Genomic DNA, 52,727 nt, shown 5'->3' on the forward strand with positions numbered 1-52,727 from the left:
CCGGCGCAGCGGCGCGCGCACCGCGTGGGCCGCCCGGATGGTGGCCCACCGGGCCGGCATGGCCGCGAGCATGCGGTGGCCGGCGAGCACCGAGTAGGCGTACCGCGGGCTGAGGTGCGCGTGCTGCACGAGGCTGACCATCAGGTCGCGCGGCGGCGTCGAGGCGAGGAACCCGATGGTGAGCACGCCGATCACGAGGCCGCGCAGCGCGAGGGCGACGCCGATCGTGAGCCCTTCGACGCTGACCGGCGCACCCGGGGCCACGGGGGTGCCCGGGCGGCTCAACGCGTTGATCGCGACGAGCCCCACGCCGAACACCACGAACGGCACCTGGCCGAGCACCAGGGTGCGCACCGGCAGGCGCGCAGCCGCCAGGACCGCCACGACCGCGAGCGCCCAGAGCACGAGCAGGGGGCGGGGGTCCAGGAAACCGAGGGTCGCGAGGGACGCCGCCAGGAGGATCGCGGCCTTGACCGTGGGGTTGCGGCGGGCGAGCAGGGAGCGGGCGGGCGCCTGCGGTCCGGGCTGCGGGTGGGTGGCGGTCATGCGGCCACCCTGAGCGCGAGGGCGGCGGCGTCCATGGCCCGCAGCACAGCGACCAGGGCCGGGCCGTCGTCGACCTCGGTGGCGAGCCGGCGCAGCAGGGCGGGCGGTCGCAGGCCGGCGCGCTCCAGGAGCGGCTCGTCGCGCAGCAGTTCCAGGGGCGTCGTGTCGGCGAGCAGCGTGCCGTCGGCGAGCACGAGGACGCGGTCGGCGTAGCCGGCCACGGCGCGCAGGTCGTGGCTGGAGAACAGCACGCCCCGGCCGGCCGCGGCGACGTCGCGCAGGGCGCGGAGCACGCCGACGGACGCGTGGCGGTCCAGGCCGAACCCGGGTTCGTCGGCGAGCAGGAACGGGTGCTCGTGCACGAGCATGGCGGCGAGGCTCAGGCGGCGCTTCTGCCCGCCGGACAGCCGGTAGGGGCTGTGGTCGGCGAGCCGGGTCAGGCCGAAGTGGGCCAGGGCCTCTTCGACGCGGGGCGCGGCGTCCGCGGGGAGGCCGTGGCCGATCTCCTGGCGCACGGTGATGGCGGTGAACTGGTGCTCCGGGTTCTGGAACACGAGCCCGGCGCGGGGGCCGTCCACGGTGCCGGCGGCCGGGCGGTCGAGGCCGGCGAGGCAGGTCAGCAGCGTGGACTTGCCGCTGCCGTTGGCGCCGACCAGGGCGGTCGTGGTGCCGGGCCGCAGCTCCAGGTCGATGTCGTGGAGCACCTCGCGGCGCCGGGCGCGGGGGCCGCGGGACACGGCGAGGCGGTGGGCACGGAGGATCGGGGCATCGAGCGGGGCGGGGCGGGGTGCGGCGTCGGGGGCGGGCGTGGCGTCGTCCCCTCCGAGCTCCCGCAGCAGCCGGGCCGCGAGGGACTCGCCCGCGCCTTCGGATCCCGTCGCGCCGTCGCCCAGGAGCGCGCGCAGCTCCAGGTCGAGCGGGAGCCAGCAGCCCTCGCCCACCAGGTCCCGGAGCATCGGCGCCGTCAGGTCACCGACCGCGACGTCGTGCCGCACCCGCCCGTCCGTGCCGAGCACGATCCAGCGCTCGGGCAGGCCGGCCGCCCCGGCGTCGCCCGCGAGCTCGTCCAGCCGGTGCTCGACGAGCACGCAGGCGGCCTCGGTCTCGTGCCGCACCACGTCGAGCGCGCGGCGCACGGCGTCGATCCCGTCGGCGTCGAGCATGGAGGTCGGTTCGTCGAGCAGCAGCAGGCGGGGCGACGCCGCGACGGCCGCAGCGAGCGCCACGCGCTGGAGCTCGCCGCCCGACAGCTCCGCCGTCGCGCGCCCGGCCAGGCCGGCCGCCCCGGCCCGCTCGAGCGCGGTGCGCACGAGCGGGCCGATCGCGGCGGGTTCGACGGCGAGGTTCTCCAGCGGGAACGCGACCTCGTCGAGCACGTCGGGCAGGCAGACCCCGGACTCGGGGTCCTGGGCGACGACGCCGACGACGTCGGCGAGCCCGGCGATGCCGGTGCCGGCGACCGGCCGGCCCGCGACGTTCACGACGCCGTCCACCTGCGCGTGCACGGCGTACGGGACCGCGCCGTGCAGCAGGCGCAGCAGCGTGGACTTGCCCGACCCCGACGGGCCGAGCACGAGCACGCTCTGCCCGGCGCCGATCCGCAGGTCGACGGGCCCCACGCCGTCGCCGGTGCCGTACACGGCCTCCAGGCCGCTGGTCTCGACGACGGCGTCAGCGCTCACGCCGCACCACGGGCCCGCGCCGGGCGGCCGCCGCGCGGCCGATCGCGAACTCGTCGAGCACCCCCGTGCCGTGCAGGCGGTCGACGATCACCTTGGCGAGCAGCCCGCCCAGCACCAGGCCGGACACGAGCTGGAGGCCGAGCCGCAGCGCCAGGATGTCCTGCCCGTACCAGTCGAACCGGAACGCGGACCACACGAAGACGAGGCCCGCGCCGAGCACGCCCGAGAGCGCGTAGACGCCCCACCCGAACTTCCGGTAGCGCGTGAGCGCGAACGGCAGCTCGCTGCCCGCGCCCTGGATCGCGGCGGCCACCAGCAGGAGCGGCCCGACCGGCGAGCCGAGGAAGACCACCTCGACCACCGACGCGATCACCTCGGCGATGATGCCGACGAAGGGCTTGCGGATGATCGCGACCGCGATCGGCGCCACCAGCAGCCAGCCGCCCAGCAGCACGTGCTGGGCCAGGTCGCCGGCCGGCCCCATGGCCACGGCGAGCCCGTTCCACGCCTGCACGAGCGCCCAGTACAGGAACCCGAAGACGACGCCGAGCATCACCATGAGCACGATGTCGCGCAGGGGCAGCCGCGCGCGACGGCGTTCCGTCGTCTCACTCATGGGTGCCGCCCGCGTGGCTCGGGCTGTTCACCGAGAGGGTGAGGTGGCTGGTCACGTGCTGGACCGTGCGGCCCGCGAGGACCCACCCGGCGAACGCGCTGGCGAGCACGCGGCCGGCGTCGCCCTCCAGGCGCGTGACGAAGTGCTGCGAACCGTGGAACGTGCCGTTCTCCTTGGCCAGCTCGATCGCGGCGTAGATGTCGCGCATGTGGTCGGGCGTCACGTCGGCGCGGACGTCGTCGGCGAGGGGGTACAGGGCCCACTCGGCCGTGACGAACCGGCCCGTGTCGCGGCCCTCCGGCACCTCGGTGACGCGCGGCCCCGCGCCGCCGGGCAGCTCGCAGACCACCTCCCCCGGGCAGCCCCGGGAGAGGTGCACGGTGATGGCGGCGTGCTTGCCCGACGCCGCGATCCCGGCCGTCAGGTCGGTGACGTACCGCAGCAGGTCGGTCTCGGAGCCGCCCACGTAGGTGCTCACGTCGCCGGTCTCGACGACCAGCCCCGTGCTGTCGGTCTCGCGCAGCGCGCCCAGGATCACGTCGACGTAGTCGTCCGACATGACCGCCGCGGTGATGCGGGCGCCGACGCCGAAGCGCATCGGGTCGCCGCGCAGCCCGGCCGTCTCGTCGGTGCTGGTGGCATCGGTACTGGTGGCAAGGTCTGCCATCGGGGTGCTCCCTGTCCGTCGGATGTCCGTCGGCACAGGAGGACGGGCACCTGACGGCCCCACGTCCTGAGTCGCTTCCTGCGCCGGCATGATCCGGATCAGGTTCAACGGTCGGAGTTCGAGTACTCCCTCTCAGCCCGGCATACCGGACTCCCGTGCACTGCGCTCACCGTAACAGCAGGGCCGGGCGTGGTCGGCACGCGTCCGCTCGCTAGCATCGGCGCATGCCCGACGACGCCGCGACCGTCCCGTCCCCCTGGGGCGAGCTCGCCCGTGCCACAACCACGCTGACCAGCGGCGAGACCCTGGTCCACGACTGGTACTCGGCAGACGCCGACACGGCCGACGGCGAGCCCGGGCTCATGCTGAACGCGACCGACGCCGCTGCGGCGTCCGCCCTGCTGCCGCGCGTCGCGGCGGTCTACGCGGACCGCGCGGGCTGGCACCGGCGCGCGACCGACGCCGTCGTCAACGAGTTCAGCACCGAGGAGCCGACCGCGGACGAGCTCGCCGAGGCGGCGCGCGACCTCGTCCTGCAGACCGTGGAGGTGCTCGCCGACGGCGACGTCGTGCTGCACCTCGACGACTCGTGCGGGCAGCACTTCCTGGACGGCTACTGGCCGACCGTGCGGTTCGACGCCGACGACGTCGCCGTGGAGGTCACGGTCGAGGCGTGACCGCTCCTTCACGGGCCGAGGTCACCGTCTCCAGGATCTCCGCCCACGGGAAGTCGTCCGGCTCGGCGGCACCCGGTTCGTGCGGCTCGCCCGGGCCGATCACGAGGCGCACGCCCCACTGCTTCAGCGTCGCGAGGCTGCCCTCGTAGGTCGGGTGCGCGGCGAACCTGGTGTGGACGTAGGGCGCGGCCACGATCGGGACGCGGCGTCCGACCTGCTCGGCCAGGCGGGTCAGCACGTAGGTGTCGGCGATGCCCAGCGCCCATTTCGTGAGCGTGTTGTACGTCGCCGGGGCCACAACCACGGCGTCCGGGTCGGGCAGCGAGTACCCGACCGTGGTGTGGAAGCTCGTCCGCACCGGATGCCCCGTGACCCCCTCGATCTGCGCCATCGACTCGGGGAAGGCGCTCGCCGCCTGCCCGGTGGCCAGTACACGCACGTCCCAGCCCCGCTCGGCGGCGGGCGGCAGGAACAGGGTCGGCACCTGCCGGGTCGCGCCCGCACCGGTCACCACGACGTAGAGCACACCCAGGGTCATGGGCCCGAGGCTACTGCGCGGGACGCCGGCGCCGGCATCGGCACTCAGCCCGCGTCGGCCAGCCGCCGGAGCTCGGCGAGGTCGTCGAACGTGCGGACCAGCACGGCGCGCCGGGCCGCCCGGAACTCCGGCGAGGGGCCGAGCCCATCGACCGTGCTGTCCCAGACCGCCAGGTAGTCGCTCTTCCACGCCTCGATGGTCGCGACCTCCGGGAGCAGGACGCCGACGTGGTCGGTACGGGCGAGCACCGCCAGCAGCTCCAGGTTCGCGGGGACGGCAACACCCCAGTACTCGTCGGGCTCGATCCCGACCGGGTCACCGGACATCGCCTCGGCGACCTCCGTCACCAGCTGGTCGGTGAGGCGCGACAGGTGGTCCGCCGCGGCGTCGTCGTCGAAGTTGCCCGGACCCCAGGTACCCACGGGAGCTCTCTCTCGTTCGTCGTCAGCCTGACCGCGCCAGATCCTAGCGGCAGGGCGAAATAGAGCGGCAGGACTCGTCGCGGTCCGTCATGATGCGTTGCGGCACGGCCCGTACCACTGCGCCTCCCGACGCTCCCGACCTGCGAAGGACTGCTCCCATGACGCACGACCCGACAACCCCTGGAGCAAGCGCAGTGGACCCGGCGCACGTCCGGGAGTACGCCGTGGCACCCGGGGCGTACGGGGTCACGACCGGACCCGACGGCGCGCTGTGGTTCACGGTCGTCGAGAGCGGCCGGATCGGCCGGCTGGTCCCTGGTGGTGAGCCCAGCTACGTCGACGTCGGACCGGACTCCGGCCCCACGATCATCACGCCGGGCCCCGACGGGGCCCTGTGGTTCACGCAGTACCGGGCGCACCGCATCGGCCGGCTCACCGTCGACGGCTCCCTCACGGAGTTCGACCTGCCGACGCCGTCGTGCGGTCCGTACGGCATCGCGGCCGGACCCGACGGTGCCCTGTGGTTCACGGAGACCGCCGCGGGCCGGATCGGCCGGATCACGACGGACGGGGACGTCACCGAGTACTCGCTGGGCACGACCGACGGGTTCCCCTCCGCCATCACCGCGGGAGCGGACGGCGGCATGTGGTTCACGCTCAACCAGGGCAACGCCGTCGGCCGTGTCGGCACCGACGGCGGCGTCACGATGTTCCCGCTGCCCACCGCGGGCGCGGCGCCCGTCGGCCTGACGCTCGGCCCCGACGGCGCGCTCTGGTACACGGCGATCGCGTCGGGCCAGATCGGCCGGGTCGGGACCGACGGCGCCGTCACCGAGTTCGACCTCCCCGACCGCGCCGCCCGGCCCCACGCCATCACCGCCGGGCCCGGGGGCGCCGTCTGGTTCACCGAGTGGGCCGGGAACCGCCTGTGCTCCATGACCACCGACGGCGTCGTCACCGGCCACGACCTGCCCACCCCGGACTCCGAGCCGCACGGCGTCACCACGGGCCCGGACGGCGCCGTCTGGGTGGCACTCGAGTCGGGTGCCCTGGCGCGGCTGGCGGTCTGAGGTCGGCGACGCCTCGGGGCGACCGGGTTCGTCGTCCGCCCGCCGACGTACGCTCAGGTCCCCAGGTAACGCAGCACAGCGAGCACCCGGCGGTTGTCCGCCGCGTCGTACGGCAGGTCGAGCTTCTGGAAGATCGCCGCGACGTTCTTCTCCACGGCGCCCTGGGAGAGGAACAGCCGCTCCGCGATGCCGCCGTTCGACCGGCCCTGCGCGATGAGCTCGAGCACCTCGCGCTCCCTGCCGGACAGTCGCGCCCGGCCGGCATCGCGGTCGGAGGCGCCCATGAGCTGGGAGACCACCTCCGGGTCGAGCACCGTCTCGCCCCGGGCGACCCGCGCGAGGGCCTGGACGAACTCCCCCACGTCGACCACGCGGTCCTTCAGGAGGTACCCCACGGCGCGCGCGTCACCCTGGAGCAGGGTGCCGGCGTACCGCGTCTCCACGTACTGCGAGAACAGCAGCACGGGCAGTCCGGGAAACTGCTCCCGCAACGCGACGACTGTGCGCAGGCCCTCGTCGGTGAACGTGGGTGGCATACGGATGTCCGCGACCACGACGTCGGGCAGCGTCGACTCGCGCGCGAGGAGCAGGACCTCGCGCTCCAGGGTCTCGCCGTCCGGCACGGCCGTCACCTCGTGCCCCCTCCGCGCCAGCAGGGCGACGAGCCCGTCGCGCAGGATCCCGGAGTCCTCCGCGAGCACCACCCGCAGGCCACCCGAGGGCGTCGCGTCCGGCCCGGTCATGCGCGGCTACCTGTGCCCGTGCGGTGCGTACCTTCCGTGCCGGCGCGCACCGCGGGGAGCGTCATGGTCACGACGGTGGGCCCTCCGACGGGGCTGGACAGCTCGAACGTGCCGTCGACCGAACCGACGCGCTCTGCGAGCCCCGCGAGGCCCGACCGCAGCCCGGAACCGTCGGGGGCGACGACGGTCGCGCCCCCGACGCCGTCGTCCCGCACCCGGATGTGCAGGATGCCGCTCCCACCGTCGGCGGCGACCTCGACCCGCACCTGGACCCGCGACGCGTGCGCGTGCTTGGCCGCGTTGGTGACCAGCTCGGCGATCGAGAAGTAGACGATCGACTCGATCGCCGGTGCCAGACGGCCGCCCGCCTCGACCTCCGGGTCGATGTCCGCCGCGACGGGTAGCGGCGCGCGTGCGGCGAGCGTCTCGAGGGCGACCGCGAGACCGCTGTCCAGCGCCGGCGGGTGGATGCCCCGGGCCAGCTCCCGGAGCTCGGCCAGGGCGTCCTTGGTCGACGCGTGCGCTGTCTCGAGCAGCTCACCCAGGGTGTCCGTCTCGCCGGAGACCAGCTGCTCGCGCGCCTCCCCGAGCTGCATGCCGACGGCGACGAGGCGCGCCTGGGTACCGTCGTGCAGATCCCGCTCGATCCGGCGCAGGCGGGCATCGGCGTCCTGCACCGTGCCCGCGCGGGAGCGCTCCAGCTCGGCGACCCGCAGGCTGGCGGCCGTGGGGCCGAGCAGCACCCTGGTCAGCAGCTTCAGCAGGGCGACGAAGACCGACTGGGCCGACGGCCACAGGACCAGCACCACCAGGCCGCCCAGCGCGACGAGGGCGAGGCCGGCCGGAGTGTGCCACGAGCTGTCCATGGCGAGCTCGGGGGGCAGCGACCAGAACCAGGTCCAGTAGGTCACGCCGCCGAACCCGAGCACGAGGCACGCGGTGCTCACGATGAACCCGGCGAGCGTCACCGGCAGGGCCGCGAGCGCGAACAGCAGTGCTCGCCAGCCCACCGGGTCACCGAGCGCTGCGCCGAGACGCGGCCAGAAGCCCCTGCGTGTCCGCCGGGGCACGGGCGCCGCGACGTGCGTGTCCAGCAGGTGGCCCGCCAGGCGGCGGTAGGTGGTGCCCCACCATCGTCCGCCCACCACGAGCCCGCCGGCGACGAACAGCCCCACCACGGTCACGGCGGCTCCGGCCGTGACCGCCACGGTGACCAGCACGTAGGCGAGGGCGAACGGCCCCAGGAGGAGCATGAGCCACAGGTAGCAGTACGAACGCCAGGTGGCGGAGGACAACGGCGCGCCGAGCCAGCGCGTCCAGCCGCGGCTCCGCCCGGACCGCCGTACTCGCGGGTCGAGGGTCATGGTCTGCATGCTGCCAGCCTGCCGTGGGGCCGCACTGCCGGGACAGGGTGTGTTCCCCCGGGAGCGGTAGGGATTTCCTCCGTGTTCCGGACCGGGCTCACGCCGTCGGCGCGGGCGCCGGGAGCGCGAGGGCCGAGTGGGCGGGCTGCGGCGTCGTGGCCGGCATGGCGACCAGCTCCCGGAGCATGGCATTGCGCTGTCCCAGCGCCTCGGCGGTGGTGGGGAACAGCCGGGCGCCACCCCTGTCGACCAGTGCCTGGTTCATCGTGACGAACTCGCGGGTGTCACGCTCGTAGGCGGCGAAGGCGTCGACGTGGTCACCGTGCGTGGCCAGCGACCTGGCGAGCATGTAGGCGCCCACCAGCGCCAGGCTGGACCCCTGTCCGGTCAGGAACGACGGCGCGTAGGCGGCGTCGCCGACGAAAGCCACCCGGCCGCTCGACCAGCGGGGCATGCGGATCTGGCCCGCCGTGTCGAAGAAGAGGTCGTCCGCCTGGTGCATGGCATAGACGATGCGGGTGACCTCCCAGCCCGCACCGGCGTAGGTGCCGGCGACCAGGTCCCGCTGGGCGTCCGGGTCCCGCAGGACGCGGAGCGGCTGTTCCGGCTGGTGGAAGTTCAGGAACGCGTGCAGGCCGTCGTCGGCGTCCCCGGTGGCGTAGAGCGCGGCGGCCCTCCCGGGGGTGTTCCACATCAGCAGCTCGCGCGTCAGCCCGAGGAAGTTGGGCATGGTGAACACGGCGAACCCGTAGCCCAGGTACCGGTGGAACTGCTCCTCGGGCCCGAACAGCGCCTTCCGGGTGCCCGAGTGCATGCCGTCGGCGCCGACCACCACGTCGAACGTGCGTTGCCTGCCGCTGCGGAACGTGACGTGGACCCCGTGCCCCTGCTGATCGAGGCGGTCGATGGCGTCGTCGAACACGAACTCGACGTCGTCCCGGACCGTCTCGTACAGCGCGGTGGTGAGGTCCCCGCGCGCCACCTCGAGGTCCTGTCCCGCGACGCTTCCGGCGACCGCATGGGGGTGGAGCACTGCCACCTCGGCGCCGTCGGCGTCCAGGAAGGTGAACCGTCCGGTGTCGATGTGCGCGGCCTGCAGCCGGGGCAGGATTCCCATCCGCCGGACCACCTCGATCGCGGTGCCACGGACGTCGATCGGGTAGCCGCCCCCACGAGGTGCGTGCGCCTTCTCGACGACCGTGACGGCGAACCCGTATCGGTGCAGCCAGTACGCCAGGGTGGGACCGGCAAGACTTGCGCCGGCGATCAGGACCGTGCGCCGGGCGGTTTCGGGCCGAGATGTCATGACCGGACTTCCTTCTTCAGGTGACGGACGACGAGCAGGGACAGGGCGGCCACGAGGGCGGCCACGAGAAAGCCGGTGACGAAGGCCGACTCGGCAGGCACCCCGGTCGTCGGGTCGTTCCCGGCGTCCAGGATCGATCCGGCGGCCTGGCCACCCGCGACGGCGCCGATCAGTCGGATCACGACGAGGAGGCTGGTGGCGATCCCCGTGTCCTTCTGTGCCACGGAGGTCGCGGTGCTGGCGAGCAGTGCCGTCGTGATCAGGCCACCGACGAAGGCGGCGAGCGCCCGCGCCACGACGAGCTGCCACACCGTGTCGTGCAGCGCGGCGACGGTCAGGAGGATTCCGGCGGTGGCGACCGCACCCGTGGTGGCCACGGCGCGTGCGCCGTAGCGCTGCACGGCGAGCCCGCCCACAGAGCCCGCCAGCACCCCGGCGATGGAGGCCGGCATCATGAACAGCCCGATGTCGGTGGTGTCGAGCCCCAGGCCGTAGCCCTCCCCCGACACCTGGAACAGCTTGGGGACGAACGTCTGCAGCATCGCCGAGATCGCCGCGACGGCGACGGTGAGCACGGCCGCGCTCCACATGGCGGGCGCCGCCAGCATGCGCAGCTCGACCATCGGGGAGATCGCCCGGCGCTCGACCGCCACCCAGGCCGCGGCGAGCGCTGCGACGACCAGCACGATGGCGCCGACGGCCAGCGGCGACACGCCGCCACCGGTCACCACCAGCAGGCCCAGCATGAGCGCGACCAGCGTGGCGCTCAGCAGGGCAACGCCGGGCCAGTCGATCCTGGTGCCCTCTTCGCTCGGCGGGTCGTTCGGCATCAGCCGGAGCACGACTGCCGTCGCCGCGACGATCACGATCGTCGGTGCCGCGAAGATCCAGTGCCAGGACAGGCCCTCCGCGAGCGGCCCGGCGACCAGCGTGCCCACGATGCCCCCGGCGGTGAACAGCGCGCTCACCACGCCGATGGCCACCTGCGTCTGTCCTGTGGGGAAGTTCTTGCGCACCAGGATGAACGACAGGGGCAGCGCGCCCACCATGGCTCCCTGCAGCGTCTGACCGATCAGCAGGACCGGCAGGTTGGGTGCCAGGCTCGACAGCAGGCCGCCCGCGGAGACCAGCGCCATGAGCACGAGCAGCACGCGCTTTCCGCCGTAGCGGTCGCCGAGCTTGCCCGCGATGGGCGCGACGATCGCGCCGGTGATCAGCAGCGTGCTGGCGATGAGGGCCGCCGCGGCCGAGTCGACGCCGAGCTCGCGCTCGAGCAGCGGACGCGCCGGGTCCACCACGGTCTGCAGGGTGCCGAGAGCGAGGGCGAGGGTGCCCAGCGCACCGATCGCAGGCTTGCCGATACGGGCCGGGGCCGGGCGCTCGGCCGGGGCTGGTGGCTCGAGGACGATGGTCATCTCAGTCGCTTCCTGGAGCGGTCGGCTGCGCGAGCACGGGTGTGATCGGTCTGTTTTCCATACCTCGAACGTAGGTTTCGGGGCATGTGCCCTGGAATGGTGGGATCCGCCGTGGGCACGGAGGATTTCCTCCGTGCCCACAGGCAGTACTGCACCTTCGGTCGCTACTCGACCGAGACGGCCGCCTCGGCCGGGCGGACGCGCGTGGCCTGCCACGCCGGGAGCAGGGTCGCGCCGAGCGTCAGCAGTACGACCAGCCCGACGATGGCCACGTAGACCAGCGGCGGTCCCGCGGGGATCAGGGAGCCCAGGCGGTCGAGGCTCAGCGGGACCAGGATGCCGAGCGCCGCACCGGTGCCCAGGACGACGCCGGTGACGGCCACGATCGCGGCCTCGACGCCGACCATCCGCAGCACCTGACGGCGGGTCGATCCCACGAGCCGCTGGAGCCCGAACTCCCGCTGTCGCGCCGACGTGCTGGACACCAGGGTGTTGATCGTGGTGATCGCCGAGTACCCGACGAGCATGAGCACCATGATGTAGATGGCGTACGACGCCGTCTTCTTCTGGTCCTCGTACTCGTCGAACAGGACCTCGCGGTCGGCGACCGTCAGACCGTCCCGGGCGGCGGCGAGCTCGGTCAGGGCGGCGACGAGCTGCCCGGGATCGGTGCCGTCCTGCGCGGTGACCAGGACGCGGGTCGGAACGCCCGCGGTGGTGTGGTCCGCCAGGGTCTCGGCCGGGAGCAGCAGCGTGTCATAGCCGTCCGTGGCGGAGAACAGCGCGGCCACCCGCACGTCGAGGAGGGTGTTGTCCCCCATCCGGAGCGTGATCGTGTCGCCGATGTCGACGCCGAGCCTGCCGGCGTGCTTGTCCTCGATCGCGACCGTCGCGCCCCGCAGGTCGGCGAGCGCACCGGCGGTGACGTCCACCGGCGTGGTCGCCTCCGCGCCCTGCGCCGTGACACCCTGGAGGTTCCAGCCCTCGCCCATCGGTGACACGTCGTCGGGGTTCTCGACGAAGCCGACGCTGCTGACGTACGCGGACGCTCCCGCGACGCCGGGTAGCCGGTCGATCTCCTCGACGAGCTGCGGGTCGACCCCGTCGTCCGCCGTCACCACCGCGTCGGCGACGACCCCGGCGGCGTAGGCCTCCTTGTCGGCGGCGTCGTTGGTGGTCTGCAGGTACAGCATCCCGGTCGAGACGCCGGTCAGCAGGATGACGGGGCCGAGGACGGCCGCCAGCCGGCTGGTCCGGCCCCGCGCGTTGAGGACGGCGAGGTCGCCGGTGAGTCCGCCGAGGGCGCGCACCGGCCACTGGATCACGAGGATCATGACCCTCGCGAGGACGGGCGCGAGCAGCGCGAGGCCGATGGTCAGCACGATGACCGCGGGAGCGGCGGTCGCCGGGGCGAGCGGCCCGCTCAGCGCGGTCACGGTGACGATGGTCAGCGCGACCCCGGCGGCGACGAACAGCAGCCCGGCGAGGAATCGCCACCCACTGATCAGCCCGCCGTCGAGCGAGGCCTCGGAGAGCGCCTGGCTCGGCTTCGTCCGAGCCGCCCGCCGTCCGGCCCCCAGCGCGCCACCGAGCGCGGCGAGGATCGCCACGACCGTCGCCGCCACGGACGGTATCCAGCCCTGGTGGAAGGCCACGCCAGCCGTGGCGATGCCCTGCTGGGCCAGCAGGTCGAACACGAGCTTGCCGAGGAACTGACCGGGAAGGTAGGCGGCCGCGGTGGCGACGAGCGAGAGCACGAGGGTCTCGCGGAAGATCAGCCTGCGCACCTGCCGGGGCGTCGCCCCGATGGCGCGCAGCAGGGCCAGCTCCTTCTGCCGCTGGGCGATCGAGAGCCCGAGCATCGACGCCACGCCGAAGATCGACACCAGCAGTGCGAACGCGGTGAAGACTCCGGCGAGCGAGACCACGTTCACGCTGGAGGCCGTGGCACCACGCAGCTCCGCCCGCCCGCGTTCGTCGCCCACGAGGGTCGACGTCGTCGCGTCCAGCTCGGCGTCGACCTGCGCGCGGAGCGCGGCGAGGTCGGTGCCCGGTTCGGCGACGACACCGATCGCGTCGACGGCCCCGGCCGGCGGAGTGCCCTCGAAGACGTAGCTCTCGGTCTCCCGCACGCCGGGCAGCGCCGAGATGACGCTCTCGAGCCCGGCGTCGACGCGGACGCGCTCGGGGAGGATCGCCGGCTCGTCCTCGTCGCCGCCGGGTGCGGCGTACGTCTGGTCGCCGGCGACGACGACGTCGGCCGAGCCGAGCTGCTGCGGAGGGACCGCGGCGCGGATGCCCGTCTCGATCAGTCCGCCACAGGCCATCAGGACGATCGCGGCGAAGAACATGGCAAGGAACGCGGCCACGAACGTCCCCATGCGGAAACGCAGGGTGCGGAGCGCGAGCTGGAACATCAGTGCTGTCCTCCCACGGCCGTCGACGGCGACAGGGACGGTTCATCCGCGTAGGCGCCCAGGTGGGTCATCCGCTCGGCCACGGCGTCCGCCGTCGGAGAGTGGAGCTCACCCACCACGCGTCCGTCGGCGAGGAACAGCACACGATCGGCGTAGGACGCCGCGACCGGGTCGTGCGTCACCATCACGATCGTCTGGCCGGTCTCCCGCACCGAACGGCGCAGCAGGCCGAGCACGTCCCGCGCGGTCCTCGTGTCCAGCGCACCGGTCGGCTCGTCGGCGAAGATGACGGCCGGCTCGGTGATCAGCGCCCGTGCGATGGCGACCCGCTGCTGCTGCCCGCCGGACAGCTCCGCCGGACGATGCTTGCGCCGTTGGGCCAGCCCCACCTGTTCGAGCACGTTCGCCACGCGGCCCTTGGCCGGGCTGCGGCCCGCGAGCCGGAGCGGCAGCGTCACGTTCTGCTCCACCGTCAGGACTGGGAGCAGGTTGAATGCCTGGAAGATGAAGCCGACGCGGTCGCGCCGCAGCTCCGTCAGCTCGGTCTCGGTCATCGTGCTGAGCTCGTTGTCCTCCAGGACGACAGAACCCGACGTCGGCTGGTCGAGCCCTGCCGCACACTGCAGCAGCGTGCTCTTGCCGGAGCCGGACGGACCCATGATCACCGTGAACGTGCCTCGCCCGAACTGCGTCGTCACATCGTCGAGCGCGACGACCTCGTTCCCACGCCTGCCATAGACCTTGCGGACAGCCGTGAGCCGGACCGCGTCGGTGGCTGTACCTCTGCCTGTGAGCATCTCTCGCACCGTTCCCCCGTGCCGCACCGGGTTGCGCGGGCACGACACGACGCTATGAAGGCGCGCAGGAAGCCTGCCATGGTGCCAGCCGGTCAGCCGCGGTAAGGAAAACTGCATCCTCGGTCGAGAGACGGCGCTCTTGTGTGCGCTGGAAGTGGATCGGGACTGGGAGGTTCAGCGCGCAATGAGGCAGCTACGGTGCCCCCATGAGTTACGACATCCTCGCGTTCGACCCCGCAGCGGTCACCGACGCCGGCTTCCCTGCATGGTGGGAGGAGCAGTCCCAGTGGTCCGAGGACCACTCGTACGACAACCCGGAAGTGACGACGCCGAATCTCAGGGCGTTCTACAGCGAGTTGATCCGGACCTTCCCGCCGATGAACGGTCCAGACGCGGTAACGGACGAGGACTTGCTTCGCGACGCGGAGCTCGAAAGCCGGATGACGGACTACAGCATCGGCACCTCGCTGATTTACGGCGCCTTCGCCTGGAGTCAGGCACGGGCCGGCCGAGCCACCTTCACAGCGCTGGCTGCCAAGCACGGTGTGGCTGTCGCCATGGTCAGCGACCACGGATCAATCCTGCGGCCGTGATGAAAGCCCGCCCGCAGATCGTGTGCTTGTGCGGCTCGACTCGGTTCGCTGAGCAGTTCCGCGCGGTGAATCGTGACCTGACCCTCGCCGGAGCAATCGTCATCGCACCCGCCGAGTTCGAGCACGCCGGCGACCAGATCACCGACAAACAGAAGGCCGCGCTCGGCGTGCTGCACTTCGCAGAGATCGACCTCGCCGACCGCGTCATGGTGATCAACCCAGGTGACTACATCGGAGAATCCACGAAACGCGAGATCCGCTACGCGCGCCGGACCGGAAAGCCGGTGGAGTACACCGACACCCTCCTCGGCGGCATCAGTCCCTGACCACGCTCGTCCGCACAGAGTGCTTTATCGCCATCGGCGCCGACGGTATTTCGTGGATCGCAGTAGGACATCTGGCACGGTGCGGTGAGAGTGACAACGGCCGGGACCGTCCCGGCCGTTGGTCAGGTTGGGGCCAGACGGACTCGTGCGGACTACTTGCGGACTGGCACGGGCCCGCAATCTGCGAGGGAGCAGGTAGCCCGTCGCGGCGACAGGGCGACCTGTGCTGCAGGTTAGACGTTGAAGCGTGTCATGTGGCCCTGACCTCGTGGTTCGCCGGTTGGCAGGGTGCCTTGGGGGAACTGTGGGGGAATCGGGCCGGTGTGCCGCTGCCTCTGGTGGGAGCCGTTTGAGACCTCGACGGATTGGTCGTGATTCGCGAGGCAGGACTCTCGCCTGCTCGAAGTCGAGGTTACCCGTCCACTTCTCCATCGACCCGTCGCCCGCACGGCGGGGATCGCCAACCGCCAATCGCTATGCCCGATCCGGGTCGATCTCTGGCAGACCGGTCGTACGGCTGGCAGCGTCTGTGGTGTCCGGTCCCAGTTCCTTCGACGGCACGCTCATGTGAACGGACTGCCGGGCGCTCGGGTTGTGGGAAGAATGGCAGCGTGGTGAACCCTCGGCTCGAACTGCCGCCATCCCTCTGGTCGACGCCGGACGGCGCGTGGCCTGCCCCTCCTCCCGTGCAAACGAAGCCAGCGCTGCTTCCGCTGGAGGACCTGAGCTGGCCGAACGCAGAGCGACTCTTCACGCGACTGCTAGAGACGGAAGCGAGCGTCGAGCGCGCCACCCTCTACGGTCTGCCTGGCCAACGTCAGGGCGGAATCGACGTCTACGCGAGAATCGCGCCTTCGCTCCAAGCGCCTACGAAGCCCGGCAGAAACTACGCGGCACTGCAGTCACGAAAGGTGGAGAAGCTCACCGCTGCATCGATCGCCTCCGCGGTCGACGACTTCCTCGACGGCGAGTGGGCAGATCGATGCTCCCGCTTCTATTACGCCACCAGCGTCTCGCTGCGCGACACCAAGCTCGACGCGGCGGTGCGGTCAGCAACGGACCTGCTTGAGGCGAAGGGCATCGAGTTCGTGCCGTGGGGCGTGGACGAGGTTTCGGAGCTTCTTCGTCCACAACCGCGGTTGGTGGACGACTTCTTCGGGCGGCCATGGGTAAGCGTGTTCTGCGGCGAAGAGAGCTTGCGCGAACTATCCCGCAGGGTGTCGCCGGAGAGAGCGCGGGCCGCGCGGGACGCGCTCGCGACGCTCTATCGTGGTGCGTTTCGCGCGCAGGGCGCCTCCTCGACGGTCACCGGGCACCATACTGCGGGACTGTCGTACGTCATCCTCGACGCCCAATCTGTCTCCGCCGAAGCGCAGATCAGTGTCCTCGCTGCATCGGAGCGGCCTGAGCCGTCCCTAGCAACCGCTCCGGTCCAGGAATACTCCGGTACATCGCAATTGATGCGGCGTCGGGAGGTCAGGCCTCAGCGACGCAAGTCCCTCCGCTCAACTGAAAGCGGTTCCGCCCGCACGCCAGTCGACGGATGGGTGGAGTCGGCACGTCTCCGGCTTCTGATCGGCGCCCCGGGATCCGGGAAGTCAAGCTTCCTGATGTTCGCCGCGACAGACATTCTGACCTCCGAACCGCAATCAGTGGCATTGCAGCGCGCTCACGGCGGCGACCTGCCGTTGTGGTTGCCGTTCGCGTTCCTGTGCCGGCATCTCGCAGAGGCCACGTCACACTCGTTGGTCTCGGCGATCCAAGCGTGGATCACCCAGCAAGGTGGGAACGCGGCATGGGATGCCGTTCAGCCTGCGTTGGACGATGAACGTGCGGTGCAACTGGTCGATGGGGTGGACGAGTGGAGCGACGCCACGTCTGCGGATCAAGCGCTCGGCCTCGTGGAGTCGTTCGTTGCGCAACGCGACATCGGGGCAATCCTCACCGCGCGACCGTACGCGCTCGACAAGCTGAACTGGCTGATGCCGTGGGCAAAGGCGACCCTCGCACCCCTCACCGAGAGCCAGCAACTGGATTTAGTGCATCGCTCACTCACCGAATCTGAGGGTGTGGTCGACGGTGTTACCTCAAGCCCGCATGCCGACACGTTCCTTGCCGAGCTCAGCCGTGTACCAGCCTTGGATCCGCTTCTGACCACCCCCTTATTCCTATGCGTCCTTGCACGTTCTTGGCGCGGCGAATCACTTCCCCCGCAACGTTTCCGGCTCTTCTCCGAGCTGATTCGGCTGCTGGTGGATCGACACCCGCAGATGCGCCGACGCGCTTCGTCGGCCAGCGGCTCGGAGTTCTCCACCGCGGAGATGCTCACCGTGCTCCGCGGCGTCGCGTATCAAGCACGTTTGGACGGGGGTTCCGCGATCAGCTCACGGGCAGACATGGAACGCCTCTTCCGAAAAGAGCTCCGCCGCGACGACGGGCTGGCATACCCGCCTGCGGAAGCGGCACGCATCGCCACCGCCGCCCTGTCACAAGCTGAGGACGAGTACGGGCTACTCGTCCCACAGGGCATCGGCATGGTCGGCTTCCTGCACAGGGTGCTGCTCGACCAACTCGCCGGCGAACACCTCGCCACCTTGTCACCCGGCCTGCTAGAGGAGACCCTTCGCGCACGTGCCGGTGATCCAACATGGCGAGACGTTCTTATCGCGGGCTTGGCCGCCCAGGTCAACTCGCATATCAATGCATCGCTGCTCACCGCGCTCAGCAACGATGCGAACGTTGATGACATCGACAAGTACGAATTGATCGCCGCAGCGATCGCAGCCGACGTCGCAGTCGCACCACCGCGACAGTCCGTGTGGGTGAAGCAGATCATCGAGCGCGTCAACGAACACCCCAACTCCGGCCACCGCATTGCACTGATCAAGTCCCTGGTCGCGATGACCAAGCACGTCTCACTTCGGCCAGACCTGCTGGCAACGTTCGCCCGGTGGCTGAGTGCGTCGCACTCACAACCGACCTCCGCGCTCTGGATGCTGCGAGAGGCGACGGTGGACGAGATGGGGGTCCTGAAAACGTTGCTGTGGGGACTGCGTCACGAGGACGAGGAAGTTCAACTGAACGCCGCACATGCCATCGCAATCCGCTACGCCGGCGCCGCGGACGTCGGCGCTCAGATTGCGACAAATGTCCGCGGAGGGGCGCGGGCGATTGATCAAGCGTTCTCACTGTTATGTCTGGGCACAGGGTGGCCTGATTCCCCCGAGCTGCCCACCTTAATCACCTGGGCTCGCGCACAGGTCACGCCCGAGCTACGGATTTGCGCGCTGCACCTGCTGCGTGAAGCCGGGGCTGGGACCGACGGCCTCACGCCTGCCGAGCAGCGGTGGTTCGCACGGTTCCTCGAGCATGAGGACCTGCGGCCCCGTGAGCACTGGTCGAGTCTGGCCATTCCTTTCGTGCAGCGAGTTGTGGCTGAACAGCCCGGTGCAGCGTCGTTCGTGTTGGACACCCTGTCCGGGAACGGCCGCAATGGCGGGAATCGACAGTTCGCGTGGCTGCTAGCCTGCACGACCTTCAGCGGCGACGACACGATCAAGGACTGGGTTAGCGGTGAGCTCGCCAGCCCCGATGGGCACGGACTCTTGCTGTACAACCTTTCGCTCATTCCCGAATCGTGGCGCGCGGACCCAGCCTTCGCGCTCAACGCGACGGCGACGGTCCGAGAAGGAGTGGCGACACCCTCGTTCAACGACGGCGCCATTGGACTGTCCGAATCGCTACCCGACAACGAGGCGCTAGAGGCATTGCTGCCGGCGCTGGACTCGTGGCGGCCCGTCGCGGTCGCCTCTGCGCTCCTGCAACGGTTCCCCGCAAACGAGCGAGTGCAGGCAGCCTTACGCGAACGGCTGCTCGGCTCGCGGGAGGCGGCGACGAGGCTCGCGCCGGTCGCCCTGGACGTTCTCGGCGCGCCGGACGGGTTCGACGCCCTCGTGAAACTGCTTCGTGCCGCCTCGAAAGAGGGTACGGACACCGAGGGCAGAGTGGTTATAGCGATGGCAGTCGCTGACGCCTGGAGCCAGTTCGTTCGGGACCAAGGCGACCCGACGATCGCGGCGGTCATGGCCGAGTACGACGCTGATGAGCTCGCCACGTTGTGCGCCGCGGTCGGTCCGGGTTTCCTCACCTGGCACGTCACATCGGTCATTGCCGCCTGGCCGACGCACCCGGCAGTCGTGAAGTTCGCATTGCGGGCCCTCCGACACCCCGAGAGCATCGCTCCCGGCATTTACGACCCGGCCCCAGCGGCGATCATCCGCACGTATGGCTCCCGCTCCACCGACACTGCGAACACCATGACCGACGCGGTCCTCGACCAACTCGCATACCTGCCCCCACCCCTCCGCGAGGCACTCGTTGATGCCTTGACCCAGAGCGACCTGACACCCACCGTCTTGATCAAGCTGCTGAAGAACTGGGCTGCGGACCCCGACATCTGGGTGCAACGCGCCGCGCTCGCCGGCCTGATCCGACGAGTCGACCGAGACCGCATCTCGGCGAACGCAGACATTTCACAACTCGACGACGTCGCACAGTGGCTGCGGACACAAGTCCGATCCGAGCTCTGCGCATATGGGCCCGACTACGAGGACCACCGCCAGACCGCTTGGGTCGGCATGCTGGAACTTAACGAACTCGAACTACATGACGGGCTCCTCGAGACGATCGGAGAACCCACCCGCCCAGGGACGGAACTTCGTCACATATTGGGTGGCCTCGACCACGAGATCGTGGACCTGGTAAACGCCAGATGGGAGAGCATCGTCGACCACTTCGGGGATGACATCTTCACATTGCTGTCGGCCCCACGAGCGAAGGAGAACTCAGACGAGGAAGCACGAGTCAAGGTACTGAGGGATCTAAGCCACGCTCAAACAACGCATCCCGGGATCACCGAGCTCATCTTGCGCGAGGCGGACTCCAACAACGGCTTCCGGACCAGCACCGAGTACCTGCTGTGGTCGCACCGCAACGGACGACGCGACCTCGAACTATTCCTGGCGTGCCTCGACAGCTCCGCCCAGTCGCGAGACGGATACCAAGAACCCAGCGAGGCATACGCAGCCCTCGTCGATGCCGATGCATGGGACATCTCCGACGACGATCTCCGAGAAACCATGCGCAACCGCCCGCACTTCGACTCCGACCCGACCCTGCGCGCACTCTTCTGCGAACTGTTCCCCGCCGATGACGCCAGCCGACGGATGTTTACAGAACTGGAGGCATGGTTCCAGGCGGGCACACCCCGTGCCCGCCGCGACTGGCTTGACACGCTGGCGATCGCTGTCCGCGCGTCGCCGGCCAGACTTCTGCCGATCATCGTGGAACGTGCCCACAAACGGCTTGTCGTCCAGGATGCGCCCCCACTCATTCCTCTTCTCACTGCACCGCTGCTACGGCGGTTACAGCAAGACCCAGACGCCACCGCGGCAGTACGTGCGGTTATGAACGATCCGTCGTCCGCGGACACCAACACCCCAGTCTGGGCGCCGGCTCACGAAACGGAGGATCGCGATGCCGAACCCTCGACTATGGCGCAGAGAATTTTCCTGCTGGCGACAGTCCTCAAACACGCCGGATTGCTCGACGAACACTCCGCGGTCAGCGTTCGCGACAATCTGATCCACGAGAGCCCGGACCTCGTCGTACTGGATCCGTTCACGGGTGTGGAGCGCCCGCTCCGCATCGTCGCAGACACGCTTATTCGATAGCACGTTGGTTGTCCAACTGACCATGCCGGCCCGCGCGCCAAACGCGGACGCGTATTCTGACCGGACATTGAGTAGTCCTGGGATTTCATCGGAATTGGTAGCCGCTAATGCCAAACCAGCTGACTGCCCATCAACCTGGCGGAGCAGTGCGAGAGCCAGCTGTTGAGGCCCGTGGCCCAGAACGCGAGTGCGCTATTCAGTAGCGAACCCAAGCCACAGCGGAGAGTGGGCGCTGGGCATTGGTCGGGACACGCAGAGCGACCAAATAGTTAAATTCTGAGCAACCGCTCTGCGCGCTTACCAGTCACCACAATACGCCACGCCGAGATCTGTCGCCTCGGAACAGTCCGGGAAATCTTGAATTGATAGTCGCGTCGTGATCTATGTGTATACCAACGTCGCGCCCTGGTGTCCGACCTCGACAACCTGCTGCGCGTCACGCAACAGCCAGTCCCAGCTGTGGATATGGATTCGCTGGTCTGCCGCAATCCTGCTCCGAGCGGGCTCACGTTCGACCGCGGGATCAGAACGCCCGATTATCACCAGGCCCGGAACGCTATTTGTGAGCCCATATAGATGGAGCTGGTCCTGCGCATAGGCCACGTTAGCCGTGAGCCAATCGCGCCAGTCTTGAATCTGCGTAACGGCATGCTGCACTGGTGCTCGAAGCGTCCCTTTAGTATTGAGCAGCTCGTGTCGAGGAGCTTCGAGCTCGACCGCAAGCCACTCGGGCCCCACACTGCTAACGCCCAGCACGAGAAAGTCTGTCACGTGCTCGGCGCCCAGTCGTCTCTGCGGGAGGACATACGTGCCCCAGTTGCCGTGCACTAGTGACGCGAGCATTTCAGGGTTGCGCTCAATCAATTTCTGGAATGGAGCTTCGTACTTCTCACCCGACTCAAGAAGGTCTTCAAGCTCCCGCAAGGCCTCGGATGACGGATGTCGGCTCGGAACCTTGTACTGCTCGAGGAGGTCCAAGCGTGGGGAGCTCGCCGGGTGCTTTAGCCGCGCGTTTCGCGATTTCGAATCCACTACAGCAACGAGCTCCTTGTATCTGTCGGAACCATCGTTGCGCGCAACCATTTCCAGGTAGTTTGGCCAGGACCGCTTGCCGAGGCCGCCCTTCATATAGATGACGCCCTTCTCGCCGATGCTCGACACGACCATGTGCTCGTCCGGCGCGTCGAAACGGCTGACGATGTCGCCTACACAGGGTTCGAGGCCTCGTAGCCCTTGAACCGTCAAGAGCATGTAGCGAGCCTCGAACCAAGCCGAGATCCCAGCTCGAGATCCGACCTGAAGCACAGCGCGTTGCGGTGACTCGACCTGTTCCTCGAGTTCCCAGAACGTTTCGGGCAGTTCAAAGCCATCCGTTACCTTTGTCATCAAGACTCGCGCGAGGTTGGCTTTGATGATTTCAGCCGCAACTGGAGCAGGGGTTTGGCCAAGTTCAATCCCGAGCACTGAGGCGACTTCACGCTGCTCGTCAAGCGGTCCTGAGGCGAGCAGTTCCAAGCGTTCAGCAACGTGCTGCCAACTGTCACTCATGCCTTGCGCTCCTCTATGCTTGAGTCCCTTGGTCGCGCTGCCAACGGACATGCCCCGTCCGGGTGCTCCATCGATCGAACCTAGCGACGATCCCCGCCAGGACGCCGACTTACCTCAGACGATTTTCGCGTGCGCTCGGGCTGGGCGGCAACGGCGCCGCTGACCGGCGAGCATCCGACTCACCTAGTCGTGAACGGGTGGACACTCGAACGACACAACGAGCGCGCCTCCGTGGACAACGCAAAGTAGGCCGGGGTCGATGGAGCACCCGAGAGGCATGCCGAACAATGACTTAAGCAGTTCCCAGTATCGAATACACACCCGGCGTGCATAGGAATATTCATCCAGTGCCCGTTTATCCACTAACGCTCACCTTCGCTCGCACGCCGCTCGATGTCCAACCATCCATTATAAGTAGCCATCGCCGAACGGAGACCTGCCTGCCAGGGCTCATCTGGCCATCCGTAGTAATCTCGCAAGCGTTTCCGAGCGTTTTGAAGCCCAAGGAACACCGATCCGAGCAACGTTGAAAAATGGCTCAGATCGAGACCGAACTGCACCGAGCCGAGACCAGGCTCTGATGAGTCCACGGCTTCGAGCATGAAGAACTGGGAACCATGAGACTGCCCGTGAGCCGTCGCTGATGTAATGCGGTGCATTGCTAGGCCGATACGGTTACCTGAACTCGCTGACGTGGCAAGGAGTGCGTCAATGAGCTTTTGATCGCTCGGCACCCGTTGCCCCAGGTAGCGCATTGGATCGAGTCCAGCCACCCGCGTTCTGGCCGCCTTATAGTCGAGCCCGAACCTCTTTGCGTTGGACTTAATCGTCAGGACTTCCTGGCCAATCTTTTCCAGCGAACCCGTCGCAACGCCGCTTCTGGGGTCGCCGGCGCTCACAAAGCCTCGCACAAGGTTACGCTGCTCTCGGAGAGTAAGAAGTCGAATGTTGTAACGTCGCCGTATCCGTTCTTGAATGTCAATCTCAGGTTCATATAGCCAATTCAGAACACTTAGAGACTCAAGGACCGTACGAGACAGAGTTGAGACGGCAAGGACGGTCTCGCGCGCGAGGATCACCGCGGACATCGCGTGCAGATGGTCGGAAACGACATTGACGTGGTTAGCGGCCTGGTGAACGACCTGGAATGTTGGCCTCCCCCACGAGCCGTCGTACCCGCGGTCTGCAAGGTCTGCTTCGGCCGGCGAGCCCTCGCATGCGAGAACTGCACCAGTCACGAATGGCTCAACAAGCAAACCAGCCAGATCCCGCAGATGTCGAGCGCCAGCCTTCATCTCGTCGGGTACCACGTGCAGTTCTGACTCGGACATGCCACCCCTTCAACTATGCATCTGTTGACTCGACGGCCCACCGCACGAGAGCAGAGCGGTCGCTCTTGCTCCATGCTCCGAGCGTTTTGAGTTGATCGTTAGCATCGGCAGATATCGACGCTTCGTGCGCAACCGAAACCCGGAAGTCGATGTGGGCTGTTGGCCACATCTCGACGACGCGATTCTGCGCTGTGGTGCGCACCACTTCACTCGTGAATTGACCGCGCCAGAGAGATGGCACAGCAAGAGCCTGTACCCGCGGGTGAGGATCATAAAGCGCGCCGAGCAACGTGGCGTCGAGCGCTCCTGATGATGACGCAATGCCCGTTGTCAACCAGCTCACCAAGGACACGGCAAGAGCACGGATACGGGCGCTCGGGTCGCGCGACGCTGCCAAGAGCGCGCCATCGAGATGCTCGTCGTACCCGAGAGCGAGTTGAAGGGCGTGCCGTTGCAGTTCCTCGTACCGATCGTCAGTCCCTTCGTCGTCACCCATGAGGCCGGACACCACGCTGTCAACCGGGGTCAGAGCCGGTTCCACCGCAATGCGATCGACCAACTCTGCTCTGGCAAGTGCAGTGAGCGCAGTGAGCGATGCTTGGCGCTGCATGGGTCCCGTGACCGCGCTACTGGCTTGACGGACAAGCGCGTCCGTCGCCTCTGGGCTCGAAACACCAAGTGCGCCTACCAGCCACTGAACATCAGTGGCTGGGTCTCGCGGACCTCCCTTGAAGACACCGCGAGTTGCGTCTCGGACGAACTGATCAACACGAGCCACTGACGCGACGAGCGCATGTTCGAGCATGTCGATGGTGAACAACTCAGGGGCAAGGTTCGCGGCTCGGGGAAGTTCGTGATGAGGCAGTTGCGCTGCCATCTCGCTCTGCATGCGCTCAGCAACTTCTGCCGGCAGACGTGTCCAAGCCCGCGTAAGAGCCGACCAACCAATTTCGTGCCATGGGCCGTCGGTATCGGAGAGTGCCCCCTTCAGACCACGTTCAAGAATCGTGGAGTTGAGGCGGTCGATCAGGCCGGGTTGCATGGAACGCAGCAAGATCCCGAGTTCGTGGTCAGTCAACTGGAGCGCCCGTTGCATGGCCTGCTCGGACTGCGGAATCAGATAGCCGAACAACGTCAAAGACTGTGCGAGGTCACTGTGCGGGCTGAGGTCCTCTGACGGCGGCTCGAAGAGGTCGACCAGTGACTGAACTACTGGGGGCGGCAACTCGGACCACAGAGCGAGGCAGGCATCCCACCAAAGCTCGGTCCTCATCACGCTGCGGCCTTGGTGGAGACGTGAGATGAGGAGTTCGCTGACGGCCTCGCTGGAGAGATGACCTTCCAAGGAATCAATGAGCAGGCCGGGGGTGGTGCCGCCACCACGAACCCATTGTGCGATGCCACGGACAACATCGTCCGGCTCACGGCTCCGTGCGAGCAGCAGAGCTGCATGCTCGCGCTGAATTCCCGGCAAGAGCCACAGTGCGCCCGCCCAACTCGCTTGAAGTTCGGCAGATTGAATCTCCGAGCCTTCGGGGGAAGGCGACCCAAATGTCCAGGTCCGGATCCAGGGGCTCCGGAACGAAAGCTTGAATCGCTCTTCGACACTCCTCCGTGCGGCTTGATCAGCATGCCGACTGATCCATGGGAACTGGATCATATCGCCACGACTCCTACCAAAATGAATGATCTGGTTGGCCCCGAACCACCCACCGATCTCGTCGAGCTGCGCGCGCAGCTCCACCCCCGCGGCAGCTCGTGCCCTTTCGAAGTGGTGAGCAGCCAGATCCGGCCAGCCCTGATCACCGGCCCACGACGCAAGCTTGCAGTGACACCGGGCAACAAGATCTCTGCTTCCTAGCCCAGAAAGCTCAGCCAAGCGCAGCTCGACATGCTCGAAGTCACGTCGCCTTGCGTCCGACATCCACGCGAGCAGAAGAAGACCGAAAAGACCGCGAATTCCTGAATGGCGGGCAACAATGGAGTATTGTTTTTTGGCAAATTCTAGGTCGCCGCTCAGTTCGGCACGCAGCCCCAATGTTGCGCGCCTTAGCGGAGACATCCGCTTGGCTGGTACGTCTGAATCCTCGGCGAATGCTCCGGGACGTAGTTGAAGTGTCTCGAGGAATGCTGTTGCCTCATCCCCACCGATCGCGCTAATTCTGGGCACTTCCCACGTAATGCATGCTCGGTAGAGTTGGTCGTCACGGTCTTCAACGGTACTCAAGGAACAGCTCCTCCCTACGTGCACCCCGTGTGATGTCCGCCAGTACCGCATACACCACGCTAGCGATCGACAGGGTCGCCTCATCACTTCCTGGTGGCCCGGTCCGGTCGTATGCAATTTCTCCATGTTCTCGAAGAAATTTCTTGAGACGCTGGTTCTTACGCCGTTCATCCGGGTTCTCCATCCAGACGACAGCCAGCTGCGTGTCTTTCTCCCCGAGGACCGCCTCAATCTCCTCTCGCGTTCCGGGGCGAACCTCGGTCGCAAGGAGGACTACTGTCAGGTGCGATTCCCTGGCTCGACGAACGAACTCCTCGTTCATTTCCGTAGTTCGACGCGGGGCGTCATGCTCCCACCGATCGACCTCAAGTACGAACGGTCGCTCCACGTCCTCACGCAAGCGAAACTGATGATTCGCCTCCACCACCAGTGCCTCGAACAAGTCACGTTGCCGCACGACGTCATTACCTGACGAGACGAAGAAGACGAACCGGAAGACCAGGTGGCCCGGACGGCCGATGTAGTCTTTGGGCCCAGCCGGCGTCATCGGAGCCATGCCTTCAAACCGCCGACTCCCTCTCCCGTCCGAACCCGCATGACTGACCGCCCTCTCAGTGCAGACCCACTCGCGCGGGCCAGATGGCTCGCCCGGGGTGCTGGCGCCCCAACGACGTCGTGGAGTACTCGCACCGCGACAGTCAAGCACCGGAACTGCTGTTCGGGGTTCGCCGAGGTGGGTGATTGTTGGGCCGACCGGGTGAATTTGCTCGTCGACCTCCACAAGCGGCTCCGGCTTCGCGTTCCACGTTGTGGCGGTAGCTGACACGATGATGCGTTCTTCAGCGTAGAACGCCGTCGCCTCCAGGTTGCTTTGTTCGAGTTTTATACCCCGCAAGCACAGGGCAACGGATCCTTGCATCAGCGCAATCTCGACATTGGCGACCAGTGAGGTGTTCCCTGATCCCAGCAGCAGGCCAGGCAGTGTCCGTTCCAACGTGTCTGCAACTACACGTGGCGCTCGCTGACTTCGCCACTGACCCGCGCCTCGAACGTACGTCGCTACCTGCCAGAGTTCGCATGCAGGCGAACACACCTCCAATTCGGGGTGGTGCGTACTAGCCTCTATACATGACACCGATGCGTCGAAGGGCCTGGTCAGTGGCGTTCGGAGTGGTGCTGGTCGTTGGGGTGTTGGCCAGCGCCGTCCTTACATTCGTAGATGAGCCGCCGGTTGTGCCCAGGCTCGTTGCCGTCCTTCTTGTCGCCGCTGGCGCGTCCGTTCCAGTCGCCCGGCAGCTAAGGGCCGAACTCACGCCGTCTCAGTGGGAACGGTACGTCTCATATAGACGGCGCGATCCTTCGTTTCCCGAAACGGATGCACCGTGGCAGTTATTCGGAATCTCTCCCGGAGACACTATCTTCAAAGTACGCGACGTCATGGATGGCAATGAAGACGAAATCGTAAAGTCGTACCGCGGACCCGCAGGCTCAGACGTACGGGTATGGCGCCGACCCGGCTTCGCTCTCCACGCGACCGTCTATCAGGATGAGGTGTACTCGATGACGGCAAAGATAACGGAGGACCATGGCCCAAGTGCGAAGGTTTCCGTGCCGCCGCTATCGGCCAACGGTCCGGCTATGGTCCTCGGAAGCACTCGCCTCTCGAAGGTGGACCGCAAGGTTGGGGCTCCAAGCGAGTCCTCCCTCCATAGCGCAGAAGACTTTGAGTGGATTGAGCTACGGAGCGCAACAGGCCCCGAGGGTTCGCTCAAGAAGACGTACGGAATTTGGAGAAATATCTCTGAAGGCCACAGGATCGCAGAAGTGCCGCTAACAACCTGCACCATAGAGTACGGGTATATTAAGCGCACCAATGGGCACCTTAATTGGAGCGGGTGGCCGGACCTGCAAGCGTCGACTTCTTGAACTCCCTTTCGCTGATGGATGCTCGCCCCCAAACCGCGAATTGCCCATAGTGACGTCGTCGCTGTTGTTCTCGGTGGGCGTCCACGACACGGACGCTAGTTGCGGATCCCTCACCGTGATCAACCAACGCTCCAGCTCGCTTGGCTACGGGGTGGTGGACCGGGGTGAGTCGGGAGCGAGAGTTGCTGCTGCGTCCTGGCCTGGAGTGCTACAGGCAACAGAGTCGTCGTAGGAGCGGACGCGTAACACGGTTTGGTCGAATTCGAGACCGAAGGTGGCTGCAACCTATCGGGAACGAAGCCTGGTCGGCGTACTGCCACCGCTAGCCGGACCGGAGGGACACCAACGCAGCGGCCTGGGTTCCCCGACCACGCGATTCACCCCGTGTCGGATCGTCCTCGCCGTGCCGTGTGCCAGCGCGTGATGCTTCAATCCCATGGGCACTGTGTCCGGTTCTGAGGTGTTCGCGAGGAGAGGGGTTCCGCGCATGATCGAGCGGATCATCGTTGAGGGTTATCGCCTGTTTCAGAAGTTCGAGTTAGAGCCGTCCGATGGGCTCAACATCATCGTCGGCGGCAACGAGGCGGGGAAGTCGACACTGTTGGAGGCGATCGGGCTCGCCCTGACCGGGCGGATCAACGGCCGCTGGGCCGAGGAAGTACTCAATCCCTACTGGTTCAACCAACAGCAGGTCACCGGTTATTTCTCGTCGCTGTCCACCGAGGCAGCGGCGGACCCGCCCGAGATCCTGATCGAGCTCTACCTCTCGTCCTCCGACCCGGACGTCCAACTGCTCCGTGGCGTGCACAACTCTCTCAAGACCGACGCACCCGGAGTGAGCCTCCGCATTCGGCCCTCGGACGACTACGCCGCCGAGCTCGCCGAGTATCTCGCGGATGCAACCAGGCCCAATATCCTCCCGGTCGAGTACTACGAGGTCCAGTGGCGCGACTTCGCCGACGCCCGACTACACCGCCGCCCGAACGGGCTCGGGGTCGCATTTATCGACTCACGCACGATCCGCTCGACGCACGGAGTCGACCACAACACCCGCGAGATGCTGACGAACTTCATGGACGCCAAGGAACGCGCCGCCATCTCGGTGGCGCATCGAGGCGCTCGGCAAACCATCTCGCGTGAGGCTCTGAACGGCGTCAACGAGCGCATCGCGGCGGAAGGTGTCGCCTTATACGACCGGACTCTGGGCCTGCAGATGGACCAGTCGGCTGCTGCGGGATGGGAAGCAAGCATTGTTCCGCACGTCGAGGAGGTGCCGTTCGCAATGGCAGGCCAGGGGCAGCAGGCTGCGATCAAGGTGGCCCTTGCGCTGAACCGGTCGGCTACGAGTACTGCCTATGTGCTCATCGAGGAGCCCGAGAACCATCTCTCGCACACTGCCTTGACCCGGTTGATCGACCGGATCCAGAGCCTGGCCGGCGGGCGTCAGGTCTTCATCACGACCCACAGCTCCTACGTTCTCAACCGTCTTGGCGTGGATCGGCTTCGCCTTCTGCACGCGGGCAAGGCCTCTGCGTTCTCCGACATCAGAATCGAAACCGTCGGTTACTTCCGGAAGTTGTCGGGTTTCGACACCCTGCGCCTCGTGCTGGCCGACAAGCTTGTCCTGGTTGAGGGGCCGTCCGACGAGATGCTCTTCGAACGCGCCTTCCTCGACACGCACGACAAGAAGCCCATCGACGCTGGGATCGACATCGTCTCCATGAAAGGCGTGTCGTTTGCGCGCGCACTAGAGCTCGCTGCCGCAATCGACCACCACAGTGTGGCCGCGCTCCGTGACAACGACGGAAAGGAGCCCGAACACTGGAGACGCCCCGTCGCCGAGTATCTTGCGAACGGCAAGCGTGACCTTTTCATCGGTGGACCCGAGCTCGGCTCGACTTTGGAGCCTCAGGTCGTCAAGGCGAACGTCGCCGACGAAGCAGCCTTGCGTGAGGCGCTCGGCATCACGGACTCACCGACGTCGACTGAGGAGTGGATGCACGACCACAAGACAGGTGCGGCGTTGCGGATCGCGGACTCGCCGACGTCAATCGTCTACCCCGAGTACCTGATGCGAGCGATCGAGTTCGTTGCATGAACCGGGCGGTACTCGCCGTCGCGGGATCACGCAAGACTCAGTCGATCGTCAACGCGTGCGCAAACGGTCCGACAAACGTCCGGCGCCTGGCCGTCACCTACACAACCTCCGGACAAGCCGAACTCGAACGACGGCTACGCTCAGCTTGCCCTGCCGGCGCAGTGCCAAAGGTCGTGGGCTGGTATGCGTTCTTGATGCGGCACTGCATCCGCCCCTACCTGCCCCTCAAATACCCAGGACGGCACCTGCGCGGCCTGAACTTCGACGGTGAACCGGCTGGAGGTCGCTTCGCGACCGGCGCCCCACGCTTCCTCGACTCCGACAACCGCGCCTACAAACTGCACCTCTCGAAGCTCGCCTACGACGTCGTGCTTGCGAGCAAGGGCGCCGTCATCGACCGCCTGACCAATATTTACGATGAGATCTATATCGACGAGGTCCAAGACCTCACTGGCTGCGACCTACGCATCCTCGAGATGCTGATGAACGCTGACGGGATCGATCTGCACATGGTCGGCGACGTCCGCCAGTCGGTCTTCGACACCAACCCCCGAGACCAGAACCTTAGAAAGTACCGGGGCGTCAAGATGCTCGACTGGTTCAACGTCCATGAGAAGTCAGGCCGGCTGGATGTCCAGCACAACGCCGAGACGTGGCGGTCCAACCAGGAGATCGCGACGTTCTCCGACAAGATCTTCCCTCCCAAGTTCACCTTCCAGGCCACTGTCTCCAAGCAGGCAGTCGTTACCGGGCACGACGGCGTCTACGCCCTCAGCGAGGGAGATATCGAGGAGTACCTCGCCACCTACCGCCCTCAGCCACTGCGACCCAGGATCGCGGTGGCCAGGGAAGTCGAGCTACCGTTCCAGAATTTTGGTGCCGTCAAGGGGCTGACGTTTGAACGAGTCCTGATCTATCCAACACAACCCATCGTGCGGTTCCTCACCAAGGGGGAACCACTTGCGGACCAGACAGCTTGCGGTCTGTACGTGGCAGTCACTCGTGCAATGCATTCAGTTGCGTTCGTCGTGTCCGATCCGTCCGAAACACGCTTGCGGCCGTGGCAGCGGGGCCTGTAGCAAGGGCGTGGTTCGCCAAGAACCTCACCGAGTGATCAAGCCGTTGGTCCGGGGCTGGCACCGCGAACCAAACGCGATGCCCGATCAAGTCCGACGTTGGCGGCGGGCGCATACGGCGGTGAACGGGCATCGGTGAGCATTCGAGGCCGTTAGGTTCAAGGGCTTCGGGTGTTGCCCGGTTGAAGAAATTCTCACCAGCCTCTGTGGTGCGCGGTCGCCCGCTCGACGGCATCTCGTCGTGCTCGCTCGGCAGCCTCGTGGCGGACGTGGGCGGCGTGGGCTCGGGCGTCCGCCAGGACCACGGGGACCCGCTCCATCGGCCGCTGTCGAGAACGAACCTGCCGCCGGGCTTCGAGGCCCTGGTCGGTGGTGATGGCGTCCAGGGCTCGGGCGGCGCCGGCACAAGCCTCACCGCGCTCGCCCTCTGTCAGGCGTACCCCGAGTGGATCGACCGGGTCGGTGATCTGGTACCGGTCGCGGTACGCCAGCACCTGTCGCATCGCCGTTCGCCAGGTCTCCTGCGCAGGGCCGCCCACTGGAAGCGGGGTAACGGTCTCCATCCATAGTTGCGGGTTCATTACTGCGTCCTCGACCAGGGCGTACAGACGGGCAGAGATCAGGTCAGCGTGCCGGGTCAGCCACGCCTGCACCAGCCGATCGGTCACCGGCCGCTCCCGTCCGACCTCCACCACACCAGCGCCGACCGCACGGTCGACGCTGGTGGCGGCTCGGGTCTGGACCTGGCCCGTAATGCGGTCGGCGAGATGGTCCGTCAGGACCTTACGGACCGAGGTCACGCTCAGCTGCTCGTGGTTCTCGGCACCGGGCGTGTGGCCGACAGCCTGGGCGACGTGCTCGATCAGGGGCCCCCACTGGTTGAGCTCGACCCGGCTGTAGAGGTGGTCGATCAGTGCCCGTAGTTGCGGGATCTGGCGTTCGAAGTGGTCCAGGTCCCGGATTGTCTGCAGATTGGGTGCCATAGCGAACCACGTCAGCGGGATCGGCTCCGTCAGGGCGTCCGCGAGGGCGTCGGGGCTCTCGGTCGCGGTCCGCGCGGGGTCGGTAGCCAGGTCGAGCGCCTGGACCTGAGCAGCCTCGTCAGGGGTGAGCAGCGACCAGACTCGCGCGGCGGCCGTGCGGCCGGCGTTGTCTGGGTCCAGAGCGACGATCAGGTCGCTCAGGTCCCTACCGGTGGCGTCCCGCAGTCCTTGCAGCTGCTCCGCGGTGATGCCGGTGCCTCCGGCCGCGACCGGCACGATCTGGATCCCGGTCTGCTCCGCGAGGTGGGCGGCGGCCTGGTGGAGGGCGGCGTGATCAGTCGGGCCCTCGACCAACACCGGACGGGCACCCGCAGCCAGACGTGCGGCCGCGCTCGGGTCCAGGCCGTAGACGAGCTCGCCCTTGCGGTATGCCGCCGTCTCCGGGGTGTTCAGGTACTTCGGCGAACGCTCCTCACCCGCATCTGCCTCGGCGGGGTTGATGCGCCCGGTGACGCCGACGACCTGCCCGGCCTGATTCCGGTAGGGAAACACGATCCGGTTGCGGAACTTGTCGACGACCCGCCCTCCCCGGGTCAGCGTGCCCACCCCGGCGGTCACGAGCTGGTCAGGCGTGTAGCCGAGGGACAGCAGGTGGTCAGTCAGACCGGTCCACGACCCTGGCGCGACACCCCACTCCGCTGCTGCGAGGCTCCGGCTGGCCATGTACCGGGCGGCCCAGGACTGGGTGGTCTTCTGCCGGATCCACCAGGCCCACGCGTGCCCAGTGATCTCGACGACCAGGTCCCGCTCCCCCGTATTAATCAGCGCCGGCCCCTGGTCGGCGGTGGTCGTCTCGCGATCCGCAACCCCCAGAGCGGGTCCGGCCACCACGTCGCCGCTGGTCTGCGGGTGGCCCGGTTGCAGAGTCTGGCGCACGGCCGTCGGACCGACGGCGGCTCCGTCTGTGTTCGCGACGTCCGCCGTCGGGCCGGTGGGCGTGCTGGCGTCCCAGAGGAGCTTGTCGGTGGTGTCGGGTGCGGTCGTGATCCAGGACGGCAGTCCCCTCTCGTCGTGGTCGTGGGTGCGGGGTAGGCCGATGCGGTGGTGCAGGACCCTTGCGATCGACTTCGCGTTCCCGAACCCGGTCCCGGCCGCGCGCCGGACCACGGTGACGGGGTCGGTGCCGGCGGCCTCGTGCATCGACAGGCGCTTGGCCAGCACCGGCCACACCTCGTCCGCGAGCACACGGTCTGCCATCCGCTCGGGCAGCACCGACCGCACCGCCTGCGCCAGGCGTCCGATGCGGTCGGGCTCGAGGAATGTGAGATAAGCGTCCTCGTACTCCGGGACCAGGCAGGCCAGGGAGTGCGCGTAGTCCCACTCGTCCTCGATCACCCGCGACGCGGACGTCTCCTCGCCGTCGCGGTCCAAGACACCCTTGAGCGCGTTCAGCACCGCACGCTCCGGGTCGGGCTGTCGGTCTGGGTCGAGGTCCAGGACGTCGTCGGTCTCCACGTAGACCCGGTTCGAGTCAGCGCCGCGGGTGATCGCGGTGTAGAGCTCGTTGCGAGTCATACCGACCCCGACCATCGCGTGGGAGGTGTCGACGGTCATGCCCTGGACCCGGTGGATCGTCGCCGCGTACCCGAGCTCGACATGTTCGGCGACGTAGTCCGCCGGCAGTACCACGGTCGAGCCCGTCTCCAGATGCCGGGCCTCCAACGCACCGTCCGCGCCACGCGCGGTCACGCGCCACAGGTCACCGTTCTTGACCCAACCGCGCGCCCAGTCGATGTGCCCGTCCTCGTCCTCGGCGTGCAGGTGACGGTTGTTCAGCCGGGTCACGATCACGTCCCCGATCCCGGCCCGGTTCTCGTCATGCAAGACCACGCCGTCGTCCTCGACCTCCCTGCGCGTGACGCGGTGCAGGCGCGCTCTGGCGGAGAGCTCGGTGACCAGCGTGTTGGTCGCCGCGATCATGATCGCCTTACGACCATGGTCGGAGTCGGTCATCCAGTTCGCGAACATCTCCTCCGCCATCGCCGCCGCCGACCCACCCTGGGTGCGCCGCTGCCTGATGTAGAAGTCCAGGCCCCGGTGGTCACCCTCACGCAACCGCAAGGAAGCGTCGGCTTCACCAGGGGTGCGGAAGCGGTGGATGTGCGTCAGCTCGACCGCCCCGGCCTGCTGGGTGATCAACCTCAGGGCACCGCCGGCGGCGACGGCGCTGAGCTGGGCCGGGTCCCCAAGCAGCCGGACGCTGCCGCCAGCGGCCTGGGTGATGGTCAGGACGTCGGCCAGGGAGAGGGTCCCGGCAAGACTCGCCTCATCGACCAGCACGACCGTGCCAGGCTCGACGCTCAGGCGCTCACGGAGGCGTTCCCCGCCCTTGCCCCGGCAGGCCAGGAGGAACATGTCCAGCGTCTCGGCCGTGATCCCGTCACCGAGATCTGCACCGAGGACCCCCGCGGCGGCAGCCGACGGCGCCAGCGCGATCAGCTTGCCGCCCGAGTCCTGGACCGCCGTCGCGAAGGCGCGCATCGCGGTGGTCTTCCCGGTCCCCGCCGGGCCGATCCCCGCCGCCAGCACCGTGCTGGCCGCGAAGTGCGCCACCAGCTCCCGCTGCCCGGCATTCAGCACCCGACCCTGGTCGACCCGCACCCGTTCGATCGCGGCCTCCACCGCGCCCGGGTCGATGACCAGGCCGCCGGGGGTGCCGGCGGCGGTCAGGAGGCGGTCCTCGGCTTCCAGGACCGCGAGCGAGGTGTATCGGGTGGAGCCGTGGACGAAGTAGACCGACTCGCCGTCCGTGCGGCGCATCACGTCCGGTGGCTCGTTCACGTCCGGTGGCGTGACCTGCAAGCTGCCGGCCACGGCGTACCCGGAGATCGTCGCAGCCACCGCGAGCAGGTCAGTGCCGGTGGGGGCGTGGTCGCGGGCCAGGCGGGTCGCCTCGGCCTGCACGTGGTACGTGGTCCAGGTCGACCGCTTGCCCGCGACGTTCGTCAGGCAGGCGTCGACCAGGTCACCCTGGGCCAGCACCTGCCCGGCCAGTTGCCCGAGGACGGTCTGGCGTCGAGCGGGGCTCGCCCACCGGAGCGGTCGAAAAACCTGGGCCTGGGGCCACAGGGTCGCGAGCCGACCGACGGCGTCGGTGACATCCTGGACCGCCCAGCGGGCGATCCCACGCCCGGCCAGGTCCTGCGCGACGGCGGCCCACAGGTCGCCTGGCTCGTTCACCGTGACCTGGCCCTGACCGGGTCGGGAGCGTAGGGCCGTGGTGAGCATGCCCGCGACTGCGGCCCGGCCGCCCAGAACCGTCGCGGCGACACCCGCCCACTGCGGGAGCCGGTCACGCAGCCCGACCGGTGCGCCCTTGCTCGGACGGGTGTCGAGGTTGGCCTGCTGGGTCAGCCCGAACGCGGCCTCGGTGGCCGGCTCGTGCCCATGGCTGGCCCGGTAAGCGGCCCGCAGGCTCTCGTACGACTCCACGATCGCGGCCCGCCGCCGGGAGAACGCGTCCCGCAACGTCTTCGGGACGCCGACGATCTCGCGCACGCCTTGTTTGCCCCGGCCCCGGGATTCGGTGTGGAACGCGACCCCGAGCCGCTCGACCAACAGCTGCTCGATCCGCGTGTTGTACCGCTCGGAGGCCGCGACCTTCAACCCCAGCAGCACCCGCCCGTCCAGGGCCCGCCACCCACCGTCCACACCGAGGACCTTCGTCGAGACCGCGACATGGGTGTGCAGGTTCGGGTCTCCGGTGCGGGAGTCGAGATGGTCGAACGCGACCGCGGTCAGGCCATGGGTGTCGATCTGCCGCACACCACCCGCACCCGCCCTCGTCAACGCGCCCTCCGTCTCGATCCACGCCAGGGTGTCCTGCCACGCATCGGTGTGCGCCTTCGTGATCACCTCCCGCGTGGCCGCATCCCCTAGACCCCACAGGACGCTGATGCTCTTGGACGGGGTGAACACCAGGTCATACCCCGCCACCGCGCGCCGCGGCTGCCCGCCCCGCTCGGCCAACCACCGCGCCACCTCCTCGTCGGTCAACGGCCCACCGCCCTCGGCGTCGCCTTTCCGTGTCGCCAAGGCTCGGCCGACCTCCCAGCGGAGTCGGTCGCGCTCCACACCCGGCTCGGGTGGGCGGTCGTTCTCGCGAGCGAACCGTGCGAACGCCGCCTCCAACGCAGCCCGGTAACCGTCGCCCTCCGCGCTCTCGAAGACAGGGAACGCCCGCCCCAACGCACCCGCGCGAGCCGCGTCCTGCTTCGACGCCCCATTCACCAGGGCCTCGAGCTCCAGCCGGCCCGCATCCGGGTGGCGGCCCTGACCGAACAACGACTTCATCTGCTTCTCCAGCACCCGGCCCGAGACCCCGAGCTGCTCCGTGCCGGTGCCGACCCACCGGCCGGGCGGGTTGCCGTGCTGCATGTAGTAGTCCGTCAACGACACACCGCGCCCCCGCGGCACGTCCCCCGACGCGACCTGCTGCGTCAGGTACGTGTACCCGCTCCCCGCACTCAGCACGTGGACCGTCATCATGTCCCCCACCCCCTTCCCCGCAGGGCTGGAACGGCTCAGCTCGGGGCTGATTTCTGGACCGCTCACAGCGTTGTGCACTAGGTGTGTGGCCTTCGTCGTAGCGGTCCGCGGGCCCGCAGCCCTGCTGCTCGCCTGCCCGCGTCACACAGCCGCGTGCGTCGCATCGCAACGCCAGTCGCGCGTGTCCGTCGTCGCCTGCTCGCGTGACGCCGTCGCTGTTCGTCGCCTATGTCGCTGCCGCTGTGGGCGCGGCGGCGGGGTCCCCCCACCGAGAGGGCTGGACCACCCGCGGGCATGCGAAAGAGGCCGCCATTCCCCGGTACGGGGATGGCGGCCTCCTGGCGCTGCTGCTACGCGGCGAGAACTACCGGCCTCAAGCAGGCCGCTCGGCTCACGGCTCACCCGACGGCCTCGGGCATGGGAGTGGCCTGCCTACCCCTGGAATCGTGAGAACTTCCGACCCACGGCCGCGCTTTCCCGTTGTGGAAACTCGATCCCCTTGCCCAGCCACCGCAGACACCGAAGAATCGAACGCGACAGCAGGCCGGCCAAGGGGGAACCGCCATGAAGGTGACGACACTTGCGAGCACGTGCGACAAGAACGACTGCCCGACGATCTACGAGACTGACCGAGGCACAATCCTGGTGCAGGGTGAGACCCCGACCGATCATGGCCTGACGATCCCCGCGCACGAGACCCTGGTGGAGATCCCCCTGGACCTGGTCCGGAAGGCGTTCGGTGACCGGCTTGGCGCCTAAGACCCTGGGAGACCTGTTCGACCAGTTTCAGCGCGAAGCCTTCCGGCTGGAGACTCTCGACGACTACAGCCGGTCCGGCAACGTCGACGCCTACCAGCTGTTCCTCGACGGCCAGGACAAGCCCACCGACTACAACCTGGACTGGCTGGACGAGGTGCGCACCCACACCGGCGCGGGACGACGCATGTACCGCGTCCATGTGCTTCGCCGGCCCCTGACGCCCTACCTGCGCTTCGAGCTCGGCTGGGGCTACCTCACCAATGCCACGGCGGGCGAAGAGTTCTTCATCCTCGACGTCACTGATCAGCCCACGCCGCTACCTGACCACGTCGGCGACTTCTGGCTCTTCGACTCGACCACGCCGGCCCGGTTCAACTACAGCGACGGCAAGTTCATAGGGGCCGATGTGCTGCCGGATGACCGCGGGCCGGAGTACGTCGCCTACCGGGAGACAGCCTTGGCGCACGCGGTGCCGTTCGCAGACTGGCGGGCGATGTACGGCGAGTGAACCGTTCCGAGCTGGGCGCAGCGCTGCGGGCCCTACGGCAGGCCTCCGGTACGGAGGCCAAAACCGTGGCCCGCAGCTCTGTCATGTCCGCGAGCAAGCTGAGCAAGATCGAGACGGGCAAGCTCTCCCCCAGCGCAGACGACGTCGACCGGATCCTGACCTCCATCGGTGTCTCCGACGAGGTCAAGGCCGAGTACATGGAGGCCGCTCGCGCGGTGGCCACCGAGGCAACGGCTTGGCGCCTGATCCAGCGAGCCGGTCTACACAAGGCGCAGAAGCAGCTGCAGGCCGTCGAGGCCGACATGGATCTGCTGCGGGTTTTCCAACCCGCGCTCGTGCCAGGCCTGCTGCAGACGCCGGAGTACATGCGGGCAATCCTGTCTCGGCACGACGACCTCACCGAAGAGACGGTACGACGCACCATGAGCGCACGGCTCGAGCGCCAGGAAGTCCTCTACGACGAGGACAAGACGCTGCGCTTCGTCATCACCGAACCGGTCCTGCGGTGGTTGATCGTGCCGACGCCGATCATGGCCGGACAGCTGGACCGGCTGATATCTCTGACCCGGCTGCCAAACATCGACCTGCGGGTCGTGCCGCTGGCTGGCGCTCAACGGGACATCCCCAACCACGCCTTCGTGGTCCGCGACGACCGCTCCGTGAGCGTCGAGACTGTGCACGCGAAGGTCGTGGTGACCGACCCCCGAGACGTAGCCCTCTACGTCGCGAAGTTCGATGGGTTCGCCGAGCACGCCCTGTCTGGCGAGGCCTTGAAGCCATTCCTCGAAGGCATTCGAGACGACCTTGTGCGGCAACGGGAAAGCCGCTAGTACCGACCCGATAAGGGCCTCAGGATCATTCCCAGAGCAAGCGCACCTGGGGAGGTCCGACAATGAAGAAGCCACCGGCAGGAACGGCGACGCATCTGATTGCGCTCGACATCGACGGCACGCTGATCGGCCGGGACTGCAAGGTGCCGTCTGAGACAGTGCAGGCGTTGGAGCTGGTGCGCGCCAGTGGACATCACGTTGTGATGGCGACCGGAAGGTCACTTGTCGGGCTGCTCGCTGCTGCCCGGAGGCTAGGCCTCACAGAGGGCTGGGCGGTCTGTTCCAACGGAGCTCTGACGGTACGTCTAGACCGAGAAGCATCGTCGGGATACGAAGTGATGGAGGCCCGCACCTTCAGCCCGGGATCAGTCGTCCGCCAGGCGAACCGGCTGTTGCCTGGCATAGATGTCGCAGTCGAGGAGGTTGGCTGGGGCTGGCGGGTAAACCACCAGTTCGGACCTGGACTGCTCAACGGACCGCAGAAGCTGACGCCGCTCGAAGATCTCGTGGCAGGGCAGGCTTCGCGGGTTGCGCTCCACGCCAACCAGGTCACCGACCACGCAGATGCGCTCCGTCACCTCGGGCTAACCGTGACACCAGCGGGCCACAGCTGGCTCGATGTGACGGCGCCCGAAACAAGCAAAGCCACAGCGCTGGAACAGATCCGCTACCTGCTCGGAGTCGCACCCGAGCGCACCGTTGCAGTCGGCGACGGCGTCAACGACATCGCCATGCTGGGCTGGGCGGCCCGTGGCGTCGCCATGGGGCACGCACCTGACACAGTGCTCAAGGCAGCCGACGAGACGACCGGGACCATCGCAGACAACGGCACAGTCCCGATCCTCCTGTCGCTGGTCCCAGCGCCGGCGCGCCGGCCTGGCTTGTCACCGCTGGGCGCTCAGCTCGCCGCGGCCGTCCACGCCGCCGCAGAACGTGAGCCGGGCCCCCTCGTGGTCCGGGTCTGGCACGGTTCCAGTCCCGACCTCGCCGGATGTGAGGTCCACACGCTCCGTGAAGGCCGATGGGTTTGGCAGGCACCGGTCCCTGCCGGCAGAGCCTCCACCATGCGCGACGTCGAGCGCGCCGCTCGCGAAGCCGGCCTCACCTACCCCCGTGGCGAGGAGGGACGACGACGTGCCCACTGGCGCACGACCGCACGCGGGCCTCGGTCCGGGTCGGCCGAATTCGAACTCCCACTGACCTACGCCTGACCAGTCTTCTCGATCAGAGGAGCCAGGCCGCCAGCGTGTTGCACACTGCCAACAGTCCGGGGATGATCGCCATGCACAAGGAAGTCCGTAAAGCAGTCGACGAGGCACGACGCGCCGGCTTCACCGTGCGCGAGCTGAGCGGCCACACCTGGGGCCATATCGAGTGCTCGTGCGGTGCACACGTCAAGGTGTTCTCCACCGGCCGCAACCCCGAGAACGGCGCGCGGCTGATCCGCAAGTTCGTCGAACAGCACAGGAAGCACGTGTGATGACCGAATTCGAGTTCTCTCTAGTTCTGGAACGCGATCCGGACGACGTCCAGACCGAGGCCATCGCGGCCAACGTGCCGTCCGTGACGGGCCTGGAAGGCGGCGGACCGGTCTCGCTGGCGCACGTGGTCATCGATGCGGCGGACTTCGCGACAGCAGTCACCTCGACCGTGCAGCAGATCGAAGCATTCGGCGTGCTCGTCGTGGGACTGCAGACCGACGACCTGATCTCGATCAAGGAGATCGCCACCCGCACAGGACGCAGCCGCGAGTCCGTGCGCCTGCTGGCGACCGGGAAGCGTGGCCCAGGAGGGTTCCCCTCCCCCGTCTCCCCTGAGCCATGGAGCCTTTACTCCTGGACCGAGGTTGGAGGTTGGCTCTCCGAACACTTCCCGGAGCAGGACTTCGACCTGGACCGACAGGCCACCGCAGCCGATCACTTCCTGCGTGGAAGGCACATCACACGGGCGGAGCCCAACGCGGATGCCTGGGCCCAGCTCCTGTCCATCTGAACGCGACGAGGCCGAGCACGGATCAACCGACTTCCTGGAGCCCAACATCGAGACGATCACCCCCGACCTGTGGCTGACCCACGACAGCGTCGGCCTCGGCCCGCTCCGCGCCGACCTCGCCGAGACCTACTGGCGCTGGGAGAACTCCCTTCCGGTCATGGCCGGCTACGCCCGCCAGACCCCGGAATCCCTCACCGAACGCACCGCCGGCCTCGAAGCCCAGCTCGAAGGCAGCGCCGACCAGACCCGCTTCACCATCTACCGCCACCACGACGACACCTGGACGCCGATCGGGATGACGTCCCTGCTCATCGACGACCGCTACCGCACCGCCGAGTTCTTCATCTACATCGGCGAACCCGACCACCGCGGGCACGGCACTGGCACTACCGCGACCACGATGGTCCTGGACTGGGCATTCCACGTCACCGCGCTGCGCTGCGTCTACCTCGAGGTCCTAGCCAACAACACCGCCGCAATCCGCGCGTACGAGAAGGCCGGGTTTCGGACCGTCGGTACCCGGCGGCGCACCGGCTCCTGGCTCGGCCAACCCGCCGACGAGGTCATCATGGACGCCGTCCCTGAGGAGTACAGCGGACCGCGACTCGTCGAAGCCGCCGTCCTCGGTACGCGATCCCGAAACCAGGAAGTACGCGCCACCGTCACCCACGCTCACGAAGACGCTCAGCCGCGGACCGGCTTCCGCCCGGCCACTGCCAGTCGAGAGTCTCCAGCTGCGGGTGCGAGCGGACCGCTTCAATCAGCGCGCGAGATCCGGACACACGGGTCGCCGTGAGGTCGTAGTCCGTCCATACGAACCAGGAGCGGTCTGCGGGCCACCAGTTCGACGGGCTCAGCCCGCGGAACAGGTCTTCATTCCGGGTCAGGCCGGCGATGGTCGACAGCGATCCTTCCAGAACGGTGAGCCTCTCGTACTCGTTGGCGGGCACCATCCCGTAGTAGGCGAAGCAGGCTATGTCAGGTCCGGAGAACTCACCCACGATGTCGAGCAACGCCGTCAGCGACTCGCCACCGAAGACACCCTCCTCAATCTCGATGTCCGGCCAGCGAAGATGCCTGATCAGGTACATCGAGTTCGGCGGCCACCCCCTTGCCTTCGACACTGCCGCCAGAGCCTCATTGGTGACGTCACGCCATCGGCGCCGGACCCGTGGCCCTTCCTCGCGATCTGTGAGATCGATGGGAACCGTCAGGTCGTGCAGGATCCACGTGTCGTCCTCCCAGCCGGAAGCGTCCATTCCACAGAGGTCTCCGTCCTCACGGACGTCCTGCGGGATCCACGCGAGCGTTGCCTGCGGGTCGACGACCGGTCGGAACCCATCGACCTCGTCAGCACCTTGCGTCATGACCGTCCTCCACGTTGCGCGTTGGCATCATCGGTCTTGATGTATGCCGTCATCAACGCGGGTGGAAGCACGCCGTTCGCCTGAGCCCACGTCGCCCAGGACGGCAACCGGACCAGTTCTTCGGAAGCTGCCTCGAGCCACGCGGGTACTGCGAGGGTCTCCTCCAAGGAACTCAGGATCGCGGCCTTCTCCTGCGCAGAGCATCCGAGCCGTGCTGGCTCGCGCGACCGGACATCGTGGGCGAGCGCTATGGCAACCAGAACCCGGGCGCCCGCAGGTTCTTGAGAGGCAAGGTGGCGCGCGTACTCGGCGAGCACGATCGGCGCCGGCGGGTACCGCGACAGATCCAGCCCCATCCCACCGGCGCCTGCCATCGCGCTGAGCAGGCGACCGGTGTGGTCGATCAATTCGTCGTCTACCGCGGGTCGGGTGATCGCTTCCTGGAGGCTTGCAGCAAGGGCGACCTGGCCCGCGAAGTACGCGTTGAGGAAGTCACCGTCGCAGGCGTGACGCAGCAACCAGTCCCTATGCCGACCGGAGTACTCGCACAGGGCCTCGACGTAGTACACGCGGCCCCACCCGGACGAGCGCTCCGCCAACCAGGGCAGGCTCTCTCCGCCGCCTCGGACCCTGCGCAGGATGATTGTTGCGAGCGGCGCGAACTGGTCGGAGAGCAGTCCGATCGTCCTGACGACCTCGATGTCGTCGGCCGATGGCCGGGCGGCGAGAAGGACCAGCCCGATCGTAAGGGCGCACCGATCACGCGCGTGTTCGACCAGCCACCGCCCGTAACGTCGCACCAGCTCCGGATCGGCACGCAGGGCGACCGATCGGAGGTGGTCGTTCTGGTGGATCGGAACGTCGACACCATGGAAGGCTTTCTCCACCAGGTCGAGATCGTCGTGCGGGTCGCTGAGAAACTCACCGAGGATGTCTGCGGCCGCGGCTCCCCTGAGCAGCGGATCCTTTGGACGGTCAACCTTGCGCCTACGGTGTGCCTCATCGTCGGGAAAGGGGTAACCGTCTCTCGGCAACGGGACGTCCGGGTTCTCGTCGCGCAATCGGACTGCGTGTGCGAACAGTGAGCTCCGCGAAGCCGTCGGACCAGCGGTTGGCGGCGCAGCGCGACCCGTCACGACTCCCGCCCTCGCAGCCATGTCGCGATCTCGGCGACGCCGTCGGCCGTCAGCCCGACAGACGACTCGACATGGAACAGCAGCGCAGACCCAGGATGCTCCACCTCGACGAACCAGCGATCCATCTCCGTGATGACGTCGTCGATCCACACGAACGGTCGGCCCGCCGCGACCCGGACCAGGGCACGCGTCTTCCACCCCAGACCATTCGGCTCGCCATCCCCATACGGCGGCAGGTCCGCGACCGACAGCTCAGGTAGCCCGACCCGCGGCGCGATCACGTCGTTGGCGTCGGCCATCCAGGCCGTCGCCCACACCAGCTCGCAGCGCAGAGCCAGCAAGAGCGGACCGAGGGCCGGATCGATGAAGTCGAACTCCGGGCGCGGCATGTCAGGGTCGTCTGGCTTACCGTCGCGAGGCTGAGGCAGCATCCCGGGCCCGCCGAACGGCAACAGGGTCCCGTCGACGTCGAGGAACAGCAGCGGGCGGGCAACAGTCACGCCCGCACGATAGCGGCCTGCGCACATGATCGGCAGCCGGCACCCGTCTGCCTTCCAAACCGCCTGCATGGCTCACGCTTCGGGTCTTGTCCGAGCCCGCTCGAACACGGACTCTCGTACCTTTCCCATCGAACCCAAGGCAGCATCCCGTCAGTAGCGCAGACGGGACGCGGTCACGACGAACCCTTGCCGCATCAGCAAACGCCGCGAGTTGGTGCGCGCAGCTGACCTGCACTGATACCTGCGCACACCTTGGTGTGCGGGCATCTTGGTGTGCGCAGAGCGCGCGCTCGTTCGTCATCCTCGACGCATGGATGTGTATCCGCGTGCAGACAGCATGCTGGGGGCCGGCGGCTGGATTCCGCTTGCCAAGCTGCGGGGTCATGGCCACGAGTTGGGGGACATGCGTTCACCCTGTTCGCCGCCATGTCCCCCACCCGGAACACGCGTGCGCAAGCAGCGTGGGGGACGTCAACGAGTACCTCGACAGGTACAGGTGGCGTGCACAATCGCGATCATGGGGCAGGCAGACGCAGATGCAAGAGGCCTAACTCGGACATGCGCGGTAGTGGCAAATTGCCACCACCGCGCGACCTGCCCGTTCGCTCCGACGTGCCGCGCGGTCAGAGCTGGGCTGTCGCCAGCCTCAGGGCTAATCCGGACATCCGCGGTGGTGCCAATTTGGCACCACCGCGTGACCTGCGGTTCCACCGACGCGCCACTGGCCCGCCCCAGGCCTGGAGAACAAACCGGACAACAATGGTTCTGCCAAATTGGCAGAACCATACGACCTGGGCAGATGCCCCCTAGGCCCCTTCACCGTCGACCGGCCGCCGAGAGACAAACCGGAAAAGTACGGCCCCGCCAAATTGGCGGGACCGTACGACCTGCGCAAACGCTCGGGCGTCAATCGCGCACGCATCAGTGTGCCGAGCGGATCTTCACCACTAGTGCCGCCCGGAGCTCGTCCAGGTCCACACGGATCAGCGTGCCGATCCGGTAGCCGGTCACTGTTCCGTCGGCGATCCGACGGCGGATCGTCTTGACGGACACGCCGAACACTTCAGCGGCGTCCCGGAGCGAGACAAGCCGTGCTGCGCTCGCACCAGCCTGTCGTGGCGTCTGTGGAGCCGGGGACGTGCTGCTTTCTCGCGCTGGACGATGCGTTGCCATGTCGAACCTCCGGTGTGCGGCGAACCCTTTTGACTTCACAGGTGTGCACCGTGCTCCGCGCGCGCCCGTTCTGGGCCCCGTGCGTCACAGTCAGCCCGAAGCCTGTGTCCCGGGCTCGGTGTCAGCTTGCGCGGTACGCAGAGCTCGGCGTTCGGCCAGATCGTCCTTGAACGCGGCCCCGAGCTTCTCGGCGATCGTGTGCCGCCGTTCCTCGTCCCCGACGTGCTGGTAGTGCAGCACGACGGTCGGGTTGCTGTGCCCGGCAATCGCCATCAGCTCTGCCAGTGTCGCGCCGGAGCGAGCGGCCCACGTCAGCGCGGTGTGCCGCAGGTCGTGGAAGTGCAGTTCGTCCAGCCCGACGGCCTTTCGGACGACAGTCCACTTGCGCTGGATGATCTGGCGGTGCATCACTCCCCCGCGTGCCGCCCGGAACACGATGCCGTCCGCTCCTGGTTCGGAGAACTTTTCCAGGTGCTCCCGCAGGATGGGGACCACGAAGGACGGGATCGCGATCTCTCGGTAGGACGCATCCGTCTTCGGCTCACCGATCTCCGTGAACTTGCCTCGCTCCCGATGGTCGGCCGCCGTGCCACGCACGGTGACCGTTGCACGCGACGGATCATCAAGGTCCAGGTGCCTGCGCTTGAGCGCACGCAGTTCCCCGTTACGCAGACCCGTGGTCACGGCCAGCGGCACGATGGCCTGGAGGTAGTCCGGCATCAACTCCGTCATCCGCCACATCTGATCGGTCGTGACAACGATCGGTTCGTGAACGGCTTTGTACCGCAGCGCACCCTTGACCTTCGCCGGCGAGGCATTCAGCAGCTCGTGGTCCACGGCGTCGTTCAGGATCGACGAGAGGACCTGGTAGGCAGAGAAGGCGGCGCCGCGCCCGTCGGACTTCTCCTTGCCGTGCCACTTCCTGCCGCGCGCTTCCTCGGCCAGCACGACGCGCAGCTTCGTGTACCAGGTGGCCACGTCCAGGCGGGTGAGGTCCTTCAACGGGATGTCGCCCAGCACGGGCAGGATCCGCTTCTCCAGCGCTGTCTTGTAGCGGTAGAGGGTGCCCGGTCGTAGGGTCTTGCCCTCGATCGACCGGTACGCCCACTCGCGGAGCGTCACGGACCGCTGCTCAGCCAGGCGCGCCTCCAGCTCGCGCACCTTCGGGGGCTTCCACTCGCCTCGGTCGATCAGGATGCGCTCGGCGTTGAGCCACGACTCGGCGGCCATCTTGTCGCCGAACGTCTTGGGGTGCCGCTCCAGGTCCGGGCCGGTGTAGCGCGCACGCCAGCCGGTCACCTTGCCGGTGGTGGCGCTCCTGCGCTTCTCCAGCTCTCCAAAGACTCGCTTGCCGGGTGTGGCTGCCATGGGTGGTCCTCTCCACCCGTCAGGTGTCCCAGCCGCTCCCTGTGGGGGAACGGCACACCTGGCACAACCTCAGACGTGAGCACTCACCTGCGGAAACACCCCGGATCCCGTGGGGGAACCATGGGGGAATGGGTGGCCCCTGGAGGCCATTTCTGTCCACCACTGTCCCGAGGGTTCAGAAGCGTTACCGCAGGTCAACCGGCATTTGGCCTGGTCAGGAGACCAGGCCGAAACCGGGGTGATGCTCAGACGTTGAACCGGAACTCCACCACGTCGCCGTCCTGCATCACGTAGTCCTTGCCCTCGATGCGGGCCTTGCCCGCCGCCTTCGCCGCGGCCACGGAGCCGGTCTCGACCAGGTCCTCGAACGAGATGACCTCGGCCTTGATGAACCCGCGCTCGAAGTCGGTGTGGATCACGCCGGCGGCCTGCGGGGCGGTCCAGCCCTTGTGGATGGTCCACGCGCGCGCCTCCTTCGGCCCCGCGGTGAGGTACGTCTGCAGGCCGAGCGTCTCGAAGCCGACCTTCGCGAGCTGGTCCAGGCCGGACTCCTCCTGGCCGGTCTCCGCGAGCATCTCGGCGGCCTCGTCAGGCTCCAGCTCGACGAGCTCGGACTCGAACTTGGCGTCCAGGAAGATCGCCTGCGCGGGCGCGACGACCTTGCGCAGCGCCTCCTGCGAAGCGGTGTCGGCCAGGCCGGCGTCGTCGGTGTTGAAGACATAGATGAACGGCTTGGCCGTCATGAGCTGCAGGCTGGCGATCTCGGCGAGGTCCAGGCCGGCGTCGGCGGCACCCTGGTAGAGCGTGACGCCCTCGTTGAGGATCTCCTGCGCCTTCTTGGCGGCCGCGTACAGGACGGGGTCGCCGCGCTTGATCTTGACCTCCTTCTCCATCCTCGGGAGAGCCTTCTCGAGGGTCTGGAGGTCAGCCAGGATGAGCTCGGTGGAGATGGTCTCGATGTCGCCGGGGGCGTCGAGCGAGCCGTCGACCCGTACCACGTCGGGGTCGTCGAAGGCGCGCGTCACCTGGCAGATCGCGTCGGCCTCGCGGATGTTCGCGAGGAACTTGTTGCCCAGGCCCTCACCCTCGGACGCGCCCTTGACGATGCCGGCGATGTCCACGAACGAGACCGTGGCCGGCAGGATGCGCTGGCTCTCGAAGATCTCGGCCAGCTTGTCGAGCCGCTCGTCGGGCAGCGAGACCACGCCCACGTTGGGCTCGATCGTGGCGAACGGGTAGTTCGCCGCGAGCACCTGGTTGCGCGTCAGAGCGTTGAAGAGGGTGGACTTGCCGACGTTGGGCAGGCCGACGATGCCGATAGTGAGAGCCACGTCGCGCAAGTTTACGTGGACGCGGCGGCGCCCGCGTCGATCAGGTCCAGGTCCCTCGTCGCGAACCGGTGGTGCTCCCACTCCTCGGAGAGCACCACCCACACGCACTGGGCCGCGACGAACGGCTCGGACTGGTCCATCCAGGGCGGTGGCTCGGCCGGGCTCCCGGCCTGCTCGGGCGTGACGGCGGCCAGGTACTCCCGCACCTCTTGCAGCCGGCCGCGCCGGACCTCGAGCACCTCGTCGTACGACGGCGCCGCGGCGAGGTCGACCCCGAGCGCCGGTGCCCCGGCGTCGAACGCGGTGTGCGGCACGCCGGCAGGCCAGAAGACGTCGTCGCGCCGGCCCTGCGCGCCCCAGCGCAGCCAGCCGTCGGTGCAGAACACCAGGTGGCGAAGGGTCCGGGCGAACGACCACTCGTCGTCGACCGAGACGTCCACCGTGCCCGGCGGCATCGACGCCACCCGCTCGACGGTGGCCTCCCACATGGCTTCGAAGGCGTCGAGGGCCGCGCGGAGGCCGCCGATCGACCGGTCCTGGAGCAGCGCGCGCTCCGGGTACCGCCGGTTCAGCTCGGCCTCGACCAGCGGTTCCACCTCGACGCCGTTGACGCGCAGGCCGTCGATGTAGCCGTCGATGTCGGCACCGGCCAGCTCCACCCCGCGCATCCGCACACCGTTCAGGGCGACCTCGCGGAACGAGGCGCCACTCATGTCGGCGTCGTGGACCTGGGCCCCGCGAAGATTCGCGGGGCCCATCCGGTCGACTCGCCCTGTGACGTGATTCATGCAGGCGACGCTACGCCGAGCCACTGACACCCGGCCGGCCTACGGGAACGACTGCACCTGCTGGAGCAGCTCCGGCAGCCGCCGGTCGAACACGCGGGCGCCGAACCGGACCGCGAGGACCAGGATCAGCGCGCCGTACAGGACGCCGACCAGGAGCGTGGCCGCGCCCCACAGTGCCCCGCCGAGGATCAGGGCCGCGATGCCCACACCCAGCACCGGCAGCGACAGCCCCGCCGTGATCAGGAAGCCGATGCCCTGCGAGACCATCGTGGCCATCGCGGCGCCCTGCGGGGACTTGAGCGGGCTCTCCCCCGGCTTGGCCACCGGGTAGACGAGCCGGGCCGAGGCCGCACTCGACACCCCGGTGCTCACCAGCAGGAACCCGAACGCGAGCCCGAGCAGCGGGAGCGCGAGGTGCCAGGAGTCGGCCACCCACACCGACGCGATGACCGTCGCGGCGCTGACCAGCGGTCCCACCGTGAGCATCGGGATGGCCCGGCCCCACCGGTCCGCCTTGCCGTCGACACCGGACGCGACGTGCAGGGCGAACGCGGTGTTGTCGTAGGCGATGTCGTTGGAGATGCTGAAGCCGAGGATCCAGGCCACGAACGGGCCCGTGGCCAGCAGCAGGAAGTAGTTGCCCGTGCTCTGGCTGGAGAAGTACATGATCACGGGCAGCAGCGGCACGATCGCGAGCGAGCCGGAGTAGCGCGGGTCCCGCAGCCAGTAGGTCGCGGTGCGCGCGGCCACGGCCCAGGTGGGCGAGAACGGCACGCGGCCGAACGCGCCCAGTCCCTTGGCCCGGCCACCGCCGCTGTCCCCGACGGGCGGGCGCTCCAGCGCACGGGCCAGGGCGCGGTCCCACACCAGCCAGGCCAGCGCGATGGTGCCCAGCGCGACGGCGAGCCGACCGACCAGCCCGGCCCAGTCGCCGTCGTGCGCGGTGCTCGCGAGCGCCCAGGACGCGCCGAACGGCGTCCAGCCCACGACGCCGGCGGCCTGCTCGAAGACGGGCAGGAGCTGCATGCCGGTGCTATCGCCGGGGTTGGCCTCGATGGAGACCTCGACACCGTTGGCGAGCCAGCCGATCAGCGGGCCGATCGACACCACCAGCACGAGCGCCACGAGCGTCACGACCTCGCGGTAGCGCCGGGACTCCAGCACGGGCGCGAGCAGCGTGGTGATCGCGCGGGACCCGACCACGCAGGTGGCGACGCCGAGCGCCGCGCCGACGAGCGCCACCAGGAGCGTGCCCGGCTCCAGCACCCAGGCGAAGGAGGTGCCGAGAGCAGTCAGGACGGTCGCGATGCCGGGCACCGAGACCAGGCCGGCCACGGCGAGCCCGGCCACGAGGGTGCGGCGGGGGATGGCGTAGGTGGAGAACCGGTGCGGGTCCAGGGTGGCGTCCACGCCGAACGCGAAGATGGGGATGAGCCACCACCCCAGGACGGTGAGGGCACCGCCGAGCGTGATCGCGAGGCCGGCCCAGGCCGGGTCCTCGAAGACACCGAGCCCGACCACCGCGACGACCAGCAGGCCGACGATACTCAGGGCGTACACCGCGGCGACGATCATGCCGATCGTCTGCCACACGCTCTTGCGGAACGTGTTGCCCATCAGCGTCAGCTTGAGGGTCAGGAACCGCGCAACCATGAGAGCCCTTCCGAGTGCTGGCGGCCGCCGACGAGGTCGACGAACCGGTCCTCGAGGCTCTGCTCGCCGCGCACCTCGTCGACCGTGCCCGCAGCCAGCACCTGGCCTCCCGCGAGGACCGCGACGTGGTCGCACATGCGCTGCACCAGGTCCATCACGTGGCTGGAGACGATCACCGTGCCGCCGCCCGCCACGTAGTCCTTGAGGATGTCGCGGATGTTGGCGGCGCTGACCGGGTCCACGGCCTCGAACGGCTCGTCGAGGACCAGCGTGCGGGGCGCGTGGATCATGGCGCTGCCCAGCGCGATCTTCTTGGTCATGCCCGCGGAGTAGTCGACGACGAACGTGTCGGCGTCGGCGCTCAGGTCCAGGGCCTGCAGCAGGTCGCCGGTGCGCTCGACGACCGTGTCCTTGTCCATCCCGCGCAGCATCCCCGCGTACGTGAGGAGCTGGCGCCCGGTCAGGCGGTCGAACAGACGGACGCCGTCGGGCAGCACGCCGAGAGTGGCCTTGGCCTCGTCCGGGCGCGCCCAGAGGTCCACGCCGTGGACCCAGGCCGCGCCGAAGTCGGGCCGCAGCAGGCCGGTGGCCATCGACAGCATGGTGGTCTTACCCGCGCCGTTGGGGCCGACCAGGCCGTAGAACGAGCCGGCGGGCACGTCCAGGCTGACGCCGGAGACGGCGATCTTCTGCCCGAACCGCTTCCACAGGCCGCGCACGCTGAGCGCAGCCGAGGGGTCGTACGGGGGCGGCTCCGGGGCGCCCTGCGGGCCCGCGCTCCCCGGCGGGCTGGAGTCGACTGGGGTCGTCATGGCACCCAACCTAACCGGCACCTGTGACGGACCGGATCCGACGCGAGGATGAGTGCGGGTGATAGCCGGTCCGTCTCGGGGCGGACGGCGCCTCGGAGGGCACCACCAGGGACGACGTCGGACCGCCCGCCGCCGCATACGGGGACGATTGGGAACGCGCGGGGTGTCGGCGTACGGGAGTGTCGGTGACTCGTGGCAGCCTGTCGCACATGGACATCGCCGCAACGATTCTGCTGGCCCTCGGCGCCCTCGTCGTGGGCGCGCTGCTGGGGTGGCTCGGGCACGCCCAGCGCAGCACGTCCGCCGTGCGCGAGGCGGACCTCGAGGTCGTACGGCTGCGCGCCCAGGTCGAGGCTGCGGAGCGTCAGGTCGAGGCCGCGCGGGACCGCGCGGACGAGCAGATCGCCGACGCCCGCGAGCGCGCCGCGGAGCAGATCGCCGCCGCCCGCACCGAGCAGGAGCACGCGCGACGGCAGTTCCAGGCGCTCGCCGGCGACGCGCTGGACGCCAACAGCAAGCGGTTCCTGGAGCTCGCGGAGGAGCGGCTCAAGCGGTCGGCGTCGGCCGGCGAGCAGGCGCTGGCCCAGCGCGAGCAGGCCGTGAAGTCGCTGGTGGACCCGCTGACCAAGGCGGTCGAGCTGGTACGCGGCGAGGTGCTGCAGGCGGAGAAGGCCCGGATCGAGGGGCAGGGCGCGCTGGTCGAGCAGATGCGCAACGTCGCCGAGGTCTCGGCCGAGCTGCGCAACGGCACGGCCGACCTGGTCACGGCGCTGCGCTCGTCGCAGACCCGCGGCGCCTGGGGCGAGCTGCAGCTCCGCAAGGTGGTGGAGTCCGCGGGCATGATCAACCGCGTCGACTTCACCGAGCAGGCGCAGGTCACCACGGAGGAGGGCATCCTCCGCCCGGACATGGTCATCAACCTCGCCGGCGGCAAGCGCGTCGTCGTGGACGCCAAGGTCGCGTTCCTCGGCTTCCTGGAGGCCCAGCAGTCCGACGACGCCGCGTACCGCGAGCAGCGCCTCGACGCGCACGTGCGGCACATGCGCAAGCACGTGGACGACCTGGCGGGCAAGAAGTACTGGAACCAGTTCGAGCCGGCACCCGAGTTCGTGGTGATGTTCGTGCCCGCGGAGGCGTTCCTGTCGGCGTCCCTGGAGCGCGCCCCGGAGCTGCTGGAGTACGCGGCGCAGAAGAACGTCATCATCGCGACGCCGACCACGATGCTCGCTCTTCTGCGCACCGTGGCCTACGCGTGGCGGCAGGAGGCGCTGGCCGAGAACGCGCAGAAGGTGCTCAGCGTGGGCAAGGAGCTGTACGCCCGCCTGGTCACGATGACCGGCCACGTCACCCGGACGGGCCGCGCGCTGGAGTCGGCGACGAAGAGCTACAACCAGATGATCGGTTCGCTGGAGCGCAACGTGCTCACGTCGGCCCGGCGCATGGTCGAGCTCGACGTGGTCGACGAGAAGGACGGCATCGAGGAGATCAGGGGTATCGAGGAGGTGCCGCGGCCCATCACGAAGCCGGAGCTGCTCGCCGCCGAGGAGGGCGGCGTCGTCGCGATCGACCGGGCCCAGGAGCAGGAGGCCGAGGGCATCCTGGTGCAGGCGCTGGAGGTCACCGAGCTGGCGGTCACCGACAAGCGCGCCCTGGAGGCGGTGGAGGACGCGGCGGCCAAGAAGGAGGCCAAGGACAGCGCGGCGGGCTGACGACGCTGCGCGGCGGGGCTGACCCGGGCAGGGCTGAGAGCGGTCGGTAGAACGTCAGGTGGTGGGGCCCCCCGGGTGGCCGCCCCCAGGCGGTGTAACCCCCCCCCCCCGGGGCCCCCCCCCCCCCCCACCCCGGGCCCACCCCCCAGGGCC

40 protein-coding genes and 1 riboswitch (1 of these 41 running past the window's edge) are annotated in these 52,727 nt (G+C 68.2%); of the genes, 15 read left to right on the plus strand and 25 right to left on the minus strand.

Annotated features, from left to right (window positions below):
• The 4 genes in view from ACH47X_RS23610 to ACH47X_RS23625 are tightly spaced (each overlapping or abutting the next) and all read right to left on the minus strand, a layout consistent with a single transcriptional unit that may run on beyond the window.
• Positions 1–546, minus strand: the 5' portion of a protein-coding gene (locus tag ACH47X_RS23610) for an energy-coupling factor transporter transmembrane component T family protein (protein ID WP_397407451.1). The gene continues 231 nt to the left of window position 1, outside the view; the window shows 546 of its 777 coding nt (coding positions 1–546); the start codon lies at positions 544–546; its stop codon lies beyond the left edge, outside the window.
• A complete protein-coding gene (locus tag ACH47X_RS23615; RefSeq protein WP_397407452.1) occupies positions 543–2,228 on the minus strand; it encodes an ABC transporter ATP-binding protein in 1,686 nt (561 codons plus the stop codon). The genes ACH47X_RS23610 and ACH47X_RS23615 overlap by 4 nt, the downstream gene beginning before the upstream one ends.
• Positions 2,218–2,844 (minus strand): ECF transporter S component, encoded by a 627-nt coding sequence (locus tag ACH47X_RS23620; RefSeq protein ID WP_142033249.1) that lies wholly within the window; start codon positions 2,842–2,844, stop codon positions 2,218–2,220. Before ACH47X_RS23620 ends, ACH47X_RS23615 begins: the two co-directional genes overlap by 11 nt.
• A complete protein-coding gene (locus ACH47X_RS23625) occupies positions 2,837–3,511 on the minus strand; it encodes a YkoF family thiamine/hydroxymethylpyrimidine-binding protein (protein WP_397407455.1) in 675 nt (224 codons plus the stop codon). Before ACH47X_RS23625 ends, ACH47X_RS23620 begins: the two co-directional genes overlap by 8 nt.
• Before the next feature lie 58 nt (positions 3,512–3,569).
• Positions 3,570–3,678, minus strand: a riboswitch (TPP riboswitch).
• A 57-nt stretch (positions 3,679–3,735) separates the two neighbouring features.
• Here ACH47X_RS23625 and ACH47X_RS23630 point away from each other — a divergent pair.
• On the plus strand, positions 3,736–4,188 hold the full coding sequence (locus tag ACH47X_RS23630) for a hypothetical protein (RefSeq protein WP_397407457.1): 453 nt from the start codon (positions 3,736–3,738) through the stop codon (positions 4,186–4,188).
• Here ACH47X_RS23630 and ACH47X_RS23635 read toward each other — a convergent pair.
• Entirely contained in the window at positions 4,172–4,726 is a 555-nt protein-coding gene (locus tag ACH47X_RS23635; RefSeq protein ID WP_397407459.1) for a flavoprotein, read from the minus strand. The two genes, ACH47X_RS23630 and ACH47X_RS23635, sit on opposite strands and share 17 nt — an antisense overlap.
• A gap of 44 nt (positions 4,727–4,770) precedes the next feature.
• Positions 4,771–5,148 (minus strand): DUF4259 domain-containing protein, encoded by a 378-nt coding sequence (locus ACH47X_RS23640; protein ID WP_036970299.1) that lies wholly within the window; start codon positions 5,146–5,148, stop codon positions 4,771–4,773.
• A 158-nt stretch (positions 5,149–5,306) separates the two neighbouring features.
• Here ACH47X_RS23640 and ACH47X_RS23645 point away from each other — a divergent pair, with 158 nt between their 5' ends.
• A complete protein-coding gene (locus ACH47X_RS23645; protein ID WP_397407461.1) occupies positions 5,307–6,218 on the plus strand; it encodes a Vgb family protein in 912 nt (303 codons plus the stop codon).
• A 53-nt stretch (positions 6,219–6,271) separates the two neighbouring features.
• Here ACH47X_RS23645 and ACH47X_RS23650 read toward each other — a convergent pair whose 3' ends face one another.
• The 6 genes from ACH47X_RS23650 to ACH47X_RS23675 all read right to left on the minus strand — a co-directional run bounded on the left by ACH47X_RS23650 (position 6,272) and on the right by ACH47X_RS23675 (position 14,260).
• Entirely contained in the window at positions 6,272–6,961 is a 690-nt protein-coding gene (locus ACH47X_RS23650) for a response regulator (protein WP_397407463.1), read from the minus strand.
• Positions 6,958–8,334, minus strand: coding sequence for a sensor histidine kinase (locus tag ACH47X_RS23655; protein ID WP_397407465.1), 1,377 nt, complete (start codon positions 8,332–8,334; stop codon positions 6,958–6,960). Before ACH47X_RS23655 ends, ACH47X_RS23650 begins: the two co-directional genes overlap by 4 nt.
• 88 nt (positions 8,335–8,422) lie before the next feature.
• Positions 8,423–9,631: an FAD-dependent monooxygenase gene (locus ACH47X_RS23660; RefSeq protein WP_397407467.1), complete on the minus strand. Its 1,209-nt coding sequence runs from the start codon at positions 9,629–9,631 to the stop codon at positions 8,423–8,425.
• Entirely contained in the window at positions 9,628–11,046 is a 1,419-nt protein-coding gene (locus ACH47X_RS23665; RefSeq protein WP_397407469.1) for an MFS transporter, read from the minus strand. The genes ACH47X_RS23660 and ACH47X_RS23665 overlap by 4 nt, the downstream gene beginning before the upstream one ends.
• A 164-nt stretch (positions 11,047–11,210) precedes the next feature.
• The gene (locus ACH47X_RS23670) at positions 11,211–13,463 is read right to left on the minus strand and encodes an ABC transporter permease (protein WP_397407471.1); all 2,253 of its coding nucleotides are present in this window, start codon (positions 13,461–13,463) and stop codon (positions 11,211–11,213) included.
• Positions 13,463–14,260 carry an ABC transporter ATP-binding protein gene (locus ACH47X_RS23675; RefSeq protein WP_397407473.1) on the minus strand — a complete coding sequence of 266 codons (798 nt, stop codon included), beginning with the start codon at positions 14,258–14,260 and terminating at the stop codon, positions 13,463–13,465. The genes ACH47X_RS23670 and ACH47X_RS23675 overlap by 1 nt, the downstream gene beginning before the upstream one ends.
• Positions 14,261–14,466: 206 nt before the next feature.
• Here ACH47X_RS23675 and ACH47X_RS23680 point away from each other — a divergent pair, with 206 nt between their 5' ends.
• From ACH47X_RS23680 to ACH47X_RS23690, 3 genes are all read left to right on the plus strand, one after another.
• Positions 14,467–14,853 (plus strand): hypothetical protein, encoded by a 387-nt coding sequence (locus ACH47X_RS23680; RefSeq protein ID WP_397407475.1) that lies wholly within the window; start codon positions 14,467–14,469, stop codon positions 14,851–14,853.
• Positions 14,853–15,179, plus strand: a complete 327-nt coding sequence (locus ACH47X_RS23685) for a hypothetical protein (RefSeq protein WP_397407517.1) — start codon at positions 14,853–14,855, stop codon at positions 15,177–15,179. The genes ACH47X_RS23680 and ACH47X_RS23685 overlap by 1 nt, the downstream gene beginning before the upstream one ends.
• A gap of 611 nt (positions 15,180–15,790) precedes the next feature.
• A complete protein-coding gene (locus ACH47X_RS23690) occupies positions 15,791–20,911 on the plus strand; it encodes a hypothetical protein (protein WP_397407477.1) in 5,121 nt (1,706 codons plus the stop codon).
• 381 nt (positions 20,912–21,292) lie between these two features.
• On the opposite strand, the gene ACH47X_RS23695 is transcribed toward ACH47X_RS23690, so the two are convergent.
• The 4 genes from ACH47X_RS23695 to ACH47X_RS23710 all read right to left on the minus strand — a co-directional run bounded on the left by ACH47X_RS23695 (position 21,293) and on the right by ACH47X_RS23710 (position 27,011).
• Entirely contained in the window at positions 21,293–22,459 is a 1,167-nt protein-coding gene (locus ACH47X_RS23695; protein WP_397407479.1) for a Shedu anti-phage system protein SduA domain-containing protein, read from the minus strand.
• A 362-nt stretch (positions 22,460–22,821) separates the two neighbouring features.
• Positions 22,822–23,790 carry a hypothetical protein gene (locus ACH47X_RS23700; RefSeq protein WP_397407481.1) on the minus strand — a complete coding sequence of 323 codons (969 nt, stop codon included), beginning with the start codon at positions 23,788–23,790 and terminating at the stop codon, positions 22,822–22,824.
• Between the two features lie 13 nt (positions 23,791–23,803).
• Positions 23,804–25,828: a hypothetical protein gene (locus ACH47X_RS23705; protein WP_397407483.1), complete on the minus strand. Its 2,025-nt coding sequence runs from the start codon at positions 25,826–25,828 to the stop codon at positions 23,804–23,806.
• A 175-nt stretch (positions 25,829–26,003) separates the two neighbouring features.
• Entirely contained in the window at positions 26,004–27,011 is a 1,008-nt protein-coding gene (locus ACH47X_RS23710; RefSeq protein ID WP_397407485.1) for a hypothetical protein, read from the minus strand.
• 1,419 nt (positions 27,012–28,430) lie between these two features.
• Here ACH47X_RS23710 and ACH47X_RS23715 point away from each other — a divergent pair.
• Together ACH47X_RS23715 and ACH47X_RS23720 are read left to right on the plus strand one after the other, a co-directional pair.
• Positions 28,431–30,041: an ATP-dependent nuclease gene (locus tag ACH47X_RS23715; RefSeq protein ID WP_397407487.1), complete on the plus strand. Its 1,611-nt coding sequence runs from the start codon at positions 28,431–28,433 to the stop codon at positions 30,039–30,041.
• On the plus strand, positions 30,038–31,120 hold the full coding sequence (locus ACH47X_RS23720; protein WP_397407489.1) for a UvrD-helicase domain-containing protein: 1,083 nt from the start codon (positions 30,038–30,040) through the stop codon (positions 31,118–31,120). The genes ACH47X_RS23715 and ACH47X_RS23720 overlap by 4 nt, the downstream gene beginning before the upstream one ends.
• Before the next feature lie 191 nt (positions 31,121–31,311).
• Here ACH47X_RS23720 and mobF read toward each other — a convergent pair whose 3' ends face one another.
• Positions 31,312–36,648, minus strand: coding sequence for a MobF family relaxase (gene mobF, locus ACH47X_RS23725; RefSeq protein WP_397407491.1), 5,337 nt, complete (start codon positions 36,646–36,648; stop codon positions 31,312–31,314).
• A gap of 564 nt (positions 36,649–37,212) precedes the next feature.
• Here mobF and ACH47X_RS23730 point away from each other — a divergent pair.
• The 7 genes from ACH47X_RS23730 (at position 37,213) to ACH47X_RS23760 (ending at position 41,533) form a co-directional block, all read left to right on the plus strand.
• The gene (locus tag ACH47X_RS23730; protein WP_020016571.1) at positions 37,213–37,407 is read left to right on the plus strand and encodes a hypothetical protein; all 195 of its coding nucleotides are present in this window, start codon (positions 37,213–37,215) and stop codon (positions 37,405–37,407) included.
• Positions 37,388–37,915, plus strand: a complete 528-nt coding sequence (locus tag ACH47X_RS23735) for a DUF6879 family protein (protein ID WP_397407493.1) — start codon at positions 37,388–37,390, stop codon at positions 37,913–37,915. The genes ACH47X_RS23730 and ACH47X_RS23735 overlap by 20 nt, the downstream gene beginning before the upstream one ends.
• Entirely contained in the window at positions 37,912–38,745 is an 834-nt protein-coding gene (locus ACH47X_RS23740; RefSeq protein ID WP_397407495.1) for a helix-turn-helix domain-containing protein, read from the plus strand. The genes ACH47X_RS23735 and ACH47X_RS23740 overlap by 4 nt, the downstream gene beginning before the upstream one ends.
• Before the next feature lie 62 nt (positions 38,746–38,807).
• Positions 38,808–39,956, plus strand: coding sequence for an HAD family hydrolase (locus tag ACH47X_RS23745; protein ID WP_397407497.1), 1,149 nt, complete (start codon positions 38,808–38,810; stop codon positions 39,954–39,956).
• A gap of 62 nt (positions 39,957–40,018) precedes the next feature.
• Positions 40,019–40,225, plus strand: a complete 207-nt coding sequence (locus ACH47X_RS23750; protein WP_157237145.1) for a hypothetical protein — start codon at positions 40,019–40,021, stop codon at positions 40,223–40,225.
• On the plus strand, positions 40,225–40,737 hold the full coding sequence (locus tag ACH47X_RS23755; RefSeq protein ID WP_397407499.1) for a hypothetical protein: 513 nt from the start codon (positions 40,225–40,227) through the stop codon (positions 40,735–40,737). Before ACH47X_RS23750 ends, ACH47X_RS23755 begins: the two co-directional genes overlap by 1 nt.
• Positions 40,709–41,533, plus strand: a complete 825-nt coding sequence (locus ACH47X_RS23760; protein WP_397407501.1) for a GNAT family N-acetyltransferase — start codon at positions 40,709–40,711, stop codon at positions 41,531–41,533. The genes ACH47X_RS23755 and ACH47X_RS23760 overlap by 29 nt, the downstream gene beginning before the upstream one ends.
• Before the next feature lie 567 nt (positions 41,534–42,100).
• Here the strand turns inward: ACH47X_RS23760 and ACH47X_RS23765 are convergent.
• The 8 genes from ACH47X_RS23765 to ACH47X_RS23800 form a co-directional block, all read right to left on the minus strand.
• Positions 42,101–43,165, minus strand: coding sequence for a hypothetical protein (locus ACH47X_RS23765; protein ID WP_397407502.1), 1,065 nt, complete (start codon positions 43,163–43,165; stop codon positions 42,101–42,103).
• Positions 43,166–43,236: 71 nt separating this feature from the next.
• A complete protein-coding gene (locus tag ACH47X_RS23770) occupies positions 43,237–43,740 on the minus strand; it encodes an HAD domain-containing protein (RefSeq protein WP_397407504.1) in 504 nt (167 codons plus the stop codon).
• Between the two features lie 921 nt (positions 43,741–44,661).
• Positions 44,662–44,913 (minus strand): helix-turn-helix domain-containing protein, encoded by a 252-nt coding sequence (locus ACH47X_RS23775; protein WP_397407506.1) that lies wholly within the window; start codon positions 44,911–44,913, stop codon positions 44,662–44,664.
• Positions 44,914–45,003: 90 nt separating this feature from the next.
• Positions 45,004–46,281, minus strand: a complete 1,278-nt coding sequence (locus tag ACH47X_RS23780) for a tyrosine recombinase XerC (protein WP_397407508.1) — start codon at positions 46,279–46,281, stop codon at positions 45,004–45,006.
• Positions 46,282–46,526: 245 nt separating this feature from the next.
• Positions 46,527–47,612: a redox-regulated ATPase YchF gene (ychF, locus tag ACH47X_RS23785; RefSeq protein ID WP_142033210.1), complete on the minus strand. Its 1,086-nt coding sequence runs from the start codon at positions 47,610–47,612 to the stop codon at positions 46,527–46,529.
• A gap of 11 nt (positions 47,613–47,623) precedes the next feature.
• Positions 47,624–48,400: a DinB family protein gene (locus ACH47X_RS23790; RefSeq protein ID WP_397407511.1), complete on the minus strand. Its 777-nt coding sequence runs from the start codon at positions 48,398–48,400 to the stop codon at positions 47,624–47,626.
• Between the two features lie 39 nt (positions 48,401–48,439).
• Positions 48,440–50,053, minus strand: coding sequence for a hypothetical protein (locus ACH47X_RS23795; protein WP_397407513.1), 1,614 nt, complete (start codon positions 50,051–50,053; stop codon positions 48,440–48,442).
• Positions 50,035–50,865 carry an ABC transporter ATP-binding protein gene (locus ACH47X_RS23800; protein WP_142033208.1) on the minus strand — a complete coding sequence of 277 codons (831 nt, stop codon included), beginning with the start codon at positions 50,863–50,865 and terminating at the stop codon, positions 50,035–50,037. Before ACH47X_RS23800 ends, ACH47X_RS23795 begins: the two co-directional genes overlap by 19 nt.
• A gap of 209 nt (positions 50,866–51,074) precedes the next feature.
• Between ACH47X_RS23800 and rmuC the strand changes: the two genes are divergently transcribed.
• Complete coding sequence (rmuC, locus tag ACH47X_RS23805) at positions 51,075–52,574, plus strand: DNA recombination protein RmuC (RefSeq protein WP_397407515.1); 1,500 nt, start codon at positions 51,075–51,077, stop codon at positions 52,572–52,574.
• Positions 52,575–52,727 lie beyond the last annotated feature (153 nt).

It is taken from the genome of Promicromonospora kroppenstedtii, assembly GCF_044389675.1.
GTDB classification, from domain to species: domain Bacteria; phylum Actinomycetota; class Actinomycetes; order Actinomycetales; family Cellulomonadaceae; genus Promicromonospora; species Promicromonospora kroppenstedtii.

What these genes read in the sequence shown, in the direction of transcription:
- ACH47X_RS23665 (WP_397407469.1), bottom strand. Translation starts at nt 11,046, where the DNA reads ATGACCATCGTCCTCGAGCCACCAGCCCCGGCCGAGCGCCCGGCCCCG.
- ACH47X_RS23625 (WP_397407455.1), bottom strand. Translation starts at nt 3,511, where the DNA reads ATGGCAGACCTTGCCACCAGTACCGATGCCACCAGCACCGACGAGACG.
- ACH47X_RS23695 (WP_397407479.1), bottom strand. Translation starts at nt 22,459, where the DNA reads ATGAGTGACAGTTGGCAGCACGTTGCTGAACGCTTGGAACTGCTCGCC.
- ACH47X_RS23755 (WP_397407499.1), top strand. Translation starts at nt 40,225, where the DNA reads ATGACCGAATTCGAGTTCTCTCTAGTTCTGGAACGCGATCCGGACGAC.
- ACH47X_RS23730 (WP_020016571.1), top strand. Translation starts at nt 37,213, where the DNA reads ATGAAGGTGACGACACTTGCGAGCACGTGCGACAAGAACGACTGCCCG.
- ACH47X_RS23675 (WP_397407473.1), bottom strand. Translation starts at nt 14,260, where the DNA reads ATGCTCACAGGCAGAGGTACAGCCACCGACGCGGTCCGGCTCACGGCT.
- ACH47X_RS23780 (WP_397407508.1), bottom strand. Translation starts at nt 46,281, where the DNA reads ATGGCAGCCACACCCGGCAAGCGAGTCTTTGGAGAGCTGGAGAAGCGC.
- ACH47X_RS23655 (WP_397407465.1), bottom strand. Translation starts at nt 8,334, where the DNA reads ATGCAGACCATGACCCTCGACCCGCGAGTACGGCGGTCCGGGCGGAGC.
- ACH47X_RS23620 (WP_142033249.1), bottom strand. Translation starts at nt 2,844, where the DNA reads ATGAGTGAGACGACGGAACGCCGTCGCGCGCGGCTGCCCCTGCGCGAC.
- ACH47X_RS23630 (WP_397407457.1), top strand. Translation starts at nt 3,736, where the DNA reads ATGCCCGACGACGCCGCGACCGTCCCGTCCCCCTGGGGCGAGCTCGCC.
- rmuC (WP_397407515.1), top strand. Translation starts at nt 51,075, where the DNA reads ATGGACATCGCCGCAACGATTCTGCTGGCCCTCGGCGCCCTCGTCGTG.
- ACH47X_RS23760 (WP_397407501.1), top strand. Translation starts at nt 40,709, where the DNA reads ATGCCTGGGCCCAGCTCCTGTCCATCTGAACGCGACGAGGCCGAGCAC.
- ACH47X_RS23670 (WP_397407471.1), bottom strand. Translation starts at nt 13,463, where the DNA reads ATGTTCCAGCTCGCGCTCCGCACCCTGCGTTTCCGCATGGGGACGTTC.
- ACH47X_RS23775 (WP_397407506.1), bottom strand. Translation starts at nt 44,913, where the DNA reads ATGGCAACGCATCGTCCAGCGCGAGAAAGCAGCACGTCCCCGGCTCCA.
- ACH47X_RS23635 (WP_397407459.1), bottom strand. Translation starts at nt 4,726, where the DNA reads ATGACCCTGGGTGTGCTCTACGTCGTGGTGACCGGTGCGGGCGCGACC.
- ACH47X_RS23800 (WP_142033208.1), bottom strand. Translation starts at nt 50,865, where the DNA reads ATGACGACCCCAGTCGACTCCAGCCCGCCGGGGAGCGCGGGCCCGCAG.
- ACH47X_RS23645 (WP_397407461.1), top strand. Translation starts at nt 5,307, where the DNA reads ATGACGCACGACCCGACAACCCCTGGAGCAAGCGCAGTGGACCCGGCG.
- ACH47X_RS23700 (WP_397407481.1), bottom strand. Translation starts at nt 23,790, where the DNA reads ATGTCCGAGTCAGAACTGCACGTGGTACCCGACGAGATGAAGGCTGGC.
- ACH47X_RS23680 (WP_397407475.1), top strand. Translation starts at nt 14,467, where the DNA reads ATGAGTTACGACATCCTCGCGTTCGACCCCGCAGCGGTCACCGACGCC.
- ACH47X_RS23660 (WP_397407467.1), bottom strand. Translation starts at nt 9,631, where the DNA reads ATGACATCTCGGCCCGAAACCGCCCGGCGCACGGTCCTGATCGCCGGC.
- mobF (WP_397407491.1), bottom strand. Translation starts at nt 36,648, where the DNA reads ATGATGACGGTCCACGTGCTGAGTGCGGGGAGCGGGTACACGTACCTG.
- ACH47X_RS23685 (WP_397407517.1), top strand. Translation starts at nt 14,853, where the DNA reads ATGAAAGCCCGCCCGCAGATCGTGTGCTTGTGCGGCTCGACTCGGTTC.
- ACH47X_RS23720 (WP_397407489.1), top strand. Translation starts at nt 30,038, where the DNA reads ATGAACCGGGCGGTACTCGCCGTCGCGGGATCACGCAAGACTCAGTCG.
- ACH47X_RS23715 (WP_397407487.1), top strand. Translation starts at nt 28,431, where the DNA reads ATGATCGAGCGGATCATCGTTGAGGGTTATCGCCTGTTTCAGAAGTTC.
- ACH47X_RS23795 (WP_397407513.1), bottom strand. Translation starts at nt 50,053, where the DNA reads ATGGTTGCGCGGTTCCTGACCCTCAAGCTGACGCTGATGGGCAACACG.
- ACH47X_RS23650 (WP_397407463.1), bottom strand. Translation starts at nt 6,961, where the DNA reads ATGACCGGGCCGGACGCGACGCCCTCGGGTGGCCTGCGGGTGGTGCTC.
- ACH47X_RS23790 (WP_397407511.1), bottom strand. Translation starts at nt 48,400, where the DNA reads ATGAATCACGTCACAGGGCGAGTCGACCGGATGGGCCCCGCGAATCTT.
- ACH47X_RS23750 (WP_157237145.1), top strand. Translation starts at nt 40,019, where the DNA reads ATGATCGCCATGCACAAGGAAGTCCGTAAAGCAGTCGACGAGGCACGA.
- ACH47X_RS23745 (WP_397407497.1), top strand. Translation starts at nt 38,808, where the DNA reads ATGAAGAAGCCACCGGCAGGAACGGCGACGCATCTGATTGCGCTCGAC.